This is a genomic window from Catenibacterium sp. co_0103 (assembly GCF_004168205.1).
GTDB lineage: Bacteria > Bacillota_I > Bacilli_A > Erysipelotrichales > Coprobacillaceae > Catenibacterium > Catenibacterium mitsuoka_A.
This window is the reverse complement of record NZ_RCYB01000012.1, coordinates 1-44,130: the sequence shown is the minus strand read 5'-3', so window position 1 is coordinate 44,130 and position 44,130 is coordinate 1. Positions and strand designations below refer to the sequence as shown.

The window sequence follows — 44,130 nt, the reverse complement described above, 5'->3', positions numbered from 1 at the left end:
GAAGAGCTGATGTTCAGCTCATCAATTAAATGTTTTCAAATAAATCTGACGTGTATCTGTTCAGTTTTCAATGTTCTGTCTGCGCTCCTCACCGGAGTGCTCACTTATACTACCATCATTCATTTCCTTTGTAAAGACTTTTTTTGGTTTTTATTCATTTTTTGTGAAAAAATCTAAAAAGCAGCCTATAAGCGCTATTTTACCGCCTATAGGCTATGTTTTATTTGTTCATTGATTTTTCAATTGCGTTAATAAATGCACTGCGCATACCAGCATCTTCTAAAGCTTTTACGCCTCTAATAGTAGAACCACCTGGTGAAGTAACATTATCCTTTAAGATACCTGGATGAAGATCTGTTTTTAATTGCATCTTTCCTGATCCAAGTACTGTCTGACTTGCAAGCTTATAAGCCATTTTTCTTGGCATGCCCTGCATAACAGCTCCATCAGCTAACGCTTCAATCACCATATAGATATAAGCAGGTGCACACCCTGATAATGCGCCACCTACACACATTAAGTGGTTTGGTACGACTTCTATTTCTCCTACTGATGAGAAAGCATCTTTAATAGCACTAAATTCTTCATCAGTCAAAGAATGAGTCTGTTCTAATAAACACATGCCTTCTCTTACTGCCATTGGAGTATTTGGCATAACTGTTAGATGTCTTGTAGATGCATCTAATAGTGTATTGTATTTATCGAAGTCATAGCCAAGTACAATAGAAACAACTGCTTTGCCTTTTAAATCTCCTTTGATATCAGCTACTACTGATTCAATCACCTGTGGTTTAACACATAAAAAGACAAAATCGCTTTCCTTTACGACCTCATGTGCATCATTTAGAGCTACAATCCCAAAAGAGCTCATTTTATCTAGTTGAGCTTTATTTAAATCATAAGCACATATTTCTTTACCTGGAATAAATCCAGATTCTACAAAACCTTGCGCAATCGCACTCGCCATATTACCCATGCCTACAAAGCCAAATTTATACATAAGAATTCCCCCTTGTAAAAAAAGCTAACATAATGTTAGCTTAAATTTTTCTATTTCTAATAAAGCCTGGTAATGGATCTTCATCATCATCTTCAACAACTGTAGTTGTCTTATTACCATGTACTGCATATGTCTGTTTTGGAGTTACTACAACTTCTTCTTCAGGCTGATCTTCTTCAAAACCAGTCGCAATGATAGTAACGATGATCTGATCATCTAACTGATCATTAGAAGCTACACCCATGATTGCATTGACATCATTGCCAATTGCTTCAGTAATAGTCGCAAATGCTTCGCTTGCTTCAAATAATGACATGCTTGGTCCACCAGTAATGTTGACGATTGCATCCTTTGCACCGTTGATAGATACATCTAATAATGGAGATGATACAGCACGTTTTGCAGCTTCCTGTGCTTTATTTTCACCTTCAGCCATACCAATACCAATAAGTGCATCGCCACGATCCTTCATGACTGAGCTAACATCCGCAAAATCAAGGTTGATCATTGCTGGAATCGCAATTAAATCAGTAATAGTCTGAACTGACTGACGTAAAATATTATCTGCTTCTCTGAATGCTTCATTCATTGGACGATTACCAATTACTTCAAGAAGACGATCGTTAGATACAACGATAATAGAGTCTACGTTCTTACGTAATTCTTCTAAACCTGCAAAAGCCTGTCTTTTTCTTCTAGGCCCTTCAAATGTGAAAGGAGAAGTGACAACACCTACTGTTAATGCGCCTAAATCTCTTGCAATCTTTGCAACAACTGGTGCACCACCAGTACCTGTTCCACCACCCATTCCGGCAGCAACAAAGACCATATTTGCATCAGCTAAAGCTTCTCTAATTTCATTTTCAGATTCCTGAGCTGCTTTACGTCCGATTTCTGGATTTCCTCCAGCACCTAATCCCTGTGTAATATCCCTTCCTAAGAAGATCTTGTTCACACCTGTAATACCTTTTAATACCTGTGCATCAGTGTTTGCTACATAGAAATCAACACCTTTGACTCCATCAGTCACCATTCTATTAACGGCGTTGTTTCCTCCGCCACCTACACCAATAACTTTTATTTTTGCAACCTTCACAAAATCTAAATTTTCATCCATTGTCCTGCCCTCACTTTAATCATCACTTAATATCGAATCAAAAAACTTTCTAAACTTGCCTTTGTGATGAGTTGTTTCAGTCTTAGCCATCGTTAGACCTCTCACCTTTAAACTCATCGTGCTTGATAAATCAGGAAGAACAAGTGATACAACATCTTCACCTATCAATTCCTTTCGATCATCTAAGCAATATAACATACCTAAACACGGTACCAGAGACATATCTCTTGCACCTACTGTTTCAGGTCGATAACATCTTACAGGTGTACCTAATACATCTGTCGCAATTAAATTGAGGCAAGGTAATTCTCCTCCACCGCCGACTACAACAGTTTCATAAGTACGTCCATCATTGATAGCATCTAAACAGTGTTTAATTTGTGCCATCATATCCCACACAGCTGTCTGTAATACTTCAGACAAATCCCTCTGTGTATAATTTTTTTCTACCCCATCTACGATAGTAGTATGGATAATATCTTTTTCACCAAGACCATTTTCACATGTGCCGTATTTCACTTTATATATTTCAGCCTGTTCCATAGAAATCTGCCATGCATCTGCAATAGCACAAGTTAAGGTATAACCACCTATTGGTACAGTCTTCAAATATTTCAAATAGCCCTCTTCAAAGAAAGAAATAGTGGAATGATCATGTCCGATATTGATCATCACTGCACCTTCTTGAAGATATACAGCATCAAACGCTTCTTTTGCAGAAGCATATGCATCAATCGTAATATCAATAACATCTAATCCTGCTTTTTCTACAGCTGTCAGGTAAGAATACAATACCTTCTTGTTTGTAGTAATCACAAGTGCTTCTACCTTTAAAGAGGCAGAACGCATACCAAGAGGCATATGATCCACTTCTTTAGTATCTAAAAGATACTTAACAGGAATAGTTGATACAATTTCTTCTTTCTTGCTCTTTTCAAAACGTTGTGCAACCTTTAAAACACGTACAATATCACTGACCACAATTTTATCCTGAGGTGAATTCACTTTTGTAATACCTTTAGTTTGATATGTTCTTGCATAATTGCTAGGAAGAACAAGTGCAACAGATGTAATTGTTGTATTCAATTCAGCATCTGCTTCCTTAATAATTGATCTAATTTCATCAACCAGTACTTCTTCATTTTTGATCAAGCCACCCTCAATGGCGTGACTCGCTAATTTCTTCGTGAAGAGTATATTAATATTAGTGCTCATCAACTCTGCGACAAGTAGTTTTAGTGTCGTAGAACCGATGTCTAAAACAGCATATATTCTTTTCATAGACACTCTCCTTACATATAATCTTATTTTATCATAATTACAAAATAATGAAAACGATTTATAGACTACTTATCACGTGTTACATATATATGACTCGTAAGGTTTACTCGCATTTAGTCATGTATAAATTTCTTCCCTCAAATGAGAATACACATACATCACTTTTACTTTGCATATAAGCAGAGTAATCAAAACGAGATGGAGACAATGTATCCTTCATACCCTGGATATCTACAATCAATTTCTTTCCATCATCAAGTATTAAAGCCACACGATCATCATATCCTTTTTCTGGAGAATAAACGATATCACTTACAGCATTTCTAATCGTAACAGGAATAGTAACATACTGACTTGCAAGTTCTTCTACTGCCTTGATATCAGTAAACCCTGCAATCTTAGGAATCTGTTTGAGTCCTGTATAATTCATACCTTCAACAACTTGAATAAGTTTACCTTCTTCAGTAACGACATAGGTTTTATTGTCTAGTTCCATATATGCCACCAAGGCTGCTTCTTGAATTTCAATAGAAACACCACCAAGGATGTTATGAGTAACATAAGCCTTTGTGACAAGACCTGTCTTCTTCAGGTTATCTTTAATCGTGTCATTATTCAACAAGAAATGATAGGTATGATCTGTAATACCTGATTCTTTTATAACTAAATCTTTTGTAAGCTGTGAATTACCTGTGACCTTTATAGACATAACCTTTGATAATGGAGATATCATATATCCTAAAACTATTAAAAGAATAATACCAAGAAGTGTCAAACGGCGCTTTCTTAGTTTTCTTCTTCGTCTATTTTTCTCAATTAACTCACGTGATGGGCTGCGATCATATTCATTAAATACAAAATCTGGCTTCTTATCCATATTTAATCCCAATTCACTAAAATAACTTCTTTATGAAGCTTGACTCCAAACTTTTCATAAACAGTCTTTTCTACAAGTTTAATGAGATCAAGTATATCCTTTGCACTTGCATATCCATTGTTTACGATAAAATTTGAATGTTTAGGTGATACCTGTGCACCACCAATTTCATAACCGCGCAGCCCTGCTTCATCAATATAACGCCAGGCAGGTTTTTCTTCAGGGTTTCTAAAAACACTACCTGCACATGCAAAATTCCATGGCTGTGTACTCATACGACGTTCTTTACGCTTATCTAATACCTTACGGATTTCTCCTGGATCTTTAGCTGTCATTTCAAATGCTGCATCAAGAATGATCCAGTTTGGATGCTTTTGTAACACTGAATGACGATAAGAGAATTCCATATCTTCTTTACTTAATGTAATGATATTTAAATCATCATCAAGCACACGTGCACTTACAAATACATCTGCCATACAATACTTATAGGCACCAGCATTCATATAAATACCACCACCCATATCACCAGGAATACCACCCATAAATTCAAATCCTGATAATCCTGCTTTGGCACTCGAATAAGCTAAGGCAATCATAGAGACACCCGCCTGTGCCACAATAGTGCTACCATTCATCTTCACATCATCAAATGATTTCATTGAGATAATGATACCATCATATTCTTTATCACTAAATAGGAGATCACTGCCATTACCGATAACCATGTGCTTAATATCATGATCACGACAATAATTTAAAGTCTGAATAAGTGAATCGATATCGTTTGCTTTAACGAATATCTTGGCAGGTCCACCCACTTTATAGGTTGTATGCTTGTACATAGGTTCATTCTCAATGACTTTGCCTATATTCATAGACACAAGATCGTTATATACCTGCTTCACATCCATATTAGCGTCCTCCAGTTAATTTTAAAATTTCTTTATAAATATCCTCACATGCATGAGGCTTACCTAATGCATGTGCTTTTTTAGATAATTCTTTACGCATTTCTTCATTGTTCATATATTGATCAACAACTTCTACAAATGCAGCTGCATTTAAATCTTTTTCAAGAATCAAATGAGCAGCCCCTTTGGCTACAAGTTCACGAGCATTGTATTCCTGATGGTTAGCCACTACATAAGGACTAGGAATAATAATAGAAGCTGTACCTAATGCTGTCATTTCAGCAAGAGTTGTAGCACCTGCACGGCTCACTGCTAAATCGCAGCTATGTAAAACACTAGGCATATCATCAATATATGGTAATACATGAATAGAATCACTTAAGTCCTTAAGTTCTTCCTTCATCTTTTCATAATAAGTCTTACCTGTTACATAAAGCACATCATAATCCTTATGATCCATCTTATGTAATGCATCCTTCATTACAGCATTGACTGTTGCTGAACCAAGTGATCCCATAACGATGACCATAACTTTTCTATCAGGCGCAATATTGTAAAGATCATGAACATCCTTGAGTACTCCTTCAGATACAACAGAAGCACGAGGGTTACCTAGTAACTTTGTCTTATCCTGCGGAAATGCTTTTAAAGCTTTTTCATAACAGCAGATAATTTCATCTACACGTTTAATTAAGATTTTGTTTGTTAACCCAATGATGGAATTCTGTTCATGGATCATAGTTCTATAGCCTTTCTGACTTGCTGCTAAGACAATAGATGCACTAGGATAACCACCAAACCCAATAACGATATCTGGATTAAATTCCTTTAAAATCTTCTTTGAAGACTTTAAAGATTTTAAGAAAATCAAAGCATTTTTAGCTTTCTGTAAAGGATTGCCTACAAGACCTTTTACATGTAAACCACGATATGCTAAACCCATCTGAGGTACAATCTGAGATTCTAGTCTATCTGTTGTACCTACAAATAAGAATTCAGTATCAGGATCACATTTCTTAATATAATCAACTAAGGCAAGAGCAGGATAGATATGTCCTCCTGTTCCACCAGCACTTACTATAATTTTCATTTAACTCACTCCTATAACCTGTTCACGATGTCTTTGAAGACATTTCCTCTTTCAGCATAACTATGGAATTCATCGAATGAACTTGTTGAAGGAGAAAGCAATACAACATCGCCTTCTTCAGCAATCTCTTTTGCTTTTAAAATAGCATCTTTCATATGATCTACTACGATTGTATGAGGATGTTGCATATCTTTAGAGAAACGTTCTTTTGTATCGCCAAAACAGATGAGTGTCTTAATAAGAGGGTTTTGTTCTCTTACGTCCTTTAAATCAAGATTCTTTTCATGACCACCCATTAATAAAATAACTGGTTTTTCAAATGCTTTAATCGCAATTACTGCTGCATCTGTGTTAGTTCCCTTAGAGTCATTGTAATAACGTACGCCATCAAGTTCTCTTACAAACTCAATACGATGTTCTACACCCTTGAATGTAGCTAAAGTGTCATGAATAGATTCAAGACTTACACCTACTGCTCTGCACGCTGCAATCGCAACCATCATATTCGCAACATTATGTAAACCTACAATCTTGATTTCATCACGACTAATAACCTTCTGTCCCTTGTAATAAATCGCATTGTCTTTAAGTTCTACATCTGCCAAGCTTTTAACTGAGAATGTTTCAATATGTGATGGAACTTTATATTGTGCTAAATAAGACTGTAAAGTTTCATCATCACTATTATTAATAAATAAATCATTCTCATCCTGATTCATATAAATACGCATCTTAGATGCATAATATTCATCTAGAGAGTCCATATAATCAAGATGATCTGGTGTTAAATTTAAAACTGTAGCCACCTCTGGCTTGAATTCTTCAATATCAATAAGCTGGAAGTTAGACATTTCTACTACAACATCATGTCCTTCTTCTTCATATAAATGTTCATTTAATACGACTTCACAATAAGGAATACCGTAGTTACCGCAAATATGTGCCTTGCGACCTGCAACCTTTAAGATTTCATAAATCAAAGTCACTGTTGTCGTTTTTCCATTTGTTCCTGTTACCGCAATATAATGCTGCTTTTTAGCCACTTTATAACCTAATTCAATTTCTGTATAAACAGGAATACCACGTTCTTTTAAACGTAGGATAAATGGTGCATGATAATTGATTCCTGGATTTTTAACTACAAAGTCAAAATCTCTTTCAAATAATTCATCTGGCTGTCCACCACAAACCATTTCAATTCCTTCACTCACATATTTGTCATATTCAGGAATATCTTCTTTTTTCTTTGATTCATTGATAGTGATATCAGCATGCATAAACTTTAATAATTCAACTGCTGCCTTACCACTTTTTGCAAGTCCTAATACAAGTACTTTTTTGCCTTTAAACATTTATAACACCCCTAACAATAATCCAATAATACCCGCAATAAATCCAACTGCCCAGAAAGTAACAACAACTTTATTTTCGCTCCATCCACACATTTCAAAATGATGATGAATAGGAGCCATTTTAAATACTCTCTTACCTCTTGTCTTAAATGAAATAACCTGAATACATACAGATAATGTTTCAATAAGAGGTACGATTCCAATAATCAATACAAGTAGTTCCTGTTTAGTGATGACTGCAAACGCTGCAAGAATTCCACCTAATGCAAGAGAGCCACAATCACCCATGAAAATCTTAGCTGGATGTGCATTAAATACTAAGAATCCAGTGAGACCTCCCATAAGTGCAGCACCAAATAATGCTGCTTCAATATTCTTACTTAAAATCGCAAATGCAACAAATGGTGTTAATGCAATAATCATAAGTCCTGTTGCAAGGCCATCTAATCCGTCTGTTAAATTCACTGCATTAGATTCTGCAGTAAACATGAAATAAACAAAGACTGGATAGAACCAACCAAGATTAACACTAATATGTGCAATAGGAATAATAATTTCAGTTGAGAAGTTAGGTAAATAAGCTTTAGCTAAGAAATAGAATACAACCGCAACAACTGACTGCATTGCATATTTATAACTAGGCTTCAAACCTTTATTACTATGCTGTACAACAATTAAGTAGTCATCAATAAATCCAATAAATCCAAATCCTACTAATGCAAATGTTAATAGATTAACATATGGATTCATAAAGTTCTGATAATGGCAGATATAAGCTGCAATCACAGTAGCTATGATAAATACGACACCACCCATTGTAGGTGTTCCGCCTTTTTTCTTATGAGAAGCAAGTCCCTCTTCTCTTTCTACCTGTCCAAACTTTAATTTATGTAAGTAAGGTATAACCTTAGGCATGGCCACTAATACAAGTGCTATTGCCACCATAAAACTGATTATTAATAGAAACATGAAAATTTCCTCCCTCTATTTTACCCCACAAGTGTAGCATAATATGGGTGTAAATACAATGTCACTTATTTCGCATAAAGCTCAATCTCAGTGCCTTGTTTTAATTCAGTTCCCTTTGTAATACTTTGAGCATAAATAGAGCCCAAACCATTCATTTTAATTTCAACACCTGTGAGTGATGCAAAGGCTTCAGCCTCTTTACGAGACCAGCCAAGCATTGAAGGCATTGTATATTTCTGTCCATCTGTTAATAAAAGTACTTTAGAACCCATTGTAACTTCTGTTGTACTTGATGGATATTGTCCTACTACTGTAGAACCATCACCAATGAGTATTGGTGTAAGCGAATGCTTCTTTAAGATACCTTCAACATATGATGTACTCTGATTCATATAGTTATTTAATACATAAGGTGTTGAATTTACCTTTTCAGTATCTTTGCTTAAGATATTTAAAGCTGATTTAGTAATACTCTTGACTAGATCTCCAGAATAGTTAGTACCGCTGCTTTCATTCTGGAACCAGACTATAACTTCTACTTCAGGATCACGATAAGGTGCCATGCCGACAAAGGAATGTGTATGCTTAGAAGCAGAATAAGCACCATTTTCTGCAATCTGACCAGTACCAGTCTTACCAATGATTTCTACAGATGAATCTCTATAATCACGACCTGTTGATTCATCAATATTAACGACACCATATAAAAGTGTTCTCATCTGAGCCACTGCTTCAGTAGAATAAATTTTCTTAGAATAAGAAGTTTTAGCACTATAGAGTGTCTTACCATTTGTAGGATTAACTACCTTTTCTACTAAATAAGGTTCTACTGTACGACCATCATTCGCAAATGCTGAATAACCTCTTAATAGCTGTAGTGTAGTAACTGAAGAACCTTGACCAAATCCTGTTGTGAAATATTCTAAGCTCTTTGTTTTACCATCATAACCCTTTACACCACTACCAGAGAACAAGCCATCTACCTTACTAGTCTGGAATAATCCAAGATTCTTATAATCTTCAATTAAGCTAGACATATTTGTATGTTCAGAAAGAATATGACAAATAGCTGTATTAGAAGAATGGTACAACCCATCACGATAAGTAATACGGCCCCATCCAGTTCTATTGTGGTCATGAATTGTCGCAATAACACGGCCATTAGATAAATAATCATATGTACCAGATTCATATTTGCTATCTAAATCTAATACACCATCTGTTAATGCATTCGCATAGACAAATGGTTTGAAAACCGAACCACATTCAAATGCTTCATTTAAGAATGTATCGTTATAATTAGTTAAATCTCGTTTATTAGGATCAAATGAAGGATAGTTAGATACTGCAAGAATAGCCCCTGTTTTGACATTCATAACTACAGCACAGGCTTTTGAAGCCTTTGTATTTTCCTGCATATCTTTCATTAATGAATCTAATTCTGTCTGAAGTGTTGAATTGATTGTTAAATAAACATCGTTTCCACCTACTGCCTTTTTATCAGAAATAACCCCATTAGGAAGAGTATTATGCTTAGAGTCTACTAAATAAACTCTCTGCCCATTTGTACCCTTTAACCAATTATTATAAGTCTTTTCAATACCCATCTGACCTACAATATTATAAGGATCTGTTTCTGCAGCTACAGCTGCGTAGCCTACTTCATAACTTGCAAAATCACCAAAACGATAATTACGAGATGTAATTTCATCAAATTCAAGACCAGGTAACTTCAATGCCATAATCTTCTCTTTTGTGATAGAAGATAAATTACGGCCATAATTACCAAATTCTACCTGATATGTATTCTGATTCAAACGATCTAAAATTGTTGCTTTAGATACACCTAGAATAGGTGCTAACTCTTCAGCTGTTTGATCTTTATCTACAACATATTGAGGATTCTTTTTAGCATCTAACCTTTTTGCAAGAATAGCCCTTAATTTATATTTCTTTACATCAGAAGCAACTATTTCGTTATCACTTGTATAAATAGTCCCACGTGCTGCCTGGACAACCTTAGTGACCTGTCCTCCTCCGCGATTCTTCGCAAAGTCTCTTACATTGACGTTACTGATCATTGTCTTACCTGTTGTACATAAGTAACAGACATTGATTGCGAGTATAACCATCATAAAGAGAAATACAAGCATAACAACCTGACCGCTTCTATTTCTAGATCTCTTCATTATTCTTCAGCTCCTACCACTGCAGCAGCTGCAGAACTAGGCTGATAATCATAACCTTTCTTAGTGGCAACATCCTTCATACGTGAGAAAGAAGCCAATTCCTGTTTAGACATTTCTAAAGCATCAATATCTGACTGCACATTAGATATTTCATCCTGTGTCTTTTTGATTTTCGCATTAAGTTGTGATTCATATGAATTCAAATAAATACTACCTACCAAAAATAGAACAAAAGAGAACGCAAGCAGCATTTCTGTAAACTTTAAAAATCTTGATTTTCTTCTTTTCATTATTCATCACGTATCCTTTCTATTACTCTTAATTTAGCTGAATGAGAACGTCTGTTCTCTGATAATTCTTTTTCATCTGCGACTATAGGCTTTCTTGTAACCTTCTTAAAACGAGGCTGGTATTCCTCCGGAATAACCGGCATACCCATTGGTAAATCCGGTACCGCAGTCTTTTCATTAAACATATACTTTGTAATTTTATCTTCTAATGAGTGGAAGCTGATGACTGCCACACGTCCACCCACATTAAGTAGATCTAATGAATCTGTTAAAGCACGTTCAAATACATTTAATTCATCATTCACTTCAATACGAATTGCCTGGAAAGTGCGTTTTGCAGGATGCCCACCTGTACGTCTTGCACGAGCTGGAATAGCCTTTTTTACTATTTCTACAAGCTCAAAGGTTGTTTCAATAGGTTTAACCTGTCTTTCCTTTTCAATCATTCTCGCAATTGATTTCGCAAATTTTTCATCCGCATACTTATATAAAATAGTCACTAAATCCTGATAAGAATAATTATTCACTACTTCATAAGCACTTAAAGGCTGTTCTTGATTCATACGCATATCTAGTCTTGCATCTGTATTATAGCTAAATCCTCTTTCCGCATTATCAAATTGTGGAGAAGATACACCTAAATCAAATATAATACCATCTACCTTATAAACACCCTCCATTGAGAGTCTTGCCTTAATCTCTTTGAAATTTGCATGAATAATAGTAAAGTTGTCAGAAATTTTTGACAATCTTTCTCTTGCAGCTTCTATCGCATTGGTATCCTGATCAAAACAATATAAATGTCCTGTTGTCAATTTTTCTAGAATACGAGAACTATGTCCCCCTCCGCCTAGAGTACAATCCACATAAATACCATCTTCTTTTATATTCAATGCATCGATTGTTTCATCTAATAATACACTATAGTGTTCAAACATATTTATCATTCCTCATTTTCTGATATTCTTTCTGATAAGTCATCAAACTGGTCATCATATTCATCATAGAATGCATCCCATTTAGCAGTATCCCATATTTCAATATGTTCACCAGCGCCAACGATTGTACACTCTTTTTCTAGATGAGCATGTGTACGTAATACCTGGGGAATATTGATACGACCTAATTTATCAAATTCACTGCGGCTCATACGAGAAGTTACCATACGCAAATAAGCACGTTCTTCTTTCTTCTTATTTGATAACTTCTTCAATTCTGCATAATAAGTCTGCCATCCTTCTTCTGTATAAACATCTAGACAGCCTTCGTGGCCTCTCATGATATAGACATGGTCTCCGCATTCACCACGGAATTTAGCAGGGATGCTCAAACGGCCTTTAGTATCTAGATTGTGCTGATATTCACCAAAGAACATACCTTACTCACCATTCCTTTCCACAATTATCCACTTTCATACAATTCTTACCACTATTATAGACTTACAATGCACTTTCAGACAAGAAATTTATGGATTTTAAACACAAAAAAAAGTTTTCTAGCATAAAACGCTAGAAAACCTCTTAAAAATAAAAAAAGAGAGATTTTCATCTCTCTAAAGGAATTATTTTACATCCTTAACTTTAACGCCATTATAATAACCACAATGACCACAAACTCTATGTGCTAATTTGAATTCACCACATTCTGGACATTTAACAACTGCAGGAGCTGATAATTTGTCATGAGTTCTTCTCTTGTCTCTTCTTGTACTTGATACTCTTCTAAATGGTACTGCCATCTTGTTCTACCTCCTTATTCCTGATCCTTGAAATAATCTTTGAGTTTTGCTAAACGGGGATCGATTGTATCCTCTTCTTTTGCGACTACTTCGCTTTCATCCATGACTTTCCAGCCTGAGCCGCTCGTTTTCATCTTTGCGCCTTCCTTCACAACTCTCATTGGAATAGCCATCATGATTTCCTGGAATATGACAGAAGTAAGATCAGCAACATCTTTTCTTGCTTCTACAACATCCTCATCATCTTCAGGCTTATAAAACGCAAACACAACATCTGTATCAATAGAAAATGGGTAATCGACATCTTCCAATGATATAGCACAAGGAACAACCATTGTTCCCTGAACATGGTATGTTACATATAGATGTTCTTCACTACTATTGAAGTTGCCTGATCCTGTAACTTCCACATCCTTCAAATCATTGATTCGAGATAAGTTATAGAACATTTCTTTAGGAAATGTTATCGTTTCTTCGAAATCAAATTTTCCATTTTTCTGTTTGACTAACCAATTACGATTCCATTTCACCTTGATCACCCTCTATAACTGCATCACCCATTATAATGAAAATTAGATTATAAGTCAATCAAAAAAATCATTTTCTAATGGGCATTAATCGCATATTTTTTAAAAATGTCTTTGCGACCGTGTGTATTCTAACATAGTTTATTCAAAAAAGATAGATAAATTTTCAAAAACCCATTTAAATCCTCTGATCATTCTTTGATCTGGTTCAGTGAAATGACCTCCATTCTCTTCTATATATATACATCTGTTATTCTTGACTAGATATTGATAAGTTTCTATTGTATTTTGTCCTACTGTACACATGAGTTTATTCTTTGTTTTTGATTCTTTTCTACCTAGACTCAAGTATACTACTGCTTTTCTATTAATGGTATGAAGATAGTTGATCCAGCCTGGAAACCATAAGGAACCAGATGCACTTATACATCCTACAAAAGATTCATGTCTTCCATACATCCACAAACTAAACAAACCACCAAGTGAATAGCCCGCAATAATATAATGATGAGAGGAATTCATAGTTGAAAGAATCCACTTTTCAAGTTCCTCACCCTTTCCACCAAAACCATCAGCAGGCCATGGAGAAAGTTCACTGTTCCAATCCTTAATAACTGGTGCTATAAAGCAATAGTTTTTCTTTAATGATTTTACAATTGAAGTGCAGTCATGAAAGAAACAGAAGATATAAACGTCAGCATCTTGATTGCCATAAATCTGGCACTCTCTTCCATAATAAATCATATTAACTTGTAATACTTCATCGCATTATATAGTCCATCTTCATCGACTGTATCAGTCACATAATCAGCTACATCTTTTGCCAAATCAGCCCCATTGCCCATCGCAATGGCAGTACCTGCTATTTCTAACATTTCTATATCATTTGTAGAATCTCCAAATGCATAGGCATTTTCTATTGGTTCACCAACAGCTTCCATAAAATCCTTAATAGCAGCCCCTTTAGATACATCTTTAATCATCATTTCTCCAGCCTTTGCGCCAAATGTTGATGTATAGCCTCCAGCTGGTATAAAAGTCAAGCTTGGGTCTAATTCTTTCATGAATCTCTCAGCTGCTTCTCCTGTATCAAAAGTTGCATCAATCTTAAGAATTGGATTATTCTCTATTTCAGCCATCGTCTTCATACTCTTTTTCTTAAACACTTCTTCAACAGGTTCATCAAATTTCTTTTTGAACTGTTCTTCAAACATAGCATGTGTATAAGGATTCTGATAGCCATTTTTCCAATCTATGATCTGATAGCCTCCACCTAATTCTTCAATAAGTTCAAGTGTTTTCTTTACAACATCACTTGAAATGATTTTCTGTAATTCTGGCTTACCATCACGAACAACCGCTGCGCCATTCGCAATAATTGCATCTTCTATTCCTGTAAAAGAAATTTCCTTTGTCATAAAATAACTTCTTCCTGTACAAAAGAAACAATGATGCCCATTTTCTTTTGCTTTCTTAATCGCCTCTATTGCACTTTGTGGCACAGTATGTGTAACATCACTTAATAAAGTACCGTCTATATCAAAAAATAAATATTTCCCCATAAGTTTTCTCCTATATTAATATGATTATAATGTAATCTCTTTTAAGTATTATAGTATAAGAATGCAAAAAGAAACATTATTTTCTAATTCTGATCATCTTTTCAAAACCATTTTGACAAGAATCCATCATCTTTTTTCAATATATTAAAAAATATCTCATTGGTGTATTGTTTTGATATACTATTGTTGAGGTGATAATTATGGATGAATTTTTAAGAGATATACATACATTATTATTCAAGGAATGGATTCTCATTCAGTCTATTGAAGGCTGTGATATTAAAGAAGAAAGTAAAAAAATTATTCTTACAACTCCTTATTGTCATGCCGAAGTAGTATTTAATGACCATAACCTGATTGAATTATCAGTCACAAATCTTGTCACTGATAAGATAGACTTCTATCTTCATTTTCAAATGCATACTATGAATCATGCGATTTCGTTATATGAAGAAATGCTTCAATGTGTTAAACAATTGATCGATGAACCTCCTATTCGTGTTCTTTTAACATGTACAAGTGGCCTCACAACAGGTATGTTTGCTGCACAACTCAATGAAGCGACTATGCTTTTATCTAAAAACTATGAATTTGATGCAATTGCTTATCATGAACTCTATGATATTGCGAAGAATTATGATGTGATTCTTGTGGCACCACAAGTGAATTCTAAAAAGACAAAACTAGAAACATGCTTTAAAAAGAAGACAGTACTGACTATTCCTTCTACAATATTCGCAAAATATGATGCAGGCGCATTATTAGAATTCTTAGATGAACATTTATCGTCTCGTCGTCATCCAACTACGGCTCGTTTACCTGTCATTAGTCGTCCAGTGCCTCACCAGACAAAGATCTTAACCATCGCAACAGTACGCACAAGTCATCGTACAAGAATGATTTATCGTGTTTTTGATCAAAATAATAAAACACTATTAGATAATGAAGTCGTTAAGTTTGATTTTCAAGTAAATGACCTCTTTGATATCCTTGATACAGTATTACTCTTTCATCCAGATATTCCTATTATTGGAATTAGTCTTCCGGGAATCATTCGAGATGGTTATATGGACTTCCGTGACCAAAGAATCAATGTCTTAGGACCACTTAATAAACGTTATCCAAATAAACGTTTCTATTTATTTAATGATGTCAATACCCTTGTATCTGGTTATTATATTTCACAGAATAAATACCAGACAATCTCATTTCTTTATCAGCCATCCATGGGGAGTCCTTGTGGTATAGGTTCTGTCTTTAAAGGACAATTAATAGAGGGAGCGCATAAGATAGCAGGAGAAGCCAAATATCTGCCATTTAACAGAGAACAATTTCAAAAGACACCAGAGGAACAATTAAAATTCCTTGCCTATCAAGCTGCTGCAGTCATTTCTATCTATGATCCTGAAATATTGATCGTATCATGTAAATATACTAATAAACATGAGTTAAGAGAATTATTAAAGAAATACTTTCCAGAAGAATATCTTCCTGATATTCACTTTATTGAACATTTCAAGGAATATGGATTGTTAGGTGCTTTGATTCTTTCTATCCAAGAAGAAAATAAAGGTTGAGTTTATTGAAAAACTCAGCTTTTGTGCTATAATCCTTATAAACATATCTAGTTAGTATGTTGATAGGAGGAGTTATTATGTCTTTAAATTCAGTGAAGAATTATTTCAAACAATATAATATGGATACACATATTGTAGAGTTTCCTGTATCAAGTGCGACTGTGGAACTTGCAGCACAAGCTATTGGCTGTAAGGAACAGGAAATTGCGAAAACAATGTCTTTTCATGTCGGAGATGAAGTCATTGTGATTGTAATGGCCGGAGATGCAAGAATCGACAATAAGAAATATAAATCATTCTTTCATAAGAAAGCTAAGATGCTTCATGGGGATGAAGTAGAATCTTTGACTGGTCATCCAGTAGGTGGTGTTTGTCCTTTTGGATTAAAAGAAGGTATTAAAGTCTATCTTGATGAGTCTCTAGAACGTTTTGATCATGTTTATCCAGCATGTGGCAGCCCTAATAGCGCTATTAAGCTCACTATTCCAGAACTAGAAAAATATGCCCACCAGGAATCATGGATTGATGTCACTGATATCATCTAATGACATTTGTTTATGAGAACCAAGGACTTCTAAAGAGTCTTTGGTTTTTTTGTATACTCTTCCTTCATCAAGCCATAAATCTATATCTTCACATGAAACAATGACAGGCATTCTTGAATGGATTCCTGAGATGATATCTTCTGCTTCTTTTGTAAGTATTGTGAAATAGTCATCATGATAGATGCCTGCAAGATAAAGAATATGATTATTAGTAAATAGATATTGCGCATGTGCTCTATCCCATTCATAGAAACCACTAATTGGAATAATACATCTTCTTTTTACTGCATCTTCTTTAAACATCTTCTTTTCTAATACTGTTTCTATGCGTGCATTAAAGACACGTTTTTGATTTAATGGATAACCCCATGTCTTATAGTCTCCATAATGACCCCTCAAAATAATAAAGCCTTCTTCTCCTGGATGAATATCTCCATAAGGAAATATATGTCCATCAGAAATAATGACCCATTTAGTCAAGTCATATTTCAATTGTTCATCTAGATAGTAACGTCCACACATAATAACCCTCCAAAAAAAGTCATAGAAAAACTATGACTTAAACATTGTATCTAATATACGCTTACCTGTTTCTGTTTCAAAAAAACTCTCTTTGGCATGCTGAATAGATTCTATAGAAGCATTATCTTCAAATGCATTGACTAAAAAATCTGCTTCTAACAAGATACGATAATCTATTCCATCTACATCAGTATATGTATGATGATGGGCAATCAAGAAACATATTCTTTCTATATCATCTTCTTTAAATCCTAAAGAAGTACATATTTCTCTTGCAGGTGTAGGACCTTCCTGTTCCTGCAGTTTTCCATTTTGAAAGCCATATTTCTCTTCTGATACACGTATTCCAATATCATGTAAAATACTAGCTGCTTCTAATACAAAGAGTGTATGTGCATCCAATCCTTCTTTTTCACCAATTAATTTAGAAAAGCTATGTACCTTTATGAAATGCTGGATACGCTTAGGATCTCCACAATCAAATTCAATCATTTTCATCATTAATTCTTCTAACATATTCATCACCTGCATCTATTGTAGCACAAAAAGAAAAAGACCCGTAGGTCTTAACGTGATAATGTATACCCTTTTCCAATGACTGAATGAACATCACTCACAAAAACAAAGGAAGTAGGATCTATTTCTACAGAGATTTTCTTAATTGTCGCAATCTTTTTATATTGTGTAACCACAAGAATGACCTGCATATCTTCTCTTAAATAACCTGTTTCCGCTTTTAATAACGTGAGCCCAACATCAATTTCTTTATAAATACGTTCTCTGATTTTTTCATATTCATGACTCATAATCATGATTTCACATTGTGATTGACCATATGCCAATACTTTATTGACTGTTATAGTACAGATCATAATCGCAAGAATACCGTATACATTCTTCATAAAGGGATTAGATGCCACCTGAATCAAAATAACTGTAATATCACATATATTCATAACGATAGAAACAGGGACTTTGAAATACTTCTGTAAAATCACACCAATAATATCAAAACCACCAGAAGAACCATCGCCTAAAAGTACAAGTCCTACCCCTGCCCCAATGAGGACACCTGCAAGAATAGCACTCATTAAAGGATCAGAACTCATTTCAGCTAAGAAATTATATTTCTGACATAGATCTAACCCAAATGGAAAGATAATACTGACAATCAATGTCTTGAAAATGAATTCTTTACCAATAAATATATAACCTAATATAAATAATATTGCATTACAAATTAATACAAGAATTGAGACTGGTAATGGAATCATCTTACTTAAAATAACACATAACCCTGTGACACCTCCTGCAGCGAAGGATTGTGGTAATACAATCATACCAAGTGCTATATCAGTCAAAGCGACACCAACCAAAATTTTTACCATTGATAATACTTTTTCCTTCATTTTCATCACCCAGGAATATTATAATGATAAAAAGAGGCAATACAGTAGCCTAGGCTACAATGGGGGACATATGAATATCATTATTCCAGAAAACTATTTTTATTTATTTGAATCAGTAGGTGAACGTTGTGTCTTGCCTTCAAAGACAGTCATCTTTTATGAGAGTGATGATGCAAATGATATCTATCTTTTAATCAAAGGTCGTGTACGTGCTTATTTAAGCAGTTCACAGGGAAAACAGATTACCTTGGAGGTATTAAAGAAAGGACGTATTTTTGGTGATGGTTCTTTTTTAAACCATTCTGTACGTAAAGCGAATATGGCCACGATTACTGATGTAGAATTCATCCGTTGTCATATTACTGATTTGATGCCTATATTACAGAAAAATATCGATCTCATGATTCTTATGCTTCAGCATCTGACTTCTACATGCAACTATTTGACACATACAATTGAAAGATTAGTGAACTATAATAGTACGCAAAAAGTAGCTGACTTCCTTCTTATTGAAACAGATAACGGAAAAAAATCCATTCCTTATACGCATGAAGATATTGCAGGATGTTTAGATATGAATAGAGTGACTGTATCACGTATTATGAAGAAATTAAAAGAGGAAAATGCTGTTTTGTATGAGTATGGGATTGTTTCTGTAACAGATTCTAAAACATTGAAGCATATTCTAGAACACACTGAATAGAGATTATTGCATTCAAGTTTTGTTTTAAATATAATTATTGACGAGGTGTAAAAAAATATGAAAAAGAAAAAAATTGCGATTGTTGCGACAGGTGGTACGATTGCAGGAAGTGGCGCTGCAGGTAAAACAACAAATTATGAAGCAGGTACTATTTCTGTAGATGAAGTATTGGCTTCTATTCCAGATATAAGAGATCGTGTTGAGATTGTTTTAGATAATCTCTTTTCTGTTGATTCTAATGAAATTGATGATCAAAGATGGTTGATCTTAACTGAACATATTAATAAACTTGCAGATCAGCAGGATATTGATGGTATTGTAGTGACTCATGGAACTGATACAATGGAAGAAACATCTTACTTCTTAAACTTAACAGTCAATACATTAAAACCTGTTGTTTTAACAGGTGCGATGCGTCCTGCAACTGCAACAAGTGCCGATGGACCATTTAACTTATTCCAGGCCATTATGCTTGCAAGTCATAGTGAAGCTTGGGGTCGTGGTGTAATGTGCTTATTCTCAAGTACTATTTTCTCCGGTAGAGATATCCAGAAAATCAGTAATTATAAGATTGATGCCTTCGACCAGAGAGCTTTCGCTAATCTTGGTTATATGAAGGATGATGAAGTTTATTTCTCTTCTCAGCCATTAAAGAGACATACAACTTATTCAGTCTTTTCACGTAAACCAATCAAAGATTTAGCTCATGTCGCAATTGCCGACTATTATGTAGGTGCTTCTCCTGATATTCTTGACTTTCTAGCAAAAAATAATGAAGGTATTGTGATTGTCGGAACAGGTAGCGGAAACTATTCTAAAGAATGGCGTCAGCGTATTGAAGAATTATCTGATCAGGGTATTATCTTTGTACGTGCGAGCCGTGTAACGAACAGTATTATCTTCCAGGATGATTATTTTGATCCTAAACATGTATGTCTAGGGGCTAATAACTTGTCCCCTTATAAAGCACGTATTCTATTAATGCTTTCTCTCACAATCACAAAAGATAAAAAAGTAATCAACGATTACTTCTTAAACTACTAAAAAAAGGCTCGAAAGCCTTTTTTATTTTCTTACAATCTTATAATATGTACGACTTGTACAGAAATAAACAATAGTATAAAGAATAGTAAGTACTATCACTGATACAACAGTACATGTAATAAATGTCTGAGGGGCATTAAGAATCATTACCTTAAACATCTTTAAGATCATATTATATGCCACAGACATATGAATAACTGCCACTACAAGAGGAAGAAAGAAGAAAATCAATACCTGTGAAGATACAGCCTGTCTGACTTCTTTTTTACTCAATCCTACATTCTGCAATATTTCATATCTTTTCTGATCTTCATAGCCTTCAGATAACTGCTTATAATACATAATCAATACGGTTGCCATCATAAAGAGTACACCTAGAAAGATTCCTAAGAATAATAATGAACCATACATCTGACTGAATAGTTGGTAGTTATCATAGCGAGTCATATTAGAATAACTGATTTCACCATCATTCTTTTCACTGACTTTCAAAGTGAAATTCTGTGTTGTTTTACGCATGACTTTTTCAGCCTTTGAATTGAAATAACCACCTTTATAATCCACTAATATTTCATAAACATAAGAAGGGGAAGAACGATGTTCAAATGTAAGTGCCTGTTTTAAAGCTGCATCATCCTTGAATACAAATGTAATACTATCTGAATTTACATTCGCAATATCATCCTTGACAAACCAGGGATCATTCTTAACCATCTTTAATGAATACAATTGATTATTCAACATCATTGAATCATGATTAAAATGATAATTAGAATTATAAAGTACTTCATGATCATTTAAAGTGACATGATGATTATAAATACGATTGTAATCAGCTAATGTCATACCAAGAACTGTAATAATCTTATTATTACCACCTTCTCCTGGCGCAGTAAAAACTGTTCCATTTTGAGAAGCCAATACATTACAATACTTTAAAGAAGCCATTTGAGAAATACCGATATTTTTAGAAGCAAGAGATGTTTTAATGTCCTTTTCAAGGTTGATGATTTCTTCATCCATATTCACCTTTTCCATATTCCCTACTTTATAACTATAGTCAGCACGAACACTTTTTTTCACAGTATCAAAAACGCCACTATAAAGAGTATATGTAGAAGTAATCATGACAAGAATACATGTACATAAAATACAGATACTAGCAAGTCCCACTGCATTCTGCTTCATACGATACATCATCTGAGACACACTGATGAAGTGATTTGTCTGATAGTAATACTTCTTATTCTTCTTTAATATTTTCAAAATTACAATAGAGCCAGCCGTAAAGAGTGCATATGTACCAATAATAACAAGTACAACTGCCACAAAGAATAAGACAAGGGCAGTGATTGGATCTTCAATCGACAAGGCAATTGTATAACCAGCACCTAGTGTGATGACACCTATTAAAGTCATCAACCACTTTGTCTTTGGTTCCTTTTCTCCAACCTGTCCACCCTTTAATAACTGGATTGGATTAGAGAAACGAATAGAAGCTGCATTGATCATAAATGAGACAAAGAAAATAACACTAAAGAGAAGAGTTGTGATCAAAATCGCATTCATATCAATACTAAATACAATCGATGTATGAATAGCCAATATCTTCACTAAAATAAGCATCATAAGCTTACTGAATAGAACACCTGTTAATACACCAAACCCTAAAGAAATCAAATAAACAATCAATGTTTCAAAAAAGATAATCAACATCACATGACGTTTTTCCATTCCTAATATATTATAGAGTCCAAGTTCCTTCTTACGATTCTTCATGAGGAAGCTATTTATATATAATAAGAATATGACTGAGAATATAATCACAACATACACGCCAAGATTCATCATCATGGCTGCTGATTCACTGTCTTTTCTTAGGCCATTATCTCCACCTAAGAACTTTACACAATAAAACATCATGACAGTAAAGATACTTGTAATAAGATATGGGAAATAGATTTTTCCATTCTTTTTAATATTTGTCAGGGCAAGTTTTAAATAAAACATGATTACTTACCTCCTGTCTGCAGTAGTGTAAGTGTATCACTGATTGCCTGATACATCTCTTCGTTTGTCTTATCTCCTTTATAGATCTGATGATAGACCTGTCCATCACGTATAAATAAGACACGTTTCGCAAAGCTGGCTGCTTTAGTACTATGAGTAACCATCACAATGGTCTGTCCTTCTTTATTTACATGATCAAAGATATTCAATAAATCATCTGTAGATTTAGAATCCAGAGCACCTGTTGGTTCATCAGCTAAGATAATCTGAGGATGAGTAATTAAAGCTCTTGCGACGGCTACTCTTTGTTTCTGTCCTCCTGATACTTCATAAGGGTATTTATCCAGTAGTGATTCAATACCTAGCTGTGGTGCTAAGTGATTCAATTTAGTTTCCATCACATCATAGTTTTCTTTAGATAAAACTAAAGGTAAAAAGATATTATCGCGTAAAGAGAATGTATCTAATAAGTTGAAATCCTGAAATACAAATCCAAGATTTTTTCTTCTAAACTGTGAAATATGCTTTTCACTGATTTTAGTAATATCTTCTCCGTTAAGTAGTACTTCGCCACTTGTCGGTGTATCTAGAGATGCTAGGATATTTAAAAGTGTTGTCTTACCACTTCCTGATTCACCCATAATAGCGACATATTCCCCTTCTTCTACTGAAAAAGAGACATTAGACAGAGCAGTGACCTGCTGAGATGAAAAACGTGTTGTATAGACTTTTTTTAAGTTTTTAACTTCTAATAATGACATATATGTTTTCCTCCTTCGTTACAACTATAGTTTAATTATTTTGAAACATATCTGCCATTGATTCACCTTACAGAATAAGTCTCTTATCTTACAATTTTGTAAGTTACTCTACAATAAGAGGTTTCTTTTCAAAACATATAGAAACAGTTGTCCCTTTATTTACTTCAGACTCTATATGAATAGGATAACCCAAAATATCACATATATTCTTAACAAGATATAAGCCTAATCCACTCGCCTTCTTATCAATACGTCCATTTGTACCAGTAAAGCCTTTTTCAAAGACACGAGGCAAGTCCTCTTTCTTGATACCAATTCCTGTATCTTCTATATATAATGTATAACCCTTCATATAAATGCGAATAGAACCTTCTTTAGTATACTTCAAGGCATTGGATAAGATCTGTTCAATAATAAAAGAAGTCCACTTCTCATCCGTAACTATCTCTTCATCTAGCTCTTCTAGCTGAAGAGAAATCTTCTTATGAATAAAGAATAAGGATTGTTTCTTGACAACTCCATTTACTATATCCCCTATTTTATAATGACCAATTTTTAAATCCTGATTCATATGTCCCATCTTGACATAGTACATCATCATATCCACATACTGTTCAATACGTAATATCTGCATGGATAGTAGATGTGGTGATAACTCACCTGATTGTATGAGTAATCTTAGTCCTGCGATAGGTGTCTTAATCTGATGAACCCAGAGTGTCATATAATCAGATAGTTCATGATAGCTTGTATCCTTCTGATTATTAAGGACAATATTAGCCTGGATAATCTTATCTACAAGTGCATAATAAGAATCTTCTAAAGCATTCTCTGGAGTCGGAATATTTTCTAAGTAAATATGATCAAGATGTAAAGCATACTTAAGTGCTTTGATCTTGTTATTATATTTGTAATAGTCATAACTAAAATAAACAATCACAAAAAAGAAACATAAACAGGTAGGATAATAAAGCAATGAAATAGAAACATCACATAATAAGAGGATCAGATCAAACAAGAAAATCATCACCAGATAAACAAGATAATAACGATAATGGTCTTTAATGTATGTCTTCATAATATAACTGATACCCTATCCCTTTCTTTGTATGAATAAGCTGTGGTAAAGAAAAAGCATCTAATTTCTTTCTTAAGCGATTGATATTTACACTTAATGTATTATCATCTACAAAAGCTTCACTTTGCCAGAGAGCTTCCATGATTGTATCTCTAGAGACAATCTGTCCGGCATGTTCAAATAAAATCTGCATGATCTTAAGTTCTGTTTTAGTGAGTTCTATAGAGTCTTCATGATAGCTAATGACACCTTTTAATAAATCAAGAGTCAGTGAGTGATAGTTCAAGACATTTTGTGTTTTATTAAATGAATAGGTACGTCTAAGTATTGCCTGTAACTTAGCCGTGAGTACCGTTAAGTCAAAAGGCTTATTAATAAAATCATCTGCCCCCATATTCATTGCCATAACGATATTCATATTCTCACTTGTAGAAGAAATAAAGATAATAGGCACTTCTGATTCTTTTCTTATTTCCTGACACCAATAATAACCATTGTAGTAAGGCAGAGAGATATCTAATAATATAAGTAATGGTTCATAGTTTCTAAAGTCTTCTAAAACATTTTCAAAATCATTCACTACAAACACATCATAGTTCCACTTTTCTAGATGTTTTTTTATAGAAGAAGCAATAATTTCATCATCTTCTACAATCATTATTTTCTGCATGTATAACCACCTCTAGTTTATTATACACAAAAAAGAGACGAAAATGTCTCTTTATTCAATTACACTAAATTGTGTCCACTTATCTGATTGATAACGTAAATGGAATATAATAGCACGCATTGACCAGTCAGCACACATTGCTAAGGCAATACCAATCACACCTAGATTGAATGTAATACCAAATATAATAGAGAGTATTCCTCTTACGACGACTGTACTCAAGATTGATACAATCATTGTATATTTGACATCTCCTGTCGCACGTAATCCATTTGAAAGTGGTCCAGAGAACGGGAACGCAATCGTATTAAAAATATTATGAATAATAACCAAAACAAAGACTAGATGTTTAGTTTCTGATGATAATTGATAATATTGTAAGAATAGTGGAGTAATAAGAAGAATGAATGCATTCCATATAATAGAGAAGATTACTGTGATCTTCATCAGCTTCTTAAAGTAATAATGTGCATTATCTATATCCTTTGCTCCCATGCACTGTCCTATGACCGTAATAAAGACAGGACCCATTGTAACACCCACTAAGGCTGCAAGTGACCAGATACTTTGGGCCACACCATTGGCTGCAATCTGATAAGTACCAAATAAAGCAACAACTGAACTCAAGGCTACTTTAACTAACTGAAAGATCCCTTGTTCAATCCCATTAGGAACCGCAATATTCAATACTCTTTTCAACATCTTAGCATCAAATACAAATATATGCTTCTTTTCATAATAAGTAGTCAGTGTCTTATTGAAGCATAAGAATGTAATCACTACTGCAGAAAAAACTCTAGCAATCAGTGAAGGATAGGCAACACCTGCCACACCAGCATGTAAAACAAAAACACCTATGCAGTTTCCAATACAGTTAATAATATTAGATGCGATAGAAATATACATAGTTGTAGATGTTTTAGCCATAGAGCGATATAAAGCAGCACCTGCATTATAAATAGCGAGGGCTGGATAAGAATAAGCTGATATTCTTAAATAGGTGATACAAGCCTGCATTACTGAGTTTTCTACACGACCAAATAAGAGTCTTAAAAGTGACTCATTGAAAATCAAGACAAGTATCATCAATATAAATGAGAAGACAATAGAAAACATCAATAACTGTCCTGAAGCACGGTTAGTGGCTTCTTGTTCTTTACGTCCAATATATTGGCTGATCACAACTGCCCCACCCGATGCAAGTGCTGTAAACAAATAAATAAAGATTGTATTAAATGAGTTTACAAGTGAAACCCCTGATACCGCACTTTCTCCCACAAAGCTCACAATAAAAGTATCTATAATACCTACTAACATGACTAATAATTGTTCAAAGAACAATGGGATGATCATGTTTTTTAAATCCTTGTTTGTGAATGTCATAATTTACCTCCATGACACCATTCTAAACAACAAAGAAATAAAAGTAAAATACCAATGCTGAAGGGCACTATAACTAAATTGCATACTAAAAGGCAGTATCTCTACTGCCCCATAGTTATTCTTCGTTATGTAAGCCTAATTCTTCCATTCTCTTAGGTGCATAGTTTTCATATTTAGGACGAGGATGCTTGTGATCCTTCCAATATTCTTCTGCAATAGGCGCCCATTCTTTTGCATAGTCTTCACATTTATCACATAAGTGGTCTGCTGTTTCAGGAGATTCCATATTTGTATCATGCGCACCTGTACGTTTCACCATTTCTCTTAATAATGATGGGTTTTCTAACATTGGACAAGGTCTTAAATGGTTTTCATTAAATGGCTGTCCTTCATGATAAGCCATGAATAAAGGTGACTGCAACATTTCAAGAATAGAATTATCATGAATATTTGTATTTGAATAATGAATAAATACACATGGTTCTGCATCACCATTAGAGTTGATATGGAAGTAGTTTCTACCACCTGCAATACATCCACCAACATATTCACCATCATTCTGGAAATCCATTGGATAGAAGTTAATATTACATTCATCAGAACGGATATATCTAATACGATCAATCATATATTTTCTCTGCTGGATCGTAGGAAGTAAGTCAGTAACTGCGTTGTTTCCTACTGGCATATAATGGAAATAGAAACCAAAACGAGCCCCTTTATCAGTAATCATCTTAAAGAATTCATCACTTGTGACTGCTTCTACATTATATTTTGTATAGCAGATAGATGTACCAAAGACAATACCATATTTCTTTAAGAGATCCATAGCCTTCATAACAGCTTCAAAATGACCTGCACCACGTCTTGCATCATTTGTTTCTGGAGTACCTTCAATTGATAATAAGAATGTAATATTACCAAGTCTAACAAGTTCTTTACAGAACGCATCATCAATCAAAGTAGAATTAGAGAAGATTGCGAATTCTACATCATTATGCTTTTCAGCTAATTTAATGATTTCTTTCTTCTTTACAAGTGGTTCCCCACCAGTTAATAAGTAAAGATAGACACCTAATTCTTTACCTTGTGTGACAATCTTATCCATATCTTCAAAAGTTAAGTTGCTTTTATGTCCATAAGTACCACTCCAGCATCCTTCACAATGCATATTGCAGGCACTTGTTGGATCAAAAAGAATGAGCCAAGGGATATTACAATTATATTTTTTTCTGTTTTCACGGATTGTTTTTGTACCTCTAAAGAATGCTTCATAGCCAAGATTCAAAGCTGTCTTCTTAATGAATTCTGGATTAGCTTCATCAATCACACTATTAATGTAATTCACCCATTTGTTGCTTGGATCCTGTACCGCAATTCTCACTGCGTCATAGCTTTCTTTACTAAGCCCTTTACCATAAAACTTTTCAGCCAAGTCAATGAGCTTCAAATATTCTCCTGTACGGTCTTTATCCAACCCCTTCTCAATATGATCAATCGCAACTTCCATCGCTTTTCTTTCAGCTGCATGTGATACTTTATCTAATGTATTCATAATCAACATCCTCTCTCTTTCACTAATCCTCATTTTAGAATGTTACTGATAAAAGTCAATAAAACTGACCAATGTTCATTTAGACATTTTTAGGAAAATGTCCAAAAATAGCTTTATATTCTTACAAAATATATGAAATGAACAAATTTTACACTATCTTTACAGAAATTTTATTTAAACTAAATCCCACTATTATTAGTATAATGCTAGAATTAACGCTATAATGAGTATATAGATGGGAGGATTAATTATGAATATATATAAAGATAACCGAGAATTATCTTGGTTAAAGTTTAATGACCGTGTTCTTATGCAGGCCAGAGATGAAAACGTGCCGTTAGGTGAGCGTCTGACTTTTATTTCAATTTTTCAAACGAACCTAGATGAATTCTTTAGAGTACGTATGGGATTCTTATTTGATCAGGCCTTGTTTTATCCTGCTTTAAAAGAAAATAAGACAAATATGACATCATCTGAACAGATTAAAGCCTGTGAAAGAAAGGTGAAATATTTATATAAGAAGAGAGATAAGATCTATGCATCAAATCTTGAAAAGATGAAAGAATATGGTGCAGAGATTGTAGGTTATGATGATATTAAAGATAAAGAAGATAAAAAATTTCTCGAACATTATTTCACTCAGGAAATGCTTCCACTTGTATCACCACAGGTTGTTTCTAAAAGACAGCCATTCCCTTTCCTTAATAATGGTGAACTCTATATTGTGACACAATTAGAAAGTAAAAAGGGTAAGAGAAAGCTGGGTATTGTTTCATGCTCTGCTGCTTTTGATGAAAGATTAATTGCCTTACCTAGTAAGCCTGGTAAATTTATTTTGGCAGAAGAAATTGTGAAAAAAAATCTTCCTATGATTTTTCATGGACAAACAGTAAAGAATGCTTCTATAATTCGTATTATAAGAAGTGCTGATATTGAAGAGGATGATTATTCTTTACAGGAACATGAAGATTATCGTGAAATGATGGAAACTCTTATTAAACAAAGAAGAAAACTTGCACCTTTAAGAATGGAGATGTCTCCAGGTCTAGAAGAGATTGAAGTAGATATGTTGAAACATTTCTTAGATCTTTCTAGTGGTCAGGTCTTTGAAGTAGAGAGTCCATTAGAGTTCTCATTTGTATTTACTTTACAGGATTATTTAAAATCACGTCATCCAGAACTATTCTATAAGAGACTTGAAGCACGTAATTCACCTCTTGTAGAAAATACTGTACCAATGATTAAACAGGTATTAAAGCATGATATATTACTTTCTTATCCATTTGAATCTATGGCACCATTCTTAAGATTCTTAGATGAAGCAAGTCGTGATCCACAGGTAATCAGTATTAAGATGACTCTTTATCGTGTGGCTAAGAATTCTAAGGTTGTTAAAAGTTTAATTCGTGCTGCAGAAAATGGTAAGGATGTGACAGTCCTAGTAGAACTTCGTGCACGTTTTGATGAAGAAAACAATATTGCCTGGTCTAAACAGTTAGAGAGTGCTGGATGTCATGTTATTTATGGTTTAAGTGAATTAAAAGTACACTCTAAATTATGTCTTGTCACTTATCGTACGGATGAAGGTATCAAGTATTTGACTCAGATTGGTACTGGCAACTATAACGAAAAGACTTCTAAACTTTATACAGATTTCTGTTTAATGAGTTCAAAACATGCTTTTGGTGAAGAAGCCAATGAACTCTTTACTCATTTATGTTTAGGTGAAACAGATCATAATGCGAATATATTATTAGTTGCACCACATTGTATGATTTCAAGAATCTTTGAAAAGATTGATGAACAAATTAAACTTGCAAAGGCTGGTAAACCTGCTTATGTAGGATTTAAATGTAATGCAGTGACAAGTAAGAAAATGATTGAAAAGCTTGTAGAAGCAAGTCAGGCTGGTGTTAAGATTCAATTAATCGTAAGAGGTATCTGTTGTATTATTCCTGGTATTAAGGGTTATACAGAAAATATTCAAGTTATATCTATTGTTGGACGTTATTTGGAACATTCTCGTATTTATATCTTTGGTGACAAGGATCCAGATGTCTATATTTCTTCTGCAGACTTAATGACACGTAACTTAGAAAGACGTGTAGAAGTGGGTGCACCAATTCATAATCCTCGTATTAAGAAGACTATTCTTAATATGTTTGATATTATGCTTCATGATAATGTGAAAGCATCATGTTTATTAAATGATGGTACATATAAACGTGTAAAGAATAAACAAGAGAAGATCAATAGTCAGGAATACTTCTTTAAGAAAAAAGTATAAGGGAGGTATAATATGCGCGTTGGTATTTTAACAAGCGGAGGAGACTGTCAAGCCCTTAATGCAACTATGCGTGGGTTGGCATTAACTCTTTATAGAAATGTGAAAGATGTTGAAATCATAGGCTTTATTGATGGTTATAAAGGATTAATGTATGAAAAATACAAAAAAATGAAGCCTAAAGATTTTTATGATATTTTAAACGTAGGTGGTTCAATTCTTGGAAATTCAAGATGTCCTTTCAAACGTATGCGTATTATTGAAAATGGTTTTGATAAAGTCAAAGCGATGAAGAATACTTATAAGAAACTTGAATTGGACTGCTTAGTTGTACTTGGTGGTAATGGTTCTATTAAAAGTGCTAATATGTTATCACAGGAAGGACTAAATGTAATTGCATTACCTAAGACTATTGATAATGATGCCTGGGGTACAGATTATACATTTGGTTATTCTTCTGCCACAGCCATTGCGACACGTTACTTAGATGAAATCAAGACAACAGCCGCAAGTCATAGCCGTGTCTTTGTGATTGAAGTTATGGGTCATAAGGTAGGACATATCTGTTTATCTGCCGGTATTGCAGCAGGCGCTGATGTTATCCTCTTACCTGAGATTCCATATGATATTAAAGTTGTTGCGAAAAAGGTTAAAGAAACATTAAAGAACGAAAAGAACTATGCAATTATTGCCTGTGCTGAAGGGGCTATTTCTGAAGCAGATGCACTAATGAAAAGAAAAGACTATAAAGCAAAAGCACTTGCAAGAAATGGTCGTTCTGTAGCTTATGAAGTAGCTGATGAATTAAGTCAGGAAATTGATGCCGAGATTCGTGTATCATGTATTGGTCATGCACAGCGTGGTGGTAATCCTAATAGTTATGATCGTGAAATCTCTACACGTTTTGGCGTTGAAGGTGCAAGACTCATCATCAAGAAACATTATGGTGAATATGTTGTATTACAAGGAAATCATGTTACACATATTCCATTAGAAGCTACTGCAGGAAAATTAAAATATGTAGATACTGAAGGAGAAATCGTACAAAGCGCAAAGCTTGTTGGTATCTCATTTGGTGAGTAAACTGTTCGCAAGAACAGTTTTTTTGTGTATAATGTGAGTTAGGTGATACTATGCATAAACTAACATTTTGGAAAAAGATAGGACTTTCTTTTATTGTCCTTGTAGCTATACTTATACTGATCAATCATCAACTCAATAAAGATACCAATACACCAAATAGACTCACTCTGTCTAACCTATTTACTGTAGATGTCAATAAGTCCCATGTCCCATGGATTACAACTGCAGATAATAATAAACAGGAAGCGCTTGATGTAGTGAATCATAAGATGGCATCTACCATTAAGAATTTTATTTCAAAAGAGGAAAAAAGCGGAAGTTACTATTCTATTAATCATGAGATTGTCTATAATACAGACCAGTTATTTACTCTTAAATTAGAGCTAAATAAAGCACATGCAGATAGTTACACAAAGAACGTTTATTATACAATCAACAAATCCACAGGAAAGAGTATCCCTCTTTCTGCTTATTTTAAGAATAGTGACTATAAAAAAGTGATTTCTAAAGAGATACTTATACAAATGAAAGCAGAAATGAAAAAAGACACCAATAAAGTATATTGGTGTCAAAAGAATGATAATCCTCGTTTTAAAGGTATTTCGAAGAATCAAAGCTACTATATTAATAAACAAGGCGAACTTGTCATCTGCTTTGATCAATTTGAAGTAGCTCCCGGTTATATGGGAAACCCTACATTCACAATTAAAAATGACTTACTAGACGACTACTTCAAATAGTCGTCTTTTATCTTGTGAAAACAAGATTGTGTTCTCTCTTATAGAGATATCTTCTCAGTAATTCCTGTGCTAAAGAATCAGGCTTAATGATATTCATTGCATCTTTTAAATCATACCATTTTGCATAATCTACTTCTTCATTGCAGTGGAATGATTCATCTTCTACAACAACGATATAGTTATTAATATATGTATTAGTACGAGCATAGTATTCATTGTCATTGAATTCATAGGAAGAAATAGTAAGACCTGTTTCTTCTTTGACTTCTCTAAAAAGAGCCTGCTTCGCATTTTCTCCTTTTGTGACATATCCAGCTATTAAGATATTATCTTTATGTCCATATTGTTGGATGAGAAGGATTTTATCTTTTTTGGGATTAAGTACCAAAGCACTGACTGCACTATTAAACATTGGAAATCTAAATTCATGACAGTTTGGACAATAAGGTACCATCCCATCTATTCCATTTTCTTTTTCAATTAGTTCATGACCACATTTTACACAATAACTCATTGATTTTCTTTTCTCCATTTCTTGATTTCATTTAATCTATTCTTATATTGTTTCTCTGCACCTTGAGTGCCTGGAAGATAGTATTCCCTGTCTTTTAATGAATCAAGTAAACATTGCATATTCGTAATCTTCTCTTTAGTATCATGAGCATATTGATAGCCATCACCATAATGTAGTTCCTTCATAAGTTTTGTAGGCGCATTACGAATAACTAATGGCACAGGTTCAGATAATTCTTTTAAGGCATCTTTTTTAGCTGTTTCATAAGCCATATATAAGGCATTAGATTTAGGTGCCATGGACATATAAACAACAGCCTGTGTTAATATGACTGAACATTCAGGCATACCAATATAATGACAGCTTGTATAGGCATCATTCGCAATAGATAAGGCACGGGGATCTGCTAAACCAATATCTTCACTCGCAAAACGAATCACTCTTCTTGCGACATAAAGAGGATCTTCTCCTGCCTCCAACATTCTAGCAAGCCAATATATAGCTGCATCTGGATCTGAATTACGCATAGATTTATGTAAAGCACTAATGAGATTATAATGTTCCTCACCCTTTTTATCATATAAAAGAGATTTCTTTTGTGTACATTGTTCAATGATGGTCTTAGTAACATGGATGATGCCATCCTTCTCATCGCTATTATTAATAACCATTTCTAAAGTAGATAACGCATTTCTTGCATCACCATTACTAAAAGATGCAATAAGGTGTAAACAATCATCAGATATATCAATATTTAAATTTCCAAATCCCTTTGGACTAGAAATGGCATGTTTGAGTAATGAAACAATATCCTCTTCTTCAAGTGCATTGAGGACAAATACCTTACAACGTGATAAAAGAGCTCCATTGATTTCAAATGATGGGTTTTCAGTTGTCGCACCTATAAGTATAATGCTTCCTTTTTCTACAAAAGGCAAAAAAGCATCCTGCTGGGATTTATTGAAACGATGTATTTCATCCACAAATAGAATTGTCTTTTCACCAAAGACACGATTATTTTCTGCCTGTTTCATCACTTCTCTTATTTCTTTAATACCACTAGTCACAGCTGAGAAATCAATAAAAGAAGAATGTGTATGAGAAGCAATTATTCTTGCGAGTGTTGTTTTACCTACTCCTGGTGGTCCCCAGAAGATCATTGAAGAAATAGAATCTGTTTCTATAAGTCTTCTAAGTATTTTTCCTTTTCCTACTAGATGAGTCTGCCCAACAAATTCATCTAGATTATCAGGTCTTAGTCTTGATGGAAGAGGTTCATTAAAGGTTTCTTCAAAAAGTGACGCCATAAGAACACCTCCTATGACAAAAATAGTATTACAGGATGAAGAAACTGTCAAATAAAGATATAGTTAACCATCCAAGTGCAATAAAAGGACCAAAAGGAATCATCTTCTTTTGGTTTATAAAAGAGAAGATGATTCCTAAGAAACAAGCAATAGATAAGATACTTAACGTTTGATAAATACCTAAAGAAAGACTGCAGACACCTAACATCTTAACATCTCCCCCACCAAGTCCTTCTTTTCCAGTTATCTTATAAAAAAGATAAACAAATAGTATAAGAAACAATACAAATAGAAGAGATTCTTTGAGATATATAATCTTAAAGCTAGATAATAAACTAATAAGAAGATATATATCAGGTATTTCATAGAGATGTAAGTCTATAATAGAGATAATATAAAAGCATGTAAGAGATGCGATATGAGATAAATAAAGAATACTTAATCCATCATGAATATAAAATAAGACAAATAAAAAGCCTGCTATTAGTTCATGAACAAGCAGACTCTTATTGAGTTTATGACGACAATAACGACATTGCCCTTTAAGTAATATATAAGATAAGACTGGAATTAAATCTAATACATGTAATGTATGTCCACAATAATCACAATGACTTCTTCCAAGTATTGATTCATGAGTCATATAACGATGTGACATACAAGATATAAAACTGCCAAAACAAGCACCTATCATAAATATAAGCAGCGGCATAATTTTTCTCCTTAACGATGTATAAGTGATTCAATCAATTTACTAGAGGCAATGCTTTGTGATTTATTAGGATCCTTCACTAAGCAAACCTTACGATGTGGTAATGATTGAATCAACGGGATTTCATAGACTTCTCCTTTATCTAAGTATGGCTGGGCTAGCTTTCTAGGATAGAATGCTATACCTAAATTATGAATAATAAGAGGGATAATCTGATCTGTAGTAGAGACTTCAATATCAGGATGGAAAGAAACACCATTGTCTAAAAAATATTGATTATAGAAGTTTCTTGTTCCTGTCTGACTTGTAAGAGATATAAAAGGTGTGTCTTTGAATTCATCTAAAGAATGACGTTTTAATGAGAGTTCCTTATACTTCTTCCCACAAATGAGAATATCTTCAAAATGATCGAGTACCAAGACCTGTAATAAATGTGGTAAGTCTATTGGTGTTGTAACAACAGAAAAGTCACATAAATCATTTCTTAATGATTCTAATGCTTCTGGTGTAGTATGGTTAGTGATACGCAGGCGAACATGTGGGTATTGTTCATGGAAACGTTCTAGATGATCAAGAAGGAATATACGTAATGCATTCTCACTGACACCTAAAGTAATTAAACCACTATTTAATTCTTTTTCTTTCTGTAGTTCACTTTCTCCAAGTCTTAAATGTTCCTGAGCAATGGCAACATGTTCAAATAAGTTTTCTCCCTCAGGTGTTAATTTAACACCTCTATTAGAACGAATAAAAAGTTTACAGCCTAGTTCACTTTCTAAGTTATTGATATAACGGGTGATATTAGGCTGGTTGTTTCTTAACATCTCTGCTGCCTTTGTGAAGCTCTGGTATTGTGCTACATAGTAGAATATTCTGTAATAATCATAGTTTGCCATAAGTTTCCTCCCATATAATAATCATATCATCAGTATATCAAAAATACTTTTTACATATTTCTGTTCATTCAGTATAATGCATTTGATTTAAATTTACAACGGAGTATGTTATGAAAGACAAACTTATTCAATGGTTTTTACGTGAAAGACAGATGTCTGAAGCTTTTATAAATAGTATCTTCCTTGCCATGTCTGGTGGCTTTCAGGATGCTTATACTTATTTTGCACGTGGTGGTGTTTATTCTAATGCCCAGACAGGTAACGTCGTATTATTAAGTAATCATATCATGAGTGGAGAATGGATGATTGCCTTAAAGTATTTGTTACCTTTAATCGCCTTTGCATTAGGAATATTTATTGCGGACATTGTGCATTCTCGCTTTAAATATGCCCAAAAGATGCATTGGAGACAGGGTATACTTGTATTAGAAATAGTGATTCTATTCTTTGTTGGACTTATTCCCCATCATTTAGATAGCTTAGCGACTATTCTTGTCTCATTCTCTTGTGCGCTACAAGTACAGACATTTAGAAAAGTAAGTGGTTATTCTTATGCATCTACAATGTGTATTGGAAATATTCGTAATGGAACAAGTGCTTTAGCTGACTATACAGAAACACATAATAAAGCATCTCTTAGACGTGCATTCTATTATTATGGAATTATTTTCTTTTTTGGACTTGGTGCAGGATTTGGTGGTTTATTTTCCCAAGGAAAATCTATTCATGTTATCTGGGTATCAAGCTTGTTATTAATCATCAGTTTCTTTATCATGGGATTAGAAAAATTAAGAGAGTAGAGAGATTATATCTCCCTACTCTTTTTATACGCTTAAAATGCCTTATTTTCTCAATTGATTTAAAGAAATAAACTGCACGCCTCCAGGAATCTCTTCTATTTCTTTGAGATAATGAGTGATATCCTGTTTACCTACAAGAGGTTTAAGTTCCTCTAAATACTTATTTAATAGCTGTTCAGGATAATTCAATAAATCACGATAATACTCTTCTAGAATATATAAGCCAGGTGTTTGAATGACAAGATTCAATAACTGATCATACATACCTTCTTCTAAATAAATCTTATCAAGTCTTGCACGAGGTGGAAGACTATTAAGAAGATCTTCTCTTAATGGAATCCATTCCTCTTTTGTATATTGTCTTTTTAATTCACGATAGAAATCTATCTGTCCATCCTCTTTCACAAGTTTCCATAAAATATCTAAATAAGATTCTCTATCATTATCTTTTAAATATAAGTCCTTCAAATAAGATTGATACATCTTTTTAATAGAAGGCTTATCTGTCTTTAATGATTTCACAAATGAAATCGCTTTTTTAATATCAAGTGTACTATAGTAATCAATCAAATATTTGGATACGATCTTATCTTCCAAATAGTTTTTAAATGTATGAATAAGTATATCTATATCCATATAATCATCCATACATTTCACAATATAACCACGAGCTGATTTCTTGTCAGGATGATTTCTAAAAGCCTCTTCCACACTTTCTTTGTTTTCTACTTTCTTTTCTACCTGTGGTAGTTGATCTAAATATTCTGGATGATCTTTTAATATTTTCTTTAATAGTTGTTTAGCCTGCTTCTCACTTAATGCATCAATAATTGTATGTTCATCATAAACAGGATGACTCTCTAAATAATACAAAACAGCAGCCATATGCTTACAATGCGCTCCCTCTTTAGCATAGGGACAATCACAGAACATATCATTATCATCTATTTTTACATGATAATCCTCTGTCCCATGAACAGTGGCATAGATTACTTCTCCTACTTTACGTACATGATCCACTGCCCCTTCCTGGGCATATTCATAACCTCTTTCTAATATTAAATCATCAAATAATTCTTCTTTCATCCTATCAGCTCCTCGAACAAAATTATAACATATTCTTAACATTCTACACAAACACATCATTATCGTATATTATATAGAACTATAATTCATTCTTATTTTCTATTCATATCATTATTGTATATTTAGAAGTCTGTTTTTATGAAGTGTCACCGTTTACATTTATTAGTGATTATCAACTTCACTTGATAATCATTGCATTTTCTTTCTTTTATATCATTATCGTATAATTTTATTGATTAATATCTATTTTATACTTATAATAATATCACTATCGTTTATAAGGAGTTTTATCATGTTTCCCATTCATACCCAGCATATTGAAAATACAGAAAATGATATAATTTATCATGATCACGATTCTTTAGAGTTCATTTATTGTCTTCATGGAGAAGTATCCTATTTAATTAATGGAGAATCAATTACTATTCATAAAGGCGAAGCCTTTATGATTAATACTCATATTATTCATGCAAGACTTTCTTCTACAGCCCATTTAATGACTGTCTCTATCGAAAGAGAAACTTTTAGTATGCATGAATCACTTTTAAGTTATTTTGATTCATTCTTTAATCATGAACATGCCCCTTATATAGTTATCCATGATCATACAATTCATGCACTCATCACTAAGCTATATGGTTTACTTAATATTCCAGAAATGAGTCCCTTTTTAATTCTATCTTCTGCATCAGAGCTTGTCCATTTAGCTAGTACAACTCTTCCAGAAAGTAAACCACTAGACGATTATGATAAGATGTTAGAAATGATTCATTATTTGAGAGATCATCTTTCTCAGAAGATCACCATCCAGGATATGGCAGATGCGGTTTCTATTTGTCGTTCAAGATGCTGTAGTATTTTTTCTCAATATCTTCATACTTCTCCTATAGTTTATTTGAATGAATTACGTTTAGTGCATAGTACTGAGTTATTATCTAAAGATTATTCTATTGTATCTATTTCAAAAATGTGTGGCTTTAGTCGTCCTAGCTATTTTAATACACAGTTTAAAAAGAGGTATCATATGACACCTCTTGAATATCGTCATTCTTCTTGAATCTTTTTAAAACAATAACTAAAAGTGAATACACAATAGAGTGCTGCAACAATCCAGGCTGTCTGGTCTGCACAACAAATTGCGGTATAACCAGCAATTGGTACAAATACCAACGATACAAAACATCTTGCAATCATTTCAATGACACCAGAGAATATTGCAAGTCCAGAATAACCAATCCCCTGAGTTGTCTGGCGGCATACATTGAGAATTGAAAGAACCCAATAGAAATATCCCATATAGGTAATATATTTTGCGGATGCATCAAGGACAGCACTATATTTTGATGAAATAAACAACATTGAGAATATTCTACCAAATAGAATCAATAAGATTCCTACAATCACGCCATAGATAATACCTACAACAACAGTTTGTATGACTCCTTTTTTGATACGATCATATTTCTTTGCGCCATAGTTCTGACTTGCGAAAGTTGAAGCTGCTGTGGCCAATGCATCAAATGGACAGATGGCAAGCTGTTTGATTTTAGCTGCCGCCGCAAAAGCAGACATATAAGTTGCGCCTAAAAAGTTATTGGCACCCTGCATGACCATAGAGCCAATCGCAGTAATAGAGTACTGTAATCCCATTGGAAGTCCCATCCCAAGTAAATTCTTAACGATGGATGACTTTATTACTTTATTTTCTTTTTCTATATGTAATACTGTAAAACGTTTCTTAATGACTATAAGACATAAGATGCCACTGATACCTTGTGACACAATTGTCGCAAGGGCTGCCCCTGCGACATCGAGTTTTAAAATAATAATACAAAATAAATCTAACACAATATTGAGACAAGCAGAAAAAGCAAGAAATAAGAATGGTGTGCGACTATCTCCTACAGCACGTAATATACTTGAACATAGATTATAGAGTAATGTACATGGTAAGCCTATGAATATTATTAATAAATATATATAAGAACGTGATGCAATCTCAGCTGGTATTTGTAATATATGAATAATTGTCATACATAATAAACAGCATCCTACAGTTAATATTGCGCCAATAATAATTGTTAGAATGATACTATGATAAATAAAATCACGCATCTTAGATAAGTTATTTCCACCAAATGACTGGGCAATAGGTATACCAAACCCACAGCATATACCAATACAAAATCCCAATACTAAAAATTGTACACTAGTAGTAGAGCCTACTGCCGCAAGTGCATTGGCACCAAGTGTCTGACCTACTATTGCAGTATCCACAATATTATAAGTCTGCTGGAATATATTACCCAATAATAAAGGAAATGCGAACATCATAATGAGTTTTAATGGATGTCCTTCTGTCATATTCTTTGTCATATCTTAATCCCTCTAGTGTCGAAGTATAGCACTTTTGAGCATACAAAAAAATCCATTATAAGGATTTCTTTATAAAGTCTACAATTGTTTTTCCTAGCTGTTCATGTCCCTTTTGTGTAAGATGAATACCATCAAATGCAAGTTCACTTACTACTTCTTCTACATCAATAAAATCTGCATGAAAGCTATCTGCAAGTACTTTTAACTTCTTATTGAGTTCTTTACTTCTTTGATATCTTTCTTCATCAATTCTTAAGTATGGCGGTGCAAGAAGTAATATATGTTCTGCTTTAGACAGGGCACGTCTTAACATCACATGAAGACCTACTGTAATATGTTCTACAGGTTCTAAGTGGTCTACATTATTTGTCCCTAGCATAATAACTAATAATCCAATAGGTGCATATTGACGTAAGGTAACATCATATAAGAATTGTCTAGGTTCCGCAAGTCTGCCATTAAGTCCTGCATTGACTACAAAATCATCTTTATAATTCTCCCTTACTATATCCACCCAGTTTGTTTCATAACGTCCCCCATCAAGAGGGTTAAATCCATAAGTATTAGAATCCCCATAACATATGATATTCATAAATTCATTCCCCTTTTTCTTATTATACAAAAAGAGTTATAATAAAAAAACATTGAATTTATAATAATCTCTGTTTATAATATTTTCTTGTAAAAGAACGGATGATAGTAGCGAAAGAGATTCTTTGTAAGAACACCGAAGGATGGAAGATTTCAGGTAAAAGGATCGCTATTGGACGAATCACTGGAGAGACTCATAATGAGCACCGAAGGAGTAACACTCTCAGGTAAAAGGACAGTGACTTATACTTTTCACTATTAATTCCGTCTAATTTATTAGAAGGAGTTTTTTTATGACCAAATTTTTGACTCAAGTCAACAATCTCGTATGGGGTATGCCCCTTATCCTGTTACTACTAGGAACAGGTATTTATTTCACCACTCATTTAAAGTTTATTCAGTTTGTAAGATTAAAGAAAGCTTTCTCTTTGATTTTCAAGAAGAATGAAAATCATGAAGGAGACGTTTCTAGTTTCCAAGCATTGTGTACTGCCTTAAGTTCTACGATTGGAACAGGTAATATTGTAGGGGTAGCAACTGCGATTTCTGCAGGTGGTCCTGGCGCATTATTCTGGATGTGGATTTCTGCTTTCTTTGGAATGGCTACTAAATATGCTGAAGGGGTACTCGCTATCAAGTATCGTACAAAGGATGAACATGGACAGATTGCCGGTGGTCCGATGTACTATATTGAAAAAGGTTTACACAATAAGTTTCTCGCAACTCTATTTGCATTCTTTGGTGTAGCTGTTGCTTATTTAGGTATTGGTACATTCACTCAGGTAAGATCTATTTCTGATGCATTGCATCTTTCTTTCCATGTACCTTATTGGATCAGTGCGATTATTCTTACTCTTCTTGTTGGTTTTATCACAATTGGTGGAATTCATAGAATTGCGGCAGTTGCTGAAAAAGTGATTCCATTTATGTGTGTATTTTATATTAGTGGTGTTGTACTTATTCTATTAACACATCTTCCAATGATTCCTCATGTATTAAAGATAGTACTTGCTTCAGCTTTTGATATCAAAGCAGTCTTTGGTGCTGGTATGGGTGTTGCGATGAAGATGGGTATTAGTAGAGGAATCTTCTCTAACGAAAGTGGTTTAGGAAGTGCTCCTATTGCCGCAGCTGCTGCACAGACTGATTCATGTGTAGAACAGGGACTTGTATCTATGACTGGTACTTTTATTGATACAATGGTCATTTGTACAATGACAGGTCTTGCAATCTTAATCACTGGTGCGAACACAAGTGGTTTAGAAGGAGCTGCAGTCACATCACTTGCCTTTAATAGAGGACTTATTATTCCATTTATTGGTGAATATATTGTAAATATTGGATTGATTTTCTTTGCGTTTACTACAATTATTGGATGGAACTACTACGGTGAAAGATGTATGTATTATCTTGCAGGTATTCGTTCTATCAAGATTTATAAGATCATCTTCATTATTCTTATTGCGATTGGTCCATTTATGTCATTACAGTTTATCTTTATTCTTGCAGATATCGTCAATGGCTGTATGGCAATTCCTAACCTCATCGGTTTAATTGGACTTAGAAAAGAAGTCATTGCGGAAACAGAAAAATACTTCAAAGAAGAAAACACTTGTAGTATAGAAGAATTAAGCATTTAACCTCTCATATGAGAGGTTTTTTCATGCAAAAAAACAGGCCGAAGCCTGTTAATCGAGTGGTTTTTGATAGAATCCACCGACAAAGTTTTCTGTTGGTAATATATTGATAATGACATGAGAGTCAATACTCTTCATCAAAACCACAATATCCTGTACTTCATAGCTTGACACGACAGTATGAATCATTGTAAGAGGATGACCGCTATAGCCTCCTTCACCATGAAGCATAGTCAAACCATGACGATATTGTGCAATATACGCCTGACGTAATTCTTCAGGATGAATTGTAGTGATTTCTAAAGTCACACGTTTATATCGCTTATAGAATGTATCAATCGTTTTAGTTGAGAGGAATTGGAATAATATAGAATATCCTGCATGAACCCAGCCAAACATAAATCCAAAAACACATAGCATCAAGGTATTGAAGACAAATATATATTCAAAGATTGACTTGTTCATTTTATTAGATACATATAAAGCAATAAAATCAGTACCAGCTGTACTTGCATTACCTTTTAAGGCAATCGCAATCGCAAAGCCATAAAGAAATCCACCAAAACATACATTCAAGATCACATCATCAAATAATGGATCAAAAGATAATACCCTTGTGAAAATACTGAAGAAGATAACTTGTAAGAAAGAAAAGAAAACAAACTTCTTACCGATTGTCTTATAACATACAATGGCGACAGGTAGATTGAGTACAATCACAAGTGTGGAAATAGATAAAGAATACCCATAAAGCATACTGATACGATTAATTAGAATCGCAACACCTGTAAAACCACTTGATAATAGATCAGAAGGATTCAAAAATGTCTGAAGAACAAATGTTTGTAAGAGTGCCGAAAAGAACACTGCAAAGAAAGTAATAATATATCTTTTATTTGTTTTGTAGGCTGCTGACAAGTTTTTCGACATTTTCCTGGTCCACACTTTCATAGTCATTAGCATGTGTGCCAGTATAATAGCTATAAGTGACAGACTTGCCTGAAGTTGTAGGATCTTCTTCATAATCCTTACAAGAAGAATGTACCTGAGAGATACCTGTATGTTCCATTAAAGAGGATGCATTATTATAGTTCACACCACTTCCTGCAAGAATTTCAATATCCTTACCATAATTTTCTTGTAATGATTTGATCTTATCTGCTCCATCTATTGCAGTAGGCTGACCACCACTTGTCAAAACACGATCAATGCCAAGTTCAACCAATTGAGTCATCGCATGATCTAAATCATCACAGCAGTCAAAGGCACGATGGAATACAGCCGTACGATTGTATTTATGAATAAGTTCTACAAATTCTCTTGTACGTTTGACATCAATTGTATGATCACTCTTTAAGAAACCAAAAGCGAGACCATCTGCACCATTTTCTAATAGGTCTTCTGCTTCTAATAACATCTGTTTATATTCTGTTTCATCATAAGTAAAACCAGCACCACGAGGTCTAACCATACAAATAATAGTCAATGTTGTTTCTCTTTTTAAGAGTTTTAATGAAGCCACAGAGGGTGTTAAACCTCCTAAATAAAGGGCACTGTTTAATTCAATGCGTGTGGCTCCACCCTTGTAAGCACGTAGGCCATCCTTATAACTTCCACAACATACTTCAATCATAGTTCTGTTTCCTTTCTAGATAATTGATAAAGTGTTAAAGCATAAATCTTTGCATTGGTAATGAGATCCTCTCTTGTCATCCATTCATTCGGATTATGTCCAATACCTTTCTGTCCTGGGAAAGAAGGTCCAAATGGGACAATATGAGGCATCATTTTCGCATAAGTACCACCTGTTGTAGTAACAGGAGTTCCATCATTACCCGTTACATATTCATATGTCTCTTTCATGATTTCCTCCATTTCCCCGCGCCTTCGTTGCGCGGACACAAATATATAACCAAACTCAAATCCACCAAAACTATAGTG

At 33.9% G+C, this 44,130-nt stretch carries 45 protein-coding genes and 1 riboswitch; of the genes, 10 read left to right on the top strand and 35 right to left on the bottom strand.

Translation table 11 applies throughout. The annotated features are described in order from the left end of the window. Positions 1-220: 220 nt before the first annotated feature. From proC to EAI80_RS03570, 16 genes are all read right to left on the bottom strand, one after another. The gene (proC, locus tag EAI80_RS03645; RefSeq protein WP_129980965.1) at positions 221-1,000 is read right to left on the bottom strand and encodes a pyrroline-5-carboxylate reductase; all 780 of its coding nucleotides are present in this window, start codon (positions 998-1,000) and stop codon (positions 221-223) included. A 40-nt stretch (positions 1,001-1,040) separates the two neighbouring features. Beyond that, the gene (ftsZ, locus tag EAI80_RS03640) at positions 1,041-2,117 is read right to left on the bottom strand and encodes a cell division protein FtsZ (RefSeq protein ID WP_129980964.1); all 1,077 of its coding nucleotides are present in this window, start codon (positions 2,115-2,117) and stop codon (positions 1,041-1,043) included. Between the two features lie 15 nt (positions 2,118-2,132). Continuing rightward, positions 2,133-3,398 carry a cell division protein FtsA gene (gene ftsA / locus EAI80_RS03635; protein WP_129980963.1) on the bottom strand — a complete coding sequence of 422 codons (1,266 nt, stop codon included), beginning with the start codon at positions 3,396-3,398 and terminating at the stop codon, positions 2,133-2,135. Positions 3,399-3,501: 103 nt separating this feature from the next. Then, positions 3,502-4,275 carry an FtsQ-type POTRA domain-containing protein gene (locus EAI80_RS03630; RefSeq protein WP_129980962.1) on the bottom strand — a complete coding sequence of 258 codons (774 nt, stop codon included), beginning with the start codon at positions 4,273-4,275 and terminating at the stop codon, positions 3,502-3,504. A 2-nt stretch (positions 4,276-4,277) separates the two neighbouring features. Beyond that, complete coding sequence (gene murB, locus EAI80_RS03625; RefSeq protein ID WP_129980961.1) at positions 4,278-5,189, bottom strand: UDP-N-acetylmuramate dehydrogenase; 912 nt, start codon at positions 5,187-5,189, stop codon at positions 4,278-4,280. Position 5,190: 1 nt separating this feature from the next. After that, the gene (murG, locus tag EAI80_RS03620) at positions 5,191-6,279 is read right to left on the bottom strand and encodes an undecaprenyldiphospho-muramoylpentapeptide beta-N-acetylglucosaminyltransferase (protein WP_129980960.1); all 1,089 of its coding nucleotides are present in this window, start codon (positions 6,277-6,279) and stop codon (positions 5,191-5,193) included. A gap of 11 nt (positions 6,280-6,290) precedes the next feature. Continuing rightward, on the bottom strand, positions 6,291-7,631 hold the full coding sequence (murD, locus tag EAI80_RS03615; RefSeq protein WP_129980959.1) for a UDP-N-acetylmuramoyl-L-alanine--D-glutamate ligase: 1,341 nt from the start codon (positions 7,629-7,631) through the stop codon (positions 6,291-6,293). Further along, the gene (gene mraY / locus EAI80_RS03610) at positions 7,632-8,600 is read right to left on the bottom strand and encodes a phospho-N-acetylmuramoyl-pentapeptide-transferase (protein ID WP_192923994.1); all 969 of its coding nucleotides are present in this window, start codon (positions 8,598-8,600) and stop codon (positions 7,632-7,634) included. It abuts the gene before it with no gap. Between the two features lie 65 nt (positions 8,601-8,665). Further along, complete coding sequence (locus EAI80_RS03605) at positions 8,666-10,789, bottom strand: penicillin-binding protein (RefSeq protein ID WP_129980957.1); 2,124 nt, start codon at positions 10,787-10,789, stop codon at positions 8,666-8,668. Further along, a complete protein-coding gene (locus EAI80_RS03600) occupies positions 10,789-11,079 on the bottom strand; it encodes a hypothetical protein (protein ID WP_192923993.1) in 291 nt (96 codons plus the stop codon). The genes EAI80_RS03605 and EAI80_RS03600 overlap by 1 nt, the downstream gene beginning before the upstream one ends. After that, positions 11,079-12,017: a 16S rRNA (cytosine(1402)-N(4))-methyltransferase RsmH gene (gene rsmH, locus EAI80_RS03595; protein WP_129980956.1), complete on the bottom strand. Its 939-nt coding sequence runs from the start codon at positions 12,015-12,017 to the stop codon at positions 11,079-11,081. Before rsmH ends, EAI80_RS03600 begins: the two co-directional genes overlap by 1 nt. A gap of 5 nt (positions 12,018-12,022) precedes the next feature. Beyond that, positions 12,023-12,454, bottom strand: a complete 432-nt coding sequence (gene mraZ, locus EAI80_RS03590) for a division/cell wall cluster transcriptional repressor MraZ (protein WP_129980955.1) — start codon at positions 12,452-12,454, stop codon at positions 12,023-12,025. Positions 12,455-12,640: 186 nt separating this feature from the next. Beyond that, entirely contained in the window at positions 12,641-12,817 is a 177-nt protein-coding gene (gene rpmF / locus EAI80_RS03585; RefSeq protein ID WP_006504992.1) for a 50S ribosomal protein L32, read from the bottom strand. A gap of 14 nt (positions 12,818-12,831) precedes the next feature. Then, complete coding sequence (locus EAI80_RS03580) at positions 12,832-13,347, bottom strand: YceD family protein (RefSeq protein WP_129980954.1); 516 nt, start codon at positions 13,345-13,347, stop codon at positions 12,832-12,834. A gap of 138 nt (positions 13,348-13,485) precedes the next feature. Next, the gene (locus EAI80_RS03575) at positions 13,486-14,088 is read right to left on the bottom strand and encodes an esterase (RefSeq protein ID WP_129980953.1); all 603 of its coding nucleotides are present in this window, start codon (positions 14,086-14,088) and stop codon (positions 13,486-13,488) included. Further along, the gene (locus tag EAI80_RS03570) at positions 14,085-14,906 is read right to left on the bottom strand and encodes an HAD family hydrolase (RefSeq protein ID WP_129980952.1); all 822 of its coding nucleotides are present in this window, start codon (positions 14,904-14,906) and stop codon (positions 14,085-14,087) included. Before EAI80_RS03570 ends, EAI80_RS03575 begins: the two co-directional genes overlap by 4 nt. A gap of 200 nt (positions 14,907-15,106) precedes the next feature. Here EAI80_RS03570 and EAI80_RS03565 point away from each other — a divergent pair, with 200 nt between their 5' ends. Continuing rightward, a complete protein-coding gene (locus EAI80_RS03565) occupies positions 15,107-16,483 on the top strand; it encodes a hypothetical protein (RefSeq protein WP_129980951.1) in 1,377 nt (458 codons plus the stop codon). Between the two features lie 77 nt (positions 16,484-16,560). Continuing rightward, complete coding sequence (locus tag EAI80_RS03560; RefSeq protein ID WP_117458456.1) at positions 16,561-17,028, top strand: YbaK/EbsC family protein; 468 nt, start codon at positions 16,561-16,563, stop codon at positions 17,026-17,028. On the opposite strand, the gene EAI80_RS03555 is transcribed toward EAI80_RS03560, so the two are convergent. Genes EAI80_RS03555 through EAI80_RS03545 form a run of 3 tightly spaced genes read right to left on the bottom strand, consistent with a single transcriptional unit; the run spans position 16,999 to position 18,959 of the window. Then, on the bottom strand, positions 16,999-17,550 hold the full coding sequence (locus tag EAI80_RS03555) for an SOS response-associated peptidase family protein (RefSeq protein WP_129980950.1): 552 nt from the start codon (positions 17,548-17,550) through the stop codon (positions 16,999-17,001). The genes EAI80_RS03560 and EAI80_RS03555 overlap by 30 nt on opposite strands. A 30-nt stretch (positions 17,551-17,580) precedes the next feature. Beyond that, positions 17,581-18,066: an HD domain-containing protein gene (locus tag EAI80_RS03550; RefSeq protein ID WP_192923992.1), complete on the bottom strand. Its 486-nt coding sequence runs from the start codon at positions 18,064-18,066 to the stop codon at positions 17,581-17,583. Between the two features lie 50 nt (positions 18,067-18,116). After that, positions 18,117-18,959: a YitT family protein gene (locus EAI80_RS03545; RefSeq protein WP_022424841.1), complete on the bottom strand. Its 843-nt coding sequence runs from the start codon at positions 18,957-18,959 to the stop codon at positions 18,117-18,119. Positions 18,960-19,029: 70 nt separating this feature from the next. On the opposite strand from EAI80_RS03545, the gene EAI80_RS03540 reads away from it, so the two are divergent. Together EAI80_RS03540 and EAI80_RS03535 are read left to right on the top strand one after the other, a co-directional pair. Further along, positions 19,030-19,662: a Crp/Fnr family transcriptional regulator gene (locus tag EAI80_RS03540; protein ID WP_129980947.1), complete on the top strand. Its 633-nt coding sequence runs from the start codon at positions 19,030-19,032 to the stop codon at positions 19,660-19,662. 57 nt (positions 19,663-19,719) lie between these two features. Next, positions 19,720-20,706, top strand: a complete 987-nt coding sequence (locus EAI80_RS03535; RefSeq protein WP_129980946.1) for an asparaginase — start codon at positions 19,720-19,722, stop codon at positions 20,704-20,706. A gap of 21 nt (positions 20,707-20,727) precedes the next feature. Here EAI80_RS03535 and EAI80_RS03530 read toward each other — a convergent pair whose 3' ends face one another. From EAI80_RS03530 to EAI80_RS03505, 6 genes are all read right to left on the bottom strand, one after another. Continuing rightward, complete coding sequence (locus tag EAI80_RS03530; protein ID WP_129980945.1) at positions 20,728-22,716, bottom strand: ABC transporter permease; 1,989 nt, start codon at positions 22,714-22,716, stop codon at positions 20,728-20,730. Positions 22,717-22,718: 2 nt separating this feature from the next. Beyond that, the gene (locus tag EAI80_RS03525; RefSeq protein WP_129980944.1) at positions 22,719-23,477 is read right to left on the bottom strand and encodes an ABC transporter ATP-binding protein; all 759 of its coding nucleotides are present in this window, start codon (positions 23,475-23,477) and stop codon (positions 22,719-22,721) included. 103 nt (positions 23,478-23,580) lie between these two features. Further along, a complete protein-coding gene (locus tag EAI80_RS03520; protein ID WP_129980943.1) occupies positions 23,581-24,555 on the bottom strand; it encodes a sensor histidine kinase in 975 nt (324 codons plus the stop codon). After that, positions 24,539-25,225, bottom strand: coding sequence for a response regulator transcription factor (locus EAI80_RS03515; protein ID WP_129980942.1), 687 nt, complete (start codon positions 25,223-25,225; stop codon positions 24,539-24,541). Before EAI80_RS03515 ends, EAI80_RS03520 begins: the two co-directional genes overlap by 17 nt. A gap of 51 nt (positions 25,226-25,276) precedes the next feature. Further along, complete coding sequence (locus tag EAI80_RS03510; RefSeq protein WP_129980941.1) at positions 25,277-26,608, bottom strand: MATE family efflux transporter; 1,332 nt, start codon at positions 26,606-26,608, stop codon at positions 25,277-25,279. A 115-nt stretch (positions 26,609-26,723) separates the two neighbouring features. Further along, positions 26,724-28,163 (bottom strand): radical SAM protein, encoded by a 1,440-nt coding sequence (locus EAI80_RS03505; RefSeq protein WP_129980940.1) that lies wholly within the window; start codon positions 28,161-28,163, stop codon positions 26,724-26,726. 250 nt (positions 28,164-28,413) lie between these two features. Here EAI80_RS03505 and ppk1 point away from each other — a divergent pair, with 250 nt between their 5' ends. From ppk1 to EAI80_RS03490, 3 genes are read left to right on the top strand one after another with little or no spacing between them, the layout of a single operon-like run. Beyond that, positions 28,414-30,450 (top strand): polyphosphate kinase 1, encoded by a 2,037-nt coding sequence (ppk1, locus tag EAI80_RS03500; RefSeq protein ID WP_129980939.1) that lies wholly within the window; start codon positions 28,414-28,416, stop codon positions 30,448-30,450. Positions 30,451-30,462: 12 nt separating this feature from the next. Further along, entirely contained in the window at positions 30,463-31,530 is a 1,068-nt protein-coding gene (locus EAI80_RS03495) for an ATP-dependent 6-phosphofructokinase (protein WP_129980938.1), read from the top strand. 50 nt (positions 31,531-31,580) lie between these two features. Continuing rightward, positions 31,581-32,270, top strand: coding sequence for an RsiV family protein (locus tag EAI80_RS03490; RefSeq protein ID WP_129980937.1), 690 nt, complete (start codon positions 31,581-31,583; stop codon positions 32,268-32,270). Between the two features lie 7 nt (positions 32,271-32,277). On the opposite strand, the gene EAI80_RS03485 is transcribed toward EAI80_RS03490, so the two are convergent. Genes EAI80_RS03485 through EAI80_RS03470 form a run of 4 tightly spaced genes read right to left on the bottom strand, consistent with a single transcriptional unit; the run spans position 32,278 to position 35,699 of the window. Next, positions 32,278-32,802, bottom strand: coding sequence for an NUDIX domain-containing protein (locus tag EAI80_RS03485; RefSeq protein ID WP_238634386.1), 525 nt, complete (start codon positions 32,800-32,802; stop codon positions 32,278-32,280). Beyond that, positions 32,781-34,091, bottom strand: coding sequence for a replication-associated recombination protein A (locus tag EAI80_RS03480; RefSeq protein ID WP_129980936.1), 1,311 nt, complete (start codon positions 34,089-34,091; stop codon positions 32,781-32,783). The genes EAI80_RS03485 and EAI80_RS03480 overlap by 22 nt, the downstream gene beginning before the upstream one ends. Positions 34,092-34,119: 28 nt before the next feature. Further along, a complete protein-coding gene (locus EAI80_RS03475) occupies positions 34,120-34,803 on the bottom strand; it encodes an A24 family peptidase (RefSeq protein ID WP_129980935.1) in 684 nt (227 codons plus the stop codon). Positions 34,804-34,814: 11 nt separating this feature from the next. Next, positions 34,815-35,699 (bottom strand): LysR family transcriptional regulator, encoded by an 885-nt coding sequence (locus EAI80_RS03470; RefSeq protein WP_129980934.1) that lies wholly within the window; start codon positions 35,697-35,699, stop codon positions 34,815-34,817. A gap of 110 nt (positions 35,700-35,809) precedes the next feature. Between EAI80_RS03470 and EAI80_RS03465 the strand changes: the two genes are divergently transcribed. Further along, complete coding sequence (locus EAI80_RS03465) at positions 35,810-36,499, top strand: YoaK family protein (protein ID WP_192923991.1); 690 nt, start codon at positions 35,810-35,812, stop codon at positions 36,497-36,499. A gap of 42 nt (positions 36,500-36,541) precedes the next feature. On the opposite strand, the gene EAI80_RS03460 is transcribed toward EAI80_RS03465, so the two are convergent. Then, positions 36,542-37,585, bottom strand: coding sequence for an SWIM zinc finger family protein (locus tag EAI80_RS03460; protein WP_161220273.1), 1,044 nt, complete (start codon positions 37,583-37,585; stop codon positions 36,542-36,544). A gap of 292 nt (positions 37,586-37,877) precedes the next feature. On the opposite strand from EAI80_RS03460, the gene EAI80_RS03455 reads away from it, so the two are divergent. Next, the gene (locus EAI80_RS03455) at positions 37,878-38,642 is read left to right on the top strand and encodes an AraC family transcriptional regulator (RefSeq protein WP_129980932.1); all 765 of its coding nucleotides are present in this window, start codon (positions 37,878-37,880) and stop codon (positions 38,640-38,642) included. Here the strand turns inward: EAI80_RS03455 and EAI80_RS03450 are convergent. After that, positions 38,630-39,961 carry an MATE family efflux transporter gene (locus EAI80_RS03450; protein WP_129980931.1) on the bottom strand — a complete coding sequence of 444 codons (1,332 nt, stop codon included), beginning with the start codon at positions 39,959-39,961 and terminating at the stop codon, positions 38,630-38,632. The two genes, EAI80_RS03455 and EAI80_RS03450, sit on opposite strands and share 13 nt — an antisense overlap. A gap of 55 nt (positions 39,962-40,016) precedes the next feature. After that, positions 40,017-40,553 (bottom strand): GDSL-type esterase/lipase family protein, encoded by a 537-nt coding sequence (locus tag EAI80_RS03445; protein WP_129980930.1) that lies wholly within the window; start codon positions 40,551-40,553, stop codon positions 40,017-40,019. A gap of 173 nt (positions 40,554-40,726) precedes the next feature. Further along, positions 40,727-40,801: riboswitch (glycine riboswitch) on the top strand. 44 nt (positions 40,802-40,845) lie between these two features. On the opposite strand from EAI80_RS03445, the gene EAI80_RS03440 reads away from it, so the two are divergent. Continuing rightward, a complete protein-coding gene (locus tag EAI80_RS03440; protein ID WP_129980929.1) occupies positions 40,846-42,192 on the top strand; it encodes a sodium:alanine symporter family protein in 1,347 nt (448 codons plus the stop codon). A gap of 48 nt (positions 42,193-42,240) precedes the next feature. Here the strand turns inward: EAI80_RS03440 and EAI80_RS03435 are convergent, their stop codons facing one another. The 3 genes from EAI80_RS03435 to EAI80_RS03425 all read right to left on the bottom strand — a co-directional run. Continuing rightward, positions 42,241-43,119: a YitT family protein gene (locus tag EAI80_RS03435; RefSeq protein WP_129980928.1), complete on the bottom strand. Its 879-nt coding sequence runs from the start codon at positions 43,117-43,119 to the stop codon at positions 42,241-42,243. After that, a complete protein-coding gene (locus EAI80_RS03430) occupies positions 43,082-43,822 on the bottom strand; it encodes a copper homeostasis protein CutC (RefSeq protein ID WP_129980927.1) in 741 nt (246 codons plus the stop codon). The genes EAI80_RS03435 and EAI80_RS03430 overlap by 38 nt, the downstream gene beginning before the upstream one ends. Further along, positions 43,819-44,130: M20/M25/M40 family metallo-hydrolase (locus tag EAI80_RS03425; RefSeq protein WP_238634384.1), on the bottom strand; the 312-nt coding region annotated here is incomplete at its 5' end. The genes EAI80_RS03425 and EAI80_RS03430, both read right to left, overlap by 4 nt.

Coding starts and splice junctions, on each gene's coding strand:
- proC (WP_129980965.1), bottom strand. CDS start 1,000: ATGTATAAATTTGGCTTTGTAGGCATGGGTAATATGGCGAGTGCGATT.
- ftsZ (WP_129980964.1), bottom strand. CDS start 2,117: ATGGATGAAAATTTAGATTTTGTGAAGGTTGCAAAAATAAAAGTTATT.
- ftsA (WP_129980963.1), bottom strand. CDS start 3,398: ATGAAAAGAATATATGCTGTTTTAGACATCGGTTCTACGACACTAAAA.
- EAI80_RS03630 (WP_129980962.1), bottom strand. CDS start 4,275: ATGGATAAGAAGCCAGATTTTGTATTTAATGAATATGATCGCAGCCCA.
- murB (WP_129980961.1), bottom strand. CDS start 5,189: ATGGATGTGAAGCAGGTATATAACGATCTTGTGTCTATGAATATAGGC.
- murG (WP_129980960.1), bottom strand. CDS start 6,279: ATGAAAATTATAGTAAGTGCTGGTGGAACAGGAGGACATATCTATCCT.
- murD (WP_129980959.1), bottom strand. CDS start 7,631: ATGTTTAAAGGCAAAAAAGTACTTGTATTAGGACTTGCAAAAAGTGGT.
- mraY (WP_192923994.1), bottom strand. CDS start 8,600: ATGTTTCTATTAATAATCAGTTTTATGGTGGCAATAGCACTTGTATTA.
- EAI80_RS03605 (WP_129980957.1), bottom strand. CDS start 10,789: ATGAAGAGATCTAGAAATAGAAGCGGTCAGGTTGTTATGCTTGTATTT.
- EAI80_RS03600 (WP_192923993.1), bottom strand. CDS start 11,079: ATGAAAAGAAGAAAATCAAGATTTTTAAAGTTTACAGAAATGCTGCTT.
- rsmH (WP_129980956.1), bottom strand. CDS start 12,017: ATGTTTGAACACTATAGTGTATTATTAGATGAAACAATCGATGCATTG.
- mraZ (WP_129980955.1), bottom strand. CDS start 12,454: ATGTTCTTTGGTGAATATCAGCACAATCTAGATACTAAAGGCCGTTTG.
- rpmF (WP_006504992.1), bottom strand. CDS start 12,817: ATGGCAGTACCATTTAGAAGAGTATCAAGTACAAGAAGAGACAAGAGA.
- EAI80_RS03575 (WP_129980953.1), bottom strand. CDS start 14,088: ATGATTTATTATGGAAGAGAGTGCCAGATTTATGGCAATCAAGATGCT.
- EAI80_RS03570 (WP_129980952.1), bottom strand. CDS start 14,906: ATGGGGAAATATTTATTTTTTGATATAGACGGTACTTTATTAAGTGAT.
- EAI80_RS03565 (WP_129980951.1), top strand. CDS start 15,107: ATGGATGAATTTTTAAGAGATATACATACATTATTATTCAAGGAATGG.
- EAI80_RS03560 (WP_117458456.1), top strand. CDS start 16,561: ATGTCTTTAAATTCAGTGAAGAATTATTTCAAACAATATAATATGGAT.
- EAI80_RS03555 (WP_129980950.1), bottom strand. CDS start 17,550: ATGTGTGGACGTTACTATCTAGATGAACAATTGAAATATGACTTGACT.
- EAI80_RS03550 (WP_192923992.1), bottom strand. CDS start 18,066: ATGTTAGAAGAATTAATGATGAAAATGATTGAATTTGATTGTGGAGAT.
- EAI80_RS03545 (WP_022424841.1), bottom strand. CDS start 18,959: ATGAAGGAAAAAGTATTATCAATGGTAAAAATTTTGGTTGGTGTCGCT.
- EAI80_RS03540 (WP_129980947.1), top strand. CDS start 19,030: ATGAATATCATTATTCCAGAAAACTATTTTTATTTATTTGAATCAGTA.
- EAI80_RS03535 (WP_129980946.1), top strand. CDS start 19,720: ATGAAAAAGAAAAAAATTGCGATTGTTGCGACAGGTGGTACGATTGCA.
- EAI80_RS03530 (WP_129980945.1), bottom strand. CDS start 22,716: ATGTTTTATTTAAAACTTGCCCTGACAAATATTAAAAAGAATGGAAAA.
- EAI80_RS03525 (WP_129980944.1), bottom strand. CDS start 23,477: ATGTCATTATTAGAAGTTAAAAACTTAAAAAAAGTCTATACAACACGT.
- EAI80_RS03520 (WP_129980943.1), bottom strand. CDS start 24,555: ATGAAGACATACATTAAAGACCATTATCGTTATTATCTTGTTTATCTG.
- EAI80_RS03515 (WP_129980942.1), bottom strand. CDS start 25,225: ATGCAGAAAATAATGATTGTAGAAGATGATGAAATTATTGCTTCTTCT.
- EAI80_RS03510 (WP_129980941.1), bottom strand. CDS start 26,608: ATGACATTCACAAACAAGGATTTAAAAAACATGATCATCCCATTGTTC.
- EAI80_RS03505 (WP_129980940.1), bottom strand. CDS start 28,163: ATGAATACATTAGATAAAGTATCACATGCAGCTGAAAGAAAAGCGATG.
- ppk1 (WP_129980939.1), top strand. CDS start 28,414: ATGAATATATATAAAGATAACCGAGAATTATCTTGGTTAAAGTTTAAT.
- EAI80_RS03495 (WP_129980938.1), top strand. CDS start 30,463: ATGCGCGTTGGTATTTTAACAAGCGGAGGAGACTGTCAAGCCCTTAAT.
- EAI80_RS03490 (WP_129980937.1), top strand. CDS start 31,581: ATGCATAAACTAACATTTTGGAAAAAGATAGGACTTTCTTTTATTGTC.
- EAI80_RS03485 (WP_238634386.1), bottom strand. CDS start 32,802: ATGGAGAAAAGAAAATCAATGAGTTATTGTGTAAAATGTGGTCATGAA.
- EAI80_RS03480 (WP_129980936.1), bottom strand. CDS start 34,091: ATGGCGTCACTTTTTGAAGAAACCTTTAATGAACCTCTTCCATCAAGA.
- EAI80_RS03475 (WP_129980935.1), bottom strand. CDS start 34,803: ATGCCGCTGCTTATATTTATGATAGGTGCTTGTTTTGGCAGTTTTATA.
- EAI80_RS03470 (WP_129980934.1), bottom strand. CDS start 35,699: ATGGCAAACTATGATTATTACAGAATATTCTACTATGTAGCACAATAC.
- EAI80_RS03465 (WP_192923991.1), top strand. CDS start 35,810: ATGAAAGACAAACTTATTCAATGGTTTTTACGTGAAAGACAGATGTCT.
- EAI80_RS03460 (WP_161220273.1), bottom strand. CDS start 37,585: ATGAAAGAAGAATTATTTGATGATTTAATATTAGAAAGAGGTTATGAA.
- EAI80_RS03455 (WP_129980932.1), top strand. CDS start 37,878: ATGTTTCCCATTCATACCCAGCATATTGAAAATACAGAAAATGATATA.
- EAI80_RS03450 (WP_129980931.1), bottom strand. CDS start 39,961: ATGACAAAGAATATGACAGAAGGACATCCATTAAAACTCATTATGATG.
- EAI80_RS03445 (WP_129980930.1), bottom strand. CDS start 40,553: ATGAATATCATATGTTATGGGGATTCTAATACTTATGGATTTAACCCT.
- EAI80_RS03440 (WP_129980929.1), top strand. CDS start 40,846: ATGACCAAATTTTTGACTCAAGTCAACAATCTCGTATGGGGTATGCCC.
- EAI80_RS03435 (WP_129980928.1), bottom strand. CDS start 43,119: ATGTCGAAAAACTTGTCAGCAGCCTACAAAACAAATAAAAGATATATT.
- EAI80_RS03430 (WP_129980927.1), bottom strand. CDS start 43,822: ATGATTGAAGTATGTTGTGGAAGTTATAAGGATGGCCTACGTGCTTAC.